General features: G+C 63.2%; 47 protein-coding genes and 1 tRNA gene (1 of these 48 running past the window's edge). 19 read left to right on the top strand and 29 right to left on the bottom strand.

Annotated features, from left to right (window positions below):
* The 7 genes from hsdR to H6678_06945 all read right to left on the bottom strand — a co-directional run.
* Positions 1-2226 carry the 5' portion of a type I restriction-modification system endonuclease gene (hsdR, locus tag H6678_06975; protein ID MCB9473535.1) on the bottom strand. The gene continues 1131 nt to the left of window position 1, outside the view, so only the first 2226 of its 3357 coding nucleotides appear in the window; it begins with the start codon at positions 2224-2226; its stop codon lies off the left edge, out of view.
* A gap of 226 nt (positions 2227-2452) precedes the next feature.
* On the bottom strand, positions 2453-3016 hold the full coding sequence (locus tag H6678_06970) for a dihydrofolate reductase family protein (protein ID MCB9473534.1): 564 nt from the start codon (positions 3014-3016) through the stop codon (positions 2453-2455).
* Positions 3017-3048: 32 nt separating this feature from the next.
* Complete coding sequence (locus H6678_06965) at positions 3049-3354, bottom strand: hypothetical protein (protein MCB9473533.1); 306 nt, start codon at positions 3352-3354, stop codon at positions 3049-3051.
* A gap of 45 nt (positions 3355-3399) precedes the next feature.
* Positions 3400-3918 (bottom strand): hypothetical protein, encoded by a 519-nt coding sequence (locus H6678_06960; protein ID MCB9473532.1) that lies wholly within the window; start codon positions 3916-3918, stop codon positions 3400-3402.
* A gap of 3 nt (positions 3919-3921) precedes the next feature.
* Positions 3922-5022 carry a glycosyl hydrolase gene (locus H6678_06955; GenBank protein ID MCB9473531.1) on the bottom strand — a complete coding sequence of 367 codons (1101 nt, stop codon included), beginning with the start codon at positions 5020-5022 and terminating at the stop codon, positions 3922-3924.
* Positions 5023-5042: 20 nt separating this feature from the next.
* Positions 5043-5315: a MoaD/ThiS family protein gene (locus H6678_06950; protein MCB9473530.1), complete on the bottom strand. Its 273-nt coding sequence runs from the start codon at positions 5313-5315 to the stop codon at positions 5043-5045.
* A gap of 493 nt (positions 5316-5808) precedes the next feature.
* Positions 5809-6816 (bottom strand): NAD-dependent epimerase/dehydratase family protein, encoded by a 1008-nt coding sequence (locus H6678_06945; protein ID MCB9473529.1) that lies wholly within the window; start codon positions 6814-6816, stop codon positions 5809-5811.
* A gap of 48 nt (positions 6817-6864) precedes the next feature.
* On the opposite strand from H6678_06945, the gene H6678_06940 reads away from it, so the two are divergent.
* Positions 6865-8118, top strand: coding sequence for a M48 family metallopeptidase (locus H6678_06940; protein MCB9473528.1), 1254 nt, complete (start codon positions 6865-6867; stop codon positions 8116-8118).
* Between the two features lie 238 nt (positions 8119-8356).
* Here H6678_06940 and H6678_06935 read toward each other — a convergent pair whose 3' ends face one another.
* From H6678_06935 to pgsB, 7 genes are all read right to left on the bottom strand, one after another.
* The gene (locus H6678_06935; GenBank protein MCB9473527.1) at positions 8357-8959 is read right to left on the bottom strand and encodes a cyclase family protein; all 603 of its coding nucleotides are present in this window, start codon (positions 8957-8959) and stop codon (positions 8357-8359) included.
* A 62-nt stretch (positions 8960-9021) separates the two neighbouring features.
* Entirely contained in the window at positions 9022-9579 is a 558-nt protein-coding gene (locus H6678_06930; GenBank protein ID MCB9473526.1) for an SRPBCC family protein, read from the bottom strand.
* A gap of 43 nt (positions 9580-9622) precedes the next feature.
* Entirely contained in the window at positions 9623-10717 is a 1095-nt protein-coding gene (locus H6678_06925; protein MCB9473525.1) for a hypothetical protein, read from the bottom strand.
* On the bottom strand, positions 10714-11655 hold the full coding sequence (locus H6678_06920) for a hypothetical protein (GenBank protein MCB9473524.1): 942 nt from the start codon (positions 11653-11655) through the stop codon (positions 10714-10716). The genes H6678_06925 and H6678_06920 overlap by 4 nt, the downstream gene beginning before the upstream one ends.
* 9 nt (positions 11656-11664) lie before the next feature.
* Positions 11665-12786 carry a poly-gamma-glutamate system protein gene (gene pgsW / locus H6678_06915; GenBank protein ID MCB9473523.1) on the bottom strand — a complete coding sequence of 374 codons (1122 nt, stop codon included), beginning with the start codon at positions 12784-12786 and terminating at the stop codon, positions 11665-11667.
* Positions 12779-13198, bottom strand: a complete 420-nt coding sequence (gene pgsC, locus H6678_06910) for a poly-gamma-glutamate biosynthesis protein PgsC (protein MCB9473522.1) — start codon at positions 13196-13198, stop codon at positions 12779-12781. Before pgsC ends, pgsW begins: the two co-directional genes overlap by 8 nt.
* A 29-nt stretch (positions 13199-13227) precedes the next feature.
* Positions 13228-14394: a poly-gamma-glutamate synthase PgsB gene (gene pgsB, locus H6678_06905; protein MCB9473521.1), complete on the bottom strand. Its 1167-nt coding sequence runs from the start codon at positions 14392-14394 to the stop codon at positions 13228-13230.
* On the opposite strand from pgsB, the gene H6678_06900 reads away from it, so the two are divergent.
* From H6678_06900 to H6678_06890, 3 genes are all read left to right on the top strand, one after another.
* Positions 14384-14731, top strand: a complete 348-nt coding sequence (locus H6678_06900; protein MCB9473520.1) for a hypothetical protein — start codon at positions 14384-14386, stop codon at positions 14729-14731. The two genes, pgsB and H6678_06900, sit on opposite strands and share 11 nt — an antisense overlap.
* Positions 14732-15218: 487 nt before the next feature.
* Complete coding sequence (locus H6678_06895) at positions 15219-16907, top strand: hypothetical protein (GenBank protein ID MCB9473519.1); 1689 nt, start codon at positions 15219-15221, stop codon at positions 16905-16907.
* Entirely contained in the window at positions 16904-17308 is a 405-nt protein-coding gene (locus tag H6678_06890; protein ID MCB9473518.1) for a 4'-phosphopantetheinyl transferase superfamily protein, read from the top strand. Before H6678_06895 ends, H6678_06890 begins: the two co-directional genes overlap by 4 nt.
* 365 nt (positions 17309-17673) lie before the next feature.
* On the opposite strand, the gene H6678_06885 is transcribed toward H6678_06890, so the two are convergent.
* The 8 genes from H6678_06885 to H6678_06850 all read right to left on the bottom strand — a co-directional run bounded on the left by H6678_06885 (position 17674) and on the right by H6678_06850 (position 30281).
* Positions 17674-22884, bottom strand: a complete 5211-nt coding sequence (locus tag H6678_06885) for a T9SS type A sorting domain-containing protein (GenBank protein MCB9473517.1) — start codon at positions 22882-22884, stop codon at positions 17674-17676.
* Between the two features lie 321 nt (positions 22885-23205).
* Positions 23206-24594 (bottom strand): glucose-6-phosphate isomerase, encoded by a 1389-nt coding sequence (locus H6678_06880; protein ID MCB9473516.1) that lies wholly within the window; start codon positions 24592-24594, stop codon positions 23206-23208.
* Positions 24595-24793: 199 nt separating this feature from the next.
* Entirely contained in the window at positions 24794-24958 is a 165-nt protein-coding gene (locus tag H6678_06875) for a hypothetical protein (GenBank protein ID MCB9473515.1), read from the bottom strand.
* A gap of 270 nt (positions 24959-25228) precedes the next feature.
* Positions 25229-27004, bottom strand: coding sequence for a cytochrome c biogenesis protein ResB (locus H6678_06870; protein MCB9473514.1), 1776 nt, complete (start codon positions 27002-27004; stop codon positions 25229-25231).
* 29 nt (positions 27005-27033) lie between these two features.
* Complete coding sequence (locus tag H6678_06865) at positions 27034-27492, bottom strand: hypothetical protein (protein MCB9473513.1); 459 nt, start codon at positions 27490-27492, stop codon at positions 27034-27036.
* 177 nt (positions 27493-27669) lie between these two features.
* The gene (locus H6678_06860) at positions 27670-28221 is read right to left on the bottom strand and encodes a gamma carbonic anhydrase family protein (GenBank protein ID MCB9473512.1); all 552 of its coding nucleotides are present in this window, start codon (positions 28219-28221) and stop codon (positions 27670-27672) included.
* Positions 28218-29441, bottom strand: coding sequence for a HAMP domain-containing histidine kinase (locus H6678_06855; protein MCB9473511.1), 1224 nt, complete (start codon positions 29439-29441; stop codon positions 28218-28220). Before H6678_06855 ends, H6678_06860 begins: the two co-directional genes overlap by 4 nt.
* Positions 29442-29465: 24 nt before the next feature.
* On the bottom strand, positions 29466-30281 hold the full coding sequence (locus H6678_06850; protein MCB9473510.1) for a class I SAM-dependent methyltransferase: 816 nt from the start codon (positions 30279-30281) through the stop codon (positions 29466-29468).
* A 232-nt stretch (positions 30282-30513) separates the two neighbouring features.
* On the opposite strand from H6678_06850, the gene proC reads away from it, so the two are divergent.
* From proC to H6678_06835, 3 genes are read left to right on the top strand one after another with little or no spacing between them, the layout of a single operon-like run.
* On the top strand, positions 30514-31338 hold the full coding sequence (gene proC / locus H6678_06845) for a pyrroline-5-carboxylate reductase (GenBank protein MCB9473509.1): 825 nt from the start codon (positions 30514-30516) through the stop codon (positions 31336-31338).
* 24 nt (positions 31339-31362) lie between these two features.
* On the top strand, positions 31363-31707 hold the full coding sequence (locus H6678_06840) for a phosphomannose isomerase type II C-terminal cupin domain (protein ID MCB9473508.1): 345 nt from the start codon (positions 31363-31365) through the stop codon (positions 31705-31707).
* A 32-nt stretch (positions 31708-31739) separates the two neighbouring features.
* Positions 31740-32534 carry an RNA methyltransferase gene (locus H6678_06835; protein ID MCB9473507.1) on the top strand — a complete coding sequence of 265 codons (795 nt, stop codon included), beginning with the start codon at positions 31740-31742 and terminating at the stop codon, positions 32532-32534.
* 224 nt (positions 32535-32758) lie between these two features.
* Here the strand turns inward: H6678_06835 and H6678_06830 are convergent.
* The 3 genes from H6678_06830 to H6678_06820 form a co-directional block, all read right to left on the bottom strand.
* Positions 32759-32842, bottom strand: a tRNA-Leu gene (locus H6678_06830).
* Between the two features lie 55 nt (positions 32843-32897).
* Positions 32898-33809, bottom strand: a complete 912-nt coding sequence (locus H6678_06825; GenBank protein MCB9473506.1) for a DMT family transporter — start codon at positions 33807-33809, stop codon at positions 32898-32900.
* Positions 33800-35437 carry an N-6 DNA methylase gene (locus tag H6678_06820; GenBank protein ID MCB9473505.1) on the bottom strand — a complete coding sequence of 546 codons (1638 nt, stop codon included), beginning with the start codon at positions 35435-35437 and terminating at the stop codon, positions 33800-33802. The genes H6678_06825 and H6678_06820 overlap by 10 nt, the downstream gene beginning before the upstream one ends.
* A gap of 408 nt (positions 35438-35845) precedes the next feature.
* Here H6678_06820 and H6678_06815 point away from each other — a divergent pair, with 408 nt between their 5' ends.
* The 4 genes from H6678_06815 to H6678_06800 are packed head-to-tail and all read left to right on the top strand — an operon-like array spanning position 35846 to position 41674.
* Complete coding sequence (locus tag H6678_06815) at positions 35846-37414, top strand: DEAD/DEAH box helicase (protein ID MCB9473504.1); 1569 nt, start codon at positions 35846-35848, stop codon at positions 37412-37414.
* A complete protein-coding gene (locus H6678_06810; protein ID MCB9473503.1) occupies positions 37414-38469 on the top strand; it encodes a hypothetical protein in 1056 nt (351 codons plus the stop codon). Before H6678_06815 ends, H6678_06810 begins: the two co-directional genes overlap by 1 nt.
* A complete protein-coding gene (locus H6678_06805) occupies positions 38466-40952 on the top strand; it encodes a UvrD-helicase domain-containing protein (protein ID MCB9473502.1) in 2487 nt (828 codons plus the stop codon). Before H6678_06810 ends, H6678_06805 begins: the two co-directional genes overlap by 4 nt.
* A 35-nt stretch (positions 40953-40987) precedes the next feature.
* Positions 40988-41674 carry an SOS response-associated peptidase gene (locus tag H6678_06800; protein MCB9473501.1) on the top strand — a complete coding sequence of 229 codons (687 nt, stop codon included), beginning with the start codon at positions 40988-40990 and terminating at the stop codon, positions 41672-41674.
* Positions 41675-42441: 767 nt separating this feature from the next.
* Here the strand turns inward: H6678_06800 and H6678_06795 are convergent.
* A complete protein-coding gene (locus H6678_06795) occupies positions 42442-44892 on the bottom strand; it encodes a T9SS type A sorting domain-containing protein (GenBank protein ID MCB9473500.1) in 2451 nt (816 codons plus the stop codon).
* A gap of 66 nt (positions 44893-44958) precedes the next feature.
* On the opposite strand from H6678_06795, the gene H6678_06790 reads away from it, so the two are divergent.
* The 3 genes from H6678_06790 to H6678_06780 all read left to right on the top strand — a co-directional run bounded on the left by H6678_06790 (position 44959) and on the right by H6678_06780 (position 47112).
* A complete protein-coding gene (locus H6678_06790; GenBank protein MCB9473499.1) occupies positions 44959-45390 on the top strand; it encodes a hypothetical protein in 432 nt (143 codons plus the stop codon).
* A 567-nt stretch (positions 45391-45957) separates the two neighbouring features.
* A complete protein-coding gene (locus H6678_06785; GenBank protein MCB9473498.1) occupies positions 45958-46566 on the top strand; it encodes a DUF4372 domain-containing protein in 609 nt (202 codons plus the stop codon).
* A 120-nt stretch (positions 46567-46686) separates the two neighbouring features.
* Positions 46687-47112: a transposase gene (locus tag H6678_06780; protein ID MCB9473497.1), complete on the top strand. Its 426-nt coding sequence runs from the start codon at positions 46687-46689 to the stop codon at positions 47110-47112.
* A 703-nt stretch (positions 47113-47815) separates the two neighbouring features.
* On the opposite strand, the gene H6678_06775 is transcribed toward H6678_06780, so the two are convergent.
* Genes H6678_06775 through H6678_06765 form a run of 3 tightly spaced genes read right to left on the bottom strand, consistent with a single transcriptional unit; the run spans position 47816 to position 51565 of the window.
* The gene (locus H6678_06775; GenBank protein ID MCB9473496.1) at positions 47816-49528 is read right to left on the bottom strand and encodes an ExeM/NucH family extracellular endonuclease; all 1713 of its coding nucleotides are present in this window, start codon (positions 49526-49528) and stop codon (positions 47816-47818) included.
* Between the two features lie 32 nt (positions 49529-49560).
* Positions 49561-50376, bottom strand: coding sequence for an acyltransferase (locus H6678_06770; protein MCB9473495.1), 816 nt, complete (start codon positions 50374-50376; stop codon positions 49561-49563).
* 16 nt (positions 50377-50392) lie between these two features.
* Positions 50393-51565, bottom strand: a complete 1173-nt coding sequence (locus H6678_06765) for a pyridoxal phosphate-dependent aminotransferase (protein ID MCB9473494.1) — start codon at positions 51563-51565, stop codon at positions 50393-50395.
* 147 nt (positions 51566-51712) lie between these two features.
* Between H6678_06765 and H6678_06760 the strand changes: the two genes are divergently transcribed.
* The 5 genes from H6678_06760 (at position 51713) to H6678_06740 (ending at position 57497) form a co-directional block, all read left to right on the top strand.
* A complete protein-coding gene (locus tag H6678_06760) occupies positions 51713-52618 on the top strand; it encodes a DUF1848 domain-containing protein (GenBank protein MCB9473493.1) in 906 nt (301 codons plus the stop codon).
* A gap of 195 nt (positions 52619-52813) precedes the next feature.
* Positions 52814-54007: a hypothetical protein gene (locus tag H6678_06755; protein MCB9473492.1), complete on the top strand. Its 1194-nt coding sequence runs from the start codon at positions 52814-52816 to the stop codon at positions 54005-54007.
* Between the two features lie 87 nt (positions 54008-54094).
* Positions 54095-56287, top strand: a complete 2193-nt coding sequence (locus H6678_06750; protein MCB9473491.1) for a hypothetical protein — start codon at positions 54095-54097, stop codon at positions 56285-56287.
* Positions 56284-57096 (top strand): enoyl-CoA hydratase/isomerase family protein, encoded by an 813-nt coding sequence (locus H6678_06745; protein ID MCB9473490.1) that lies wholly within the window; start codon positions 56284-56286, stop codon positions 57094-57096. The genes H6678_06750 and H6678_06745 overlap by 4 nt, the downstream gene beginning before the upstream one ends.
* A gap of 62 nt (positions 57097-57158) precedes the next feature.
* A complete protein-coding gene (locus tag H6678_06740) occupies positions 57159-57497 on the top strand; it encodes a nuclear transport factor 2 family protein (GenBank protein ID MCB9473489.1) in 339 nt (112 codons plus the stop codon).
* Positions 57498-57671: the final 174 nt, after the last annotated feature.

Genomic DNA, 57671 nt, shown 5'->3' with positions numbered 1-57671 from the left:
CTTATCCGCGGCACCTGTGATCTTGAGAACCGCGTCGTCCTCGACGCTGCCGTAGTGCGCGGCGAACGCCTTCTTCAGCTTGTCGACCACCAGGTCGGCGTGGGCGTCGTTGACGCAGTAGACGAGGGTCTTGTCGCGAGAGGTAGGGTCGATCTCCGAGGCGAGATAGTCACAAACCACACTATTGAACGCCTGGGTTATGACCTGGCGGTTGAACCCCTCGACATCGATGTGAATCTCGTCGGGTGTCGTGAACAGGTCGATCTGGTTCTGCTGCGGATTGTAGACGGCGACTTCTTCGCCCACACGCCAGACGATGCCACTGGTGGAGAGCTGGGTGTTGATCTGAATTGGCGGTTCGTGGTCGACGAGGTAACCGTCGATGACCGCCTCCCGATAGCCGTACTTGAAGATCGGGGCGCCGAAGATCTCGGTCGTATGCAGAGCTGGGGTAGCAGTGAGTCCGACTTTGACGGCATCGAAGTAATCCAGAACTCGTCGGTATTTCGAGATGTAATCGTCATAGCTGCGGAAGCCAAGTTCGGTGTCCGAGAGCTCGCGGTCGAGGAGGTATCCGCGGTGACACTCGTCCACGACGATGCAGTCGTATTGATCGACAGTCGTGATAAAGCCGTCTTCACTTGGATAAAGCACGCGCTGCACGAGCCCCTGCACGGTGGCGATGTGGACCGCCGTCTCGGCGTCGGGCTGCTGGTCTTCCAGCTCCTTGATCCCGAAGACATCGGCGAAGGTCTGCAAGCTCTCCATGCGCGTGTCTTTGAACGCGTTGGCGGCCTGCTCGCCGAGAGCAGAACGATCCACAAGAAAGAGGATTCGGCGAAATCGCTTGACCTTGAGCAGACGGTAGATGAGCGCGATGCAGGTCTTCGTCTTGCCCGTGCCCGTGGCCATCGCGAGGAGCAGCTCGCGTTGGCCTGTGCCGATGGCCGCCTCGACCGCCTCGATGGCTGCGCGTTGGTAGTGGCGCAAGGGGAACCCATAGTCAAAGGGCTCCTCCTTCAGCTGCTCGTGGGCGCGTGACTCGTCGCGCTTGAGCAGAGCAACGAGGCCCTCGGGCGTGTACCAGCCGTCGAGGGCATGACCGAGATTCTCGGACTTGCGCAGGTCGCAGAACCATGTGCCGCTGAGGGTGGCGAGTTGACGTAGATAGGGACGACCATTGGACGAGAACGCAAATGGTATCTGGTAGTCACCCCAATGCTCTTCCAGTCGCTGCAGGGTTGCATCCCATTTGAAAGTTCGACTGTACCGCTTGGCTTGCTGCAATGCGCCGGACACGTCGATGTTCTTGCGCTTGGCCTCAACCGTGGCAATGGGCATGAGTCCGACGAAGAGAACGTAGTCCGCGGGGCCACTGGCAGTCGGCCACTCGGCAATGGCAAGGTTCTTGTTCTTCTCGGGGCGCACGCCTTTTCCAAAGGTCAATTTGGACGAGTCCACCATCCAGCCCACCTCTCGCAGTTGCTCGTCTATGAGCTTGCGGGTGTCAGCCTCGTCCAGAACGACCGCACTTGCAGCCGCCGCGGCGGCTTGAACGAGCGCGGTCACTTGCGCCTTGGGCTGGGTGCTGGCGGCCGCCTGGGCCTTGTCGAGCTTGGCCACAAGCATGGCCTTGGCTTTCTCTGCCTCGGTGGCCATTTCCTCCCAGAACGCTTGCTCGTCGCTTGCTGCGTGGAGCTTCTCCTCAGCCGATGCGAGCTGTTCCTGAGCCTCGCGGTGTACGGACCGGTGTTCTTCGAGTTGATTCGTAAGACGCTGCAGTTCTGCACGAAGCTCGTCGCTTTCGTCTCGGGGAGGAGCCGGCGGTACGAAGGGCTCTGCCTTGAAATCAGGATCCGAGAACGTCCTGTGAAACCAGATCCCAAGCTGCCACGTGATCTTCATGATCGCGAGGGCGCTGCGATGGTCTTCCGTGATGGCATGGCTGGCAGCGTTGCCCGCTCGTCGCACCTCGCCAAACAGTTGGGCAATCTCGCGCGGCAAGATGCCTTGGTCCTGAAGACGGCGGATGAGTTTGTACTGTGCCTCCTCTGAGGATGTATAAATGCCAACGTTGGCGGCGAGAAGCTGTGCCAGTAACTCTGTCAGTTGTCTCAGCTTCAGCAGAGCAGTGTTCGGGTCGTCGGCGAAGTATCGTTCCGCGAGCATGCCAAGACGCACGAGCTGTTGGTCGTGCGGCTCGAGCAGAGCGAAGTTGGTGCGAATGTCAGCCAAAGTAGAACACCCTTATCCTGACTGTCCAATTGTGAGAGCCTTCGGCCGATTCTCAGAACGTATGATTCAACCCGTCGGTCACTTCGTGAAAGCCTCAAGTGGGGAACGTAAACTGCCGTCTCACCTAATTAAGGAGTGCGCTCATCTAACTGTATTTCCCCCAGCACTCTGCTTTCATCGCTACTCAATGATGCATCATGAATCCAATTTCTTGCATTCAGGATTGTGTGACACGATACCTCAAAAACACCACCCCATCCCCAAACCGCCTCTCCTCTTCCAGCACCAACCCAACCCGCTGACTCACAACCATCGCCGCCTTCCCACCGCCCACAACCACTGGAGCCAGAAACAGCTGCACCTCATCCACCAGCCCTGCGGCCAGGGCACAGGAGGCCAGTTCCGCGCCACCAATCAACATGTCCTTGTCCAGTTCGTCCTTCATGCGCTGGATCAGCGCAGGATCGAACTCCCGCACCAGCTGGGTCTTCGTGGTGGACACGGCGTCCAGGGTGCGGCTGAAGACCAGTTTGTCCGCGGCTTGCCAGCTCTCGGCGAAGTCGCGCATCACGGGGGAGTGGCTGTCCTCGGGCGTGAGCTTCTCCCAGAACTGCATCACCTCGTACATCCGGCGGCCATAGAGGTGAGTGCCGAAGGCGCGCTGCAGCTGGTTGATGAAGGCGTGCACTTCCTCATTGGGTGCGTACCAATCGAAGGCGCCGGTCGTGTCTTCGACGAAGCCGTCCAGCGAGGTGATGGTGGCGTAAACCAGACGGGCCATGCGTGGGTCCGCTCCTCAATCAGTCTTGTAGCTCAGCCGCCCGACTGCCCCCAGGCCATCCAGACACCCCAGGCCAGCAGGACCATGCTCAGGGAAATGAGCATCGAGATGCGGCGGAAGCGCTGCCAGCGGGCGGCCATCTCGGCGTCCAGGTAATAGTGGTCGGGCGTGGGCGAGACGATCACGCCGCGGCGCTGGAGGCGCAGGAAGAGCACGGAGCGGCGCAGGTTCAGTTCTTTCAGGCTGCGGGCGCTCTGGGAGTCCAGAGCGTTCAGCTCCGCAAAGCGGCGCAGAATGCGGTTTCCCTTGGCGACCACATGCACGGGGGCTGCGCTCATGGTGTGTCTCCTTTCAGGAGGCTGTCGGACTTGTGGCCGGGTCGCTCAGGAACCGGATGTGGTGCGCCGGGGCCGGACGGGCTCCGGAGGGCTGGCGATGCCGAACCAGCTGCGGCGGCGCCAGGCATAGAGGGTGACAAGGGTGGCCGCCAGAGTGATGGCGGCGGTCTTCATCATCAGCAGGCCCGAGAAGGTGCCCAGGTCCAGCGGGTGCCCCACCAGCTGTTCGTGCAGGGGCAGGGCCGTGTGGTTGTTGAAGAGGAAGCCGGCGAACTCCCACCAGGCATTGGCGACGGCCAGCGCCATCCAGCCCAGCAGCAGGTTGTAGGCGCGCCGGCTGTGCAGCACAAGCGACACGATCACGGCCAGCATCAACAGCACCCAGCCTGTGTGCCAGGCCAGCCCGAGGGCACCGTCCAGCAAAAAGGGGCCGCTGATTTCAGGACGTTGCAGGTGCGCGCCGTGCCACAGGGCCACGGCGAGAGCGGACAGGGCGATCAGACTGAGTCCAATGTCGTGATGCAGCGGGCCACCCTCGGCGTGGGTCGGGCCGGATGGGGTCATGGCTCAGCCTGCGTGATTGGCGAAGCGCACACTGTAGACGGGCGGCAGCGCGGTGCCCAGGCAGTCCCAGCTCTCGCCCAGATCTTCGCTGAGCCAGGCGTTGCCCGTGGTGCTTCCGAAGGCCAGCGTGGCCCCCGCGATGTCCAGGGCGTGGCGGTAGGCGATGTCGAAGCAGCCTTCCTGGGGCAGGCCCTTGCTCTGGCGTTTCCAGTTCTCGCCGCCGTCGTCCGTGCGACAGACACAGAGTGCGCCGTCGATGGCGATGCGGTTCTGGTCGGAGGTGGCGGGCACCACCCAGGCGCGCTCGGGGCAGTGGGGGTCCACGGCGACGGCAAAACCGAAGTGGGCGGGGCCGCCGTCTTCGCTGACCATCTGCCAGGTCTTCGCGCCGTCGCGGCTCATGTAGATGCCGCAGTGATTCTGCTGCCAGAGGGTGTCGGGGTCGCCGGGGGCGGCCACCATGAAATGCGGGTCCTGTCCCACTTCGGCGGCCGGGTCGGGCAGGAAGTCGGCATTCAGGCCCGTGTTGCGCGGGTGCCAGCTCTGTGCGCCGTCGGTGGTTTCGAACACGCCGGCACAACTGACCGCGATGAACATGTGGCGGGCGTCGCGCGGGTCAATCACGACACTGTGGATGCCCGCGTCGTCACGCCCGCCGCCAAACCAGCCCTTCGCGCGACTGGGGTGGTTCCAGAGGCTTTCGACCAGTTGCCAGCTCTTCGCCCGGTCGTGGCTCACGAAGAGGCCGCCGGGCTCGGTGCCGGCCCAGAGGGTGTCGGGCTGGTCGGCGTGTCCGGGCTGCAGCACCCAGAGATACCGCAGGGTGGCGGGCTTGCCTTCCGAGATCTCGGCGCCTTCGGGATAGGCCGGCACCGCGCAGTCCTGCCAGGTTGTGCCCCAGTCGGCCGAGCAGGAAAGCTTCTGCCCCCAGTGGCCGTGATCCTGACAGGCCCAGAGCAGGCCCGTGCGCTCATCGAAGATCGAGTAGGCGATGGCCACTCCGGCAAAGTGGTGGGAGTGCTTTTCCCAGCCGCGCTCGGAGCGTTCGAAGATCATCAGTCCCTTGCGTGTGCCAAGCAGCAGCCGGTTCGCAGCCGAATCCATGAAGCGGTTCCTTCCTGTTCTCACCCTCCCGAGAGGGCCTGAAAGATGTGTACCTCGTCACCATCGTGAAGCGGATCGCCCAGGGTCTTGCGATCATGGATCATCTCGCGGTTGATGAAGATGTTCACGTGTTGCCGCAGGGCGCCGCGCTCGTCCACGATCCAGCTGGACAGCCCCGGGTGATGCGCATCGAGTTGCGTCAGCATCTCGGGCAGGGTGCTGGCCTGAAGGCGTTCGCTGGACAGTCCGGGAAACCAGCGGTTGAGATGTGCCGTGAAGCGTACCGTGATCATGGGCCACCGAGAAGTCTGGGGTCGTGGGTCAAGCAGCAAAAATCCTTCCGGTCGGGAAGGATTTTGCGGGGCAGCAAGCTGGGAATTCCCGGGGGCAGATGCCGCCCTAAAATGCCCCTGTTCAATTGAGAACCCATTTCGCAGCAGAGGGGGCCGGAGTCGGCGGGAGTCGACTCGTGTTCTGACTGTCCCATTGCCGAGGCGAAGCGTCATACCTTCCCCCACGAACGTAGGGGAAGGCACGGCGCAGCCGTGATGGGATGGGGGCATTCCTGTCCGAGACAGTCAATGTGTTCCAGTGGCCGAGTGCCCCCATCCCGCGCCTTCGGCGTCCTTCCCCCACGTTCGTGGGGGAAGGTATTTTGGCTTCGCCTCGATGATCGACACGTGTTGTTGCAGCTTCTTCTGGCTGAGTCTGCCACGCGCGGGGATTCTGCCACGCGCGGGGATCGAGAATCACGGACGGGCCGGGCGTCACACCATAACGGTGTTCTCAGGCGGGATCGCCCAACAGCTTCCGCAGCAGCTCGCTCTCGCGCTCGGGGCTCATGCCGGGCCGGCGCGGGTCCTGCCCACGAGCGAAGACGCTGCTCATCTCAAGCGACCAGGCCAGTGTGTCGCGAATGGTGTCCAGGGCCGGTCTGTGCGTCAGGCCGGCGGCCTTGGCCCGTTCGCAGGACACGCGAAAGAAGGCCCGCTCGCTGCCGGGCACCCACATCGGCAGGCCGTGGAAAGGCACCACCTCTGCGTCCTCCAGGAACTCATCACTGGCCCAGTGCAGCTCGCTGGCCGTGCCGGAGGCCTGGGTGCACAGCTCAAGATACTCGCCAAAGCTCATGGGCGAGGCGGGGCCCACCGCATTGCAGACGCATGAGGTGTCGCGCTGGCACTGGTCCAGACAGAAGCTGGCCAGGTCGCGTACATCAATGAATTGCACCGGATTTTCGGGATTGCCAGGGGCCAGCACCTGACCGCCCTCGTGCATGCGGCGCACCCAGTAGGAGAAACGGCCGGTGGGGTCCCAGGGGCCCACGATGAGACCGGGGCGCACGATCTGCAAGCGTCCGGGCCAGGCGGCCTGCAGACGGCGCTCGCAGAGAGCCTTCAGCCCGCCATAGGTCTCGCCCGTGATCTCGCGCGTGTCGGGGTCGTCCAGCTCCTGCAGGGGCGAGTCCTCGTCCATGTTCGCCGGATTGTCATCGCGGTAGACCGAGCAGGTGGAAATGAACAGATAACACGGCGCGCTCTCGCCCAGCTCGCCGATCGCCAGTTCGAGCTGATGGGGAAAGTAGCCGCAGGTATCGATGATGGCGTCGAAGTGCATGCCGCGCAGCGCCTCGAAGCCTTCGTTGCGGTCTCCCTGGCGACTGACCACCCGGGGAAAGAGTTCCGGGTTGGTGCGCCCGCGATTGAACAGCGTGACACGGTGGCCGCGGCCCAGCGCGGCCTCGACGATGGCCCGCCCCACGAAGAGGGTTCCGCCGATGATCAGGATGTGCATCTTCTCTCCTATTTTCCCGCCGACCGTTGTCCATTCCGGGGAGATTTCATGAGCGCCGTACTGTTTGCCCAGACCATTCTCGTGCTGCTGATGGCTGAGTATCTGCTGGAAACTCTGGCCGACTGGCTCAATCGACGCCGGGCCTCGCGCCCCCTGCCCGCCGAGTTCCGTGATGCAACCAGCGAGGAAGAGTACGCCAACGCGCGGGCCTACCAGCTCGAAGTCTCCCGTCTGGGCCGGCGTCAGGCCTCGCTGAGCCTTGCCGCACTGCTGATTTTCTGGAATCTGGACGGTTTCGCGCGACTCGATTCCTGGACGGCGGGGATCAGCGAACACTGGCTCTGGCACGGTCTGCTGTTCATTGGAGTGCTGGCCCTGGCATCCCAGGTTCTCTCCCTGCCTTCAAGCCTGTACAAGACCTTCTCGATCGATGCGCGTTTCAATCTGAATACCACCAGTGCAAAAACCTGGCTGCTGGATCTGGCCAAGGGAACGCTGCTGGGCATTCTGCTGGGCGGACCGCTGCTGGCGGCCCTGCTGGCCTGCTTTCACATCGCGGGCCAGTCGGCCTGGATCTGGGGCTGGGCCATTCTCAGCGTCTTCAGTCTGGTATTGATGTATGTGGCGCCCACCTGGCTCCTGCCGCTCTTCAACAAGTTCAGTCCGCTCGAGGAGGGTGAGCTGCGTGACCGCATCGTGGACTATGCCCGGCGCAACCAGTTTCCGCTGAAGGACATCATGGTCATGGACGGCTCGAAACGCAGCAAGCGCAGCAATGCCTTCCTCTCGGGCTTCGGCTCGAACCGCAGGATCGCGTTCTACGATACTCTGATCAACAGCCAGGGCGTGCCCGAACTGGAAGCCGTGCTGGCACACGAGGTGGGGCATTTCAAGCACAGGCACATTCCCCTGCGCCTGGTCATGTCGCTGGCGAGCACGGGCATCACCTTCTTCCTGCTGGGACAGTTCATAGGCAACCCGGCGCTCAGCCAGGCCTTCGGGCTGGCCCAGCCCTCGATCCACATGGGGCTGGTGGGCTTCATGCTGCTGTACACTCCGGTGAGCCTGCTGCTGGGAATTGTCCAGAACTGGGTGTCACGTGTGCAGGAATTCCAGGCCGATGCCTGGTCGGCACGCACCATTGCCGATCCGGAGGCGATGGTGAACGCGCTCAAGGTGCTCTCGCGTGACAACCTGGCCAATCTGGATCCGCACCCGCTGCATGTGATGCTGCACTACGACCATCCTCCCGTGCTGGAGAGAATCGCCGCGATCAGGGCCGCAACCGCGACCGCAAGCTGAGTCCGCGGACACGCTTCCTGCATGATGGAACTCAATCCGTCGCCCGAATGCGACCCAGAGTCAGCCGGAATCGAATTGTGTTCTGAGCTTGGGATTGTTCGAGGCGACGCCAGGCGACCTCCCCCCTCGAAAGTGGGGCAGGTATGATGTCTTCGCCTCGGGTGATCGCCATGTGTCGTGTGCGGCCTCTTCAGGCAGACTCTGCTGCGCAATCGGGATCCGCCGTGTCGGCAGGCGCTCAGAACTCCGCCAGCACCCGCGCCGGAGCGCCATCGGCGCCCAGCAGCCGCAGAGGTGCCACGATCAGCCTGAAGCGCTCGGGCAGCTGCTCCAGCCCCACCAGATTCTCCACCAGCAGCACTCCCTCGGCCAGCAGGATCTCGTGTACGGGCCAGGGCGAGTCATCCAGGCTGAAGGTGTCCATTCCCACCAGGCGCGCCCCCAGATCACGCAGCTTGCGCGCCGCATCCGCTTCCAGCACGGGGTGGGACCCCAGCCAGTCGGGATCCATCCATGCCATGCTGTGGCCCGTGTGCAGCAGCACACGGTTGGCCGGAAGGCTGTCGGGAAGATCGTGTGCGCCAATCCGCGCCAGCCCGCGCAGGTCCAGAATGCAGGCCTCCCCGACCAGCAGTTCCAGTGGGGTGACGTTCAGCGTTCTGCCGCCCTCGATGGTGTGGCTGGGGGCGTCCACGTGTGTGCCGAAATGGCTCGAGAATCCCAGTTCGCGCACCAGGCAGCCATCCTCGGCCACCGTGCGCACAGTCTGGAAGCGAAAGGCCGGATCCCCGGGATACACGGGTGTACCGGCACAGAGCGGCATGCTCAGATCAACCAGCATGGACGGTCCTCCAGCGGGAATCGTTGTGGGTGTACTCTTGTGGTCAGCTGCGCGTCTGTGTCTCAGGAAGGAGTGAAGGACTCGGCCAGTTGGCTCAGTCGCTTCTCGATCATGTACGAATTGGAATTGACGTAACGATAGTAGAATCGCAGTGTCACACTGTTCACTGCTCCACTCTCGCTCAGTCTCACGCGACAGCCTTCGGGCAGGGCTTCCAGTTCCCAGGTCCAGAGCAGGTCCAGTGGAAACTTCTCACTGATGTTGCGCACCACCAGGAGCGACGGGGCCTGCTGCTGCTCAACCCGGAAGCGCATGCCGGGCTTGCTGGCGACGTATTCCTGATAGACCAGCGTATCACCGGCGCTCTCCTCCACCTTCACTCCGGCCAGCTCCTGCCGCCAGGCGGGATAGGCTTCGAAGTCCAGCAGGCGGGCCCAGACACTGTCCACGGGAACAGCCAGCACGCGTTCTGTCCGGACGGAGTGTTCCCGTGGCTCACGCGCGCCCAGCCAGAACACGCCAAAGGTGACCAGGCAGACCGAGAGCAGCCCCGCGGCGAAGAGAGTCTTGGCGATGCGGCTGCCCAGTCTGCGCGAGCGTGTGGAATCGGTTGCTGTCATGTTGCCCTGTGCTGGCTTGGGAAGAAAGGAGATTCCGCTGGTCTCAGCGGACGACCACCCGCAGGGCGATGCCCATGCGGTTGGCTGCGTAGTTCTTGTACTGGGGAAGTCTTTCCCAGGGGCCCCCCACGCGGCGCCATTCGCGCTCGATGAAGGGACGCAGGCTGTAGCGCTTGTCGATGCGCCAGATCTTGTTCAGGCTGAGCAGCAGTCGGTCGTCGTTGCGTCCGGCGTGTACGGGATCTTCCAGCACACCCAGCTGGGTCTGATACTCGCGATGCCGCCAGCTGAAGGCCAGGCCCACCTGCAGGTCGTGGCCGTACAGGTCGCCGCGCCAGTCGACTCCGGTCTGGAACCGGTTCTCCTGGTGGCTGCCGTCGCCCGAGTCATTGTCCTCGATCAGGCTGGCCCCGCCGCTGCGGCCACTGTCGTAGCCCACGTTGTCGGTGGTCGCGTAATAGTACTGCAGATCGGCCGAGAGACCGCGGGGCAGATCCACATCCAGGCGCAGTCCCACCTCGCGCGTGTCCGTGTCGTACTCGGTGAACCAGCCGTTGTAGAAGACCTGTTCGAAACTGTAGATCAGGCTCAGGGTGGGTTTCTGGACGGGGCCAAAATCCTCGCTGCGCGCCTTCAGGCGAATGCGGTACTCGTTGCTGTCGAAATCGGTGCCGTGCAGTTCACCGGTATCCGCATCCTGGAATTCGCGCAGATAGAAATTGTTGATGCCGAACCAGGACACGTCGGCACCCCAGCCCGGCTTCTGCTGCCAGGTCAGGCTCAGGCGCTGGGTGGAGTAGTTGTTGAATGAGTTGGCGAAGAAGTTGACGTACTTGGCGTCCAGGCCCAGCTCCAGCCAGCCCCAGCGCCTGTCGGGCAGATTGGCACGCAGATCGGCGAGCACACGGTGATCCATGCGCAGGTCGCCCGCCCCATCGAGGGCCGGCTGGAAGGCCTGATCACGATCCAGACGGTCCACTTCGGGGGACGCCAGGCGCAGGATGTTGGAGTCGCCGCTCAGCTTCTCCTCGACGCTCAGCCCCCAGTCAAAAGTGCGCCGTGCCGCAGACGCGGACACGGCGATCGCCAGCAGAATGCCAGCCGCCAGCAGGGCGGACGGTGTACGCACAGAACTCATCCCTTGCCCTTGCTGTTCTTCTTCGTCTCATCCGCGGGTGAGGGAGCGAGGAAACGCAGGTTGACTTCGCGTCCCGATTCCTGAAAGCGCACCGTGTAGCGATGCCGGCCCGCGGGGACCTCCAGATACACCACTTCGCCCCGGGCGGGCACGCTGTCATCCTTGCCGACGTAGGTCGAGGTCTCGCTGCGACGCCCCTTGAGCACATAGGACTGTTTCAGCAATCCGTCTTCAAAGACCTTGAGCGTGTACTTCTGGGTGGAGGTCATGGTCTGGTCCCAGTCGAGTCGGCTGATGACCTTGAGAAAACCGGGGCCTTCCATCTCCACGCTCATTTCGCTGCCGCTGGGCAAGGGGTAGTAATCCACCGTGCTCTTGCCCGCCTGCACCTTGCGCGGGGTTGGCGACTCCAGTGGCTTGAGATCGACGTTGCTGATCTTGATCAGCGGCTCCAGCGGACGAGTGTGAAAGCGGAAATAGGCCACGGTACCCGGTGTGTCGCTCAGGGTCAGGCGCAACTGGTGCAGACCGGCCGGAATCTCGAGTTCGTTGGTGCGCCCGCGGGAAAGCTTCTTGTTGTCGCTCTGGCGCACAGAGCCGCTGGCCTTGCGGATTTCCTGGGTGAAGGCGCCGGTCTGGCCGTCGTCCAGAGTCCAGTTGATCGTATAGCTCTTGCCCGTGTACTTGGTGGACCAGGGCACGCGGGAGATCATCCGGACAGTAGCGGGGCCCGTGACCTGCAGCACCTGTTCCACATCCTTGCGCGCCTTCCAGTAGGTGCGCTTCTTGCCGTTGATCAACATCACGGTCTTGCCATCATGGGTTTCGGGTGTCGCCGTGTTCCACAATGTGCGGGCGAGAGGGGCGCTTGCCAGCAGGGCAAGCAAGCCAAGAATCGGCAGCCAATGACGGCTCCGGGAGAGCGGAGCGGAGGGCATGGAGGACTCCTACAGCATTTCGTCGCTTTGGTCAGTATCCACCAGTCGCTGCATGCGCAGGTCGTAGCGAATGACGATCAGCACCAGAATGGTCATCACCAGTACCGCAAACAGCACGACTTTCATGTCGTGGCGCTCGGTCACGAAGATTTCACCGTCTCCCACTTCGGGCTTCTCGAGGGGTGCATACGGGACACCCGTGCGCTTCAGCAGGGGACGGACATTGAGCAGATTGATCACGGGCACGCCGGCATCGGCGAAGAAATGCAGCACGGCACGGCGCTGGAATTCCATCTGGCGCACGTTGCGTGCCACACCGGTGGGCATGATGTTGCGATTTTCCTCGTGACCCAGACTGGCCACGCCACCGCCCACATTCACATACAGATCATAACCCTTGGGGGAATTGCGGATCTGGTTCTGGAAGCTCTCGATGCGCATCTGCACCGCGGCATCCAGGTCCGGGGCGTCCAGGTAGGGGACTCCATTGCGGGTGATCGCCTTGCGAATCAGCTCGCGTCCTTCGGGTGACAGACTCTGGCCACGGTCATCGGCACCACCGATCGAGGCGTAGCTGCTGACCCAGGGAAAGATGCCCTTCTCCTTGAGCACACGCTCCATGTCCAGCCAGGTGAATTCGGGATCGTTGGCCCCGAACCAGGAGCTGGAGACGCTGGTGATGAACACGGGCTCGAGCTTGAGCACACGACAGGCGGAGTAGACGGCCAGATTCAGCCCCGGGAAGGAGCCGGTCATGCATACGGCGACACGGTCGCCTTCCTTGACCCCGGTCTGTTTCATCAGGTCAACCACCACCGCGGCCACGTTGGGGTTCAGGCAACCCTGCTTGCTCAGCAGGCTGCCTTCGACCGTGGTGATCTGCGAGAACTTCTGGCCGATCAGCAGTGTGTTCCAGGGGTCGTTGACATCGTCCACGAAGGAGGCGTTGGGCGCCTTCCATTCCTTGAGCACCTGCATGGCGTGCTCCATCTGGCGCGCCGCGGCAAGTTTCTCCTCGTAGAAGTCCTGGCGGACTTCCGTGCGGCTCAGGTAGGCCCAGGTGTACAGTCCGTATGAGGTCAGGGCCAGAACCAGCAGGGTCCAGATTGACTTGAGGCTGGGCTTAAACATGCAGCACCTCGCCTCCGGTCATCAGCATCAGCAGCAGGCGCACGCTGCTGGCCACCAGCAGGAGGCAGAGCAGGGTCTTGAACACACCCTGGCGCTCCATCCAGTTGGCGATGAGGCCGGGAATGATGAAACCCACCGCCTGCATTTCCAGATCGAGCTGCAGCCACTGGTAGACGAAGGCCTGACGGCTGAGGTAACCCAGCACGAAGCCGATCAGGATGGACAGCACCAGGCGGCGCCGCCCGTAGATGAACATGAAGTTCGAGAGGATGCGGATGATTCCGAAGGTCAGGAAACTGACGATGAAGGTGCCCAGCAGGCGCAGGGGTTCGTGCATCTGCAGTGCCACATAACCGGGCACCACGATGCCACCCGCCGAGACACCGACGATCTCCTGGAAGATCATGCTCATGATCACGCCAAGGCCGACAGCGATTTCGATCACGCCCGGCTCCTTTCCTCGAAGTAATGAGCCACTTCGTGACCTCCGCCATGCACATTGCCGATGCCCAGCACGGTCATGTCCGCCCAGGGCATGCCGGCAATGACCTTGTAAATCTGTTCGGGAGTGTGGTTGCCCAGATTGATCACCTTGTCGGCGGGCAAGCCAAGCTTGTAACACACGCCCATCATTCTGTCGCAGCACTGGCCGATCAGCACCAGCCGTTCGTAGACCGTGTCGGCATGTACCATCTCGACCAGCTGCACGCTGCGTTCGAAGCGGTCCTGGCGCGTGTTGAGCACGAAGATCGACACCGACTCTTCAGGCTGGCGGGAACGGATGGTTTCCCAGATGGCCAGGGTGCTCTCGGGATCGTTGGCGGCCAGCGCGTTGACGAAGGTCATCTGACGCTCGCCCTCGGTCACCCGGAAGAGCTTCAGCGCGCCGCAGTCGGGCTCGGAACGGTACATGCCACGCAGTGCCGTCTCACGGGGAACACCCAGACTGCCCGAGACGGCCAGGGCCAGGGCGACATTCTCCTTGTGCTCCACATGATGGAAGCCCATCATGTCCTCGTCACTCACCCCCTCGTCGGTGACCTGGTTGAGCTTGGTCTGCTTTTCCTTGGCCACCGAGTCCATCAGGTTGAAGAGTTTCTTCTCGCAGGTGAAGGCCACCCGGCCAATGGGCAGTGTGTTGCACAGGCTGCGTGCCACGTTCTGGACCGTGGGGCCCATTTCGCGCAGGTGGTCGGGGCGGGCGTTGGTGATGACACCGATGGTGGAGGTGACGATGCGGTGCTCGCAGATCCATTGGTACTCGGGCTGGACCGCCATGCACTCGATCACGATCGCCTGCGGTTTGCGCGGAGCCACGAAACTGAAGACGCGCAGCTGTTCGATGATGTTGGCCCCCCGGGGCCGCACGATGGGAATCTCGTGCCCGTCTTCAAGGATGACCTGGGGAGCGCTGCCGGTGGTCTTGGCAACGGTGCGCAGGCCCCCTTCGCGAAGGGCGCCAGCGATCAGGCGGGTCACGCTGGACTTGCCCCGCGTGCCGTTCACATGGATCCGCACGGGAATCGAGGCCGCATTCGATTGATGCTGCTTCAACTCCAGGATACCCAGAACGATGAACAGGCAGACAAGGAGAATGATGAAAACCATGTATGCTTCGGCTTTTCCTGTCGCCCGCACGCCGGTGGCGTTCGGGGCATCGTTGGTTGATTTCAGCGGAATTCCGGAACCGTTGGCGGGCCAGTCACGAGGAACGGCGGCTGCCCGTGTGGGCGATCCGTCGTGTCATCAATCTGCTTCCGTCAGGATCGACTTTTCCCCTCCCTGCTGCGCAGCCACAGTCATGGATGAAAATCGACCTGATGATCTGACTTCGCGTGGGAATGAATCCTGCAAGCGACTCTTTCAGGCGACCCGGCTCGTCGGACTCCCGGAGCCGGGAGCGACCCGCCGATTGCAGCATTTTTCAAGCCAGAAGCCAAGCTGATCAGCGGACGCCCGCAAATGTCATAATTCATCAAGGGATAGCCAATCCAGACGGGAAATCTGGCCTTCCAATGTTCCGGGCTCACGCTCCGGGAGGGCACGGGAAGCTTCGGTTCTGCGTCATTTTTCTTTCACTTGTTAAGGAATGTTGCCATCGCCCGCCGGGAGCGTGGCCCGCCCGGAAGGACTTTCCGATCAAATCCGGGTCGCCTGGCCGGGATACTGACGATTGTTGCGCACCGCAGGAATGGATGACAATTCGGGCTTGATTGTTGCCGATCCTGACCTGAGGTTCAGGCCATGGCCTGCGGACCTCTCAACTCGCGGCAACAGCCCGTGGCGGATGCGGCTGGCAAATGGTTGTTTCAGGCCCAATGAAATCCGGCGGAATACTCTGGGGAGCATGTCTCCTGATCCTGGTCGGCCTGCTGGCGGGCCGGGAGGTCCATGCTCAACAACTGCTGCCCATTGCCCCTGAGCGACTGTCCATGGAAGAACCACCCCCGGACATCCAGCGGCGCGACATGGTCTGCTACCACGCGGGCGCCTACTACTACGTGAAGATCCCTCATCCTGTCTGGGGCAATGTGGGGCGGCAGTACCAACGCCTGACACCCGTCAGCGGAGGGTTGCTGGAAGGCTGCGAAATCAGGCTGCACAACAACTGGGACCTGGCCAACACTCACAACGGCACACTCTGGCTGGGCGTGCATCGCCAGGTGAACCAGCTCCCGGGCGTACCGGAAATGCTGTATCCGGTGGCCACCGACAGCCTGGACGCCGGGATCTACTACTTCTATCTGCCCCAACCCGGGTTCACCCTGCTGCCCGACGAGGAAGTCTTCCTCTCCCTGTCCTTCACGCCCGCGACTCCCGCGGACAGCATCGCCATCGTCACCGCGGCAGCAGGCACCTGGACCGGACACAGTTTCTTCCTGCAGAACAATCAGGTGTCCTGGTGGGGCACCGAAGACAATGTGCCCTTTGGCGACATGCACTTCTGTGGTGAGATCGATTTCGTGGATGGCCCACAGGCGCGACCCTGGATGCCCTGGACACAGGCCAATCTGGGCCTTGTGCCTGCCGGCACGAGCAAGAGCTGGCGCTTCCCGATTCACAACATCGGTCCCGCTCCGTTGGTGGTGAGCCTGCAGGAGCAACACAACGAGCGGTTCACGGCCATGCTGGAGGGGCCCGATTCGCTGGCTCATCCGGACACACTGTTCCTGGAGCTGGACTATCACTCTCCAGGTGCCTGGCTTGGCGATGTGATGGATTCCACCAGCTATCGCCTGAGTACCAACTGCCCCGACGATTCCCTGCTTCACATGTCACTCACGGCGGGCAGCAGCACCAGCGAGATCCTGCTGAGCGACTGGAATGAGTGGACCAACCCGAACACGGACTGGTACCTGACCTTCACCCAGTTCGCCGACACGGGGGCCACCGCGTCCAACTGGGATTTCTACACGGGGCTCTGGCGTCCGGGCACCTTCGTGGGTCACGAGGCCCCGACTCCGGGCAGCACCAGCACCAACATCCTCGCCCTGCGCAATCTCTGGGTCGAAGAAGGAGAGTTCGTGCGGTTGCGCTGGAGCCAGTACCGCCGCCCGGGCACCGGAGAGGAGGCCCAGCGCGGATTCGTCTGGCGCAATCCGCAGACCAACTTCTGGTATGTACAGAACGACTATCCCTTGAACGAGCAGCCCTGGGCGGGTCCCGAAGGTGAGTGGTACACGGTCCCCTGGATTCTCTGGGGCCCCTGCCCCAGCACGGGCGCACACGGATTCGGATTGCTGTTCTCGGGCACGAGCGGTGGCGACTGGTTCGTGGACGATCTGGAAGTGAATCGTCAACCCGAACTTGTGCCCCCCACGATCCACATCTCGATCAGCGGACCCGACATCCGTCTCGACTGGAACTCGGTTGTCGGCGCACAGTCATACCTCATCAGCCAGGTGCAGAATGGCCAGGAAACCTTGCTGGGCGAAACCGACACGCCCGGCTGGGTCCACAGCCGCGGTCTGCACTGCATTGGATACTGCGGATACCGGGTGCGCACGGTCGGCTCCGCGAATGACCCTTCCAGCGGGCGCAATCTCACACCGCTATCCGCGCCCCTCAGATCCGCCATGCCTCCCCAACACCCCACGCAATTGCCGAACGTCTCACGATGAGCGCGTCGGCCGACCATCTGGTGGGAATCGGTTGTGATACCGAGCATACGGAGCGCTTCGCATCGCTGCTGGCCGAGTCCGACAGATTCCTGCAACGCTGGTTCACCGTGGATGAACGCCAGCGATTCCTGGCATCCGACAATCATGAACTGTGCATTCTCAACGCGACCCTCCTGTTCACCCTCAAGGAATGCGTGATCAAGGCCCTCTGGCGCCAGCTGCCCCTCCTGCCGGATGCCGTCGAAGTCCTCGACCTGGATCACTCGACCAACCACTCCGGCAGCGCCTCCGTGAGACTGGCGCGACCGGAATGCCCTGGAATCCGGTTCGATGCACGCTTCCGTCAGGTGGATCACTCGTTCGATTCCACCGTTCTGGCCTTCGACATCCAATCCTCCTGACACCTCCAGATCCATCCTTCACCAGCCAGGCCTGTCCAGAACACTTGACACGGCACCGCAGCCATCCACGGTGGGTGGCTCCGGGCCGGGCAGGATGCCTGGCGCCGTGGGTGGCTCCGGGCCGGGCAGGATGCCTGACTCCGTGGGTGGCTCCGCAGGTGGCACCGTGGGTGGCACAGTGGGTGGCGCCGTGGGTGGCGCTGGACCGGGCAGGATGCCTGGCGCCGCGGGTGGCTCCGGGCCGGGCAGGATGCCTGGCTCCGTGGGTGGCTCCGTGGGTGGCACAAATACAAAGCCCCCGGTCTGCTGACCGGGGGCTTTGGTTCAAAGGCAGGAAGGGATGAACGCTCATCCCTGAGCTGGACTTACTTCATCAGCATCATCTTCTGGACATCACTGAACTGGGTGTGACCCGCATTGTCCATCACCGTGACCCGGTAGAAGTAGACACCGCTGGCCAGATTGCCCGCGTCGAAGCGCACTTCGTGATACCCGGCAGGACGGATGCCATCAACGAGCGTGACCTGATGCTGGCCCAGCAGGTTGTAGACTTCCAGCGTCACACGACCCGTGGCGGGCAGCGCGTAGCGCAGGGTGGTGCTGGGGTTGAAGGGGTTCGGGTAGTTGCTGCCCAGCTCGTAGGCCACGGGCAGCGGGTTGCTGCCAACCACGCCCACGCCGAAGTCACACGGAGCGCGATAGCGATCCACGGGATGTGCCAGGCCGCTGGTCCAGCCCACATACAGGTCACCATCGGGGGTCAGGGCCACGCCGTGGCCTTCGGCCAGGCCGCTCGGGCAGAAGTCGCCGCGGGCGTCCACACTGCCGTTGCCCAGATCAAGGAAGCACTCGCTCGTGCCGCTGACCGTGTGGATGGCCACGAGCTGGTCGGTTTCCTCATGGTAATCCAGCCCGGCCGCGCCGCTGCCGAAAGGTGCGCTCCAGGGCACGGTCACCGCATTCAGACCGACCAGGTTCGCCGCATCGGACACATCCATGCGCACGAAGTCGTCGGCGCCACCGTGGCTGCAGATCGCCCAAAGGATATTGTTGTCACTGTCAAAGGCCAGACCCGTGGGCATGCGTCCCGTGTTGGCCGCCAGCAACGCCGGGGTGAAGTTCGTGATCAGGGTGCCGTTGGCGCTCACATGGGAGATTCCGCCCATATAGCTGACCCAGTAGGTTCCGTCACGATCGTCGTATGCGATGCCGGAATAGTCATGGCCAATGGGCAGCACCGAGATCGTGCCGACCGTGCTGTTGCTCATGTTCAGCTGGACCATCCGGTTGACGCCGCTGGCCATGAAGATCAGAGTGGTGGGATTGACGTACTCGCCATCACTCAGGTGATCCATTCCGAACAGGCCCGTACCGGTGACGTTGCCCACCATCTGATCCATGTGGTTGCAGCTGGCTGCGGTGAGGATCTCGGTCTCGCTGAAGGCGTCGGGATGGCCGGTGGCGCTCACGTGCACCAGGGCCTGGTCCGTGTAGCTTTCGGGCTCGGCGGGCACATGCACGCGCACACCAAGGTTGAAGATCTCGTCGTAGACCAGGCTGGGAATCTGGGTGATCTCGGCCCAGTCATCATCGATGTCGTGCCAGGTCACATCCCAGATGTTGCCGCTGACCGACAAGTCGAAGCTGGAATCGTTCTCGCCACGATTCTCCACCTCGAATTCGTACTCGGCGTATCCACCGTTGATGCCCACACCCTGGGCTTCGTCGGGATTGATGCGGACCGCGTAGGGACCCGAGGGGCCGATCACGTTGAAACCGAACCAGATGGAACTGTTGGCCGTGGGCATCCAGCCATCACCGAGGTAGGAAGCCGAGAAACCCTGGGTTCCGGATTCATTCTCCTGGCCAATGGTGAACCAGTCCATGTTCACCGTCAGGTTCTGATAGTTGACTCGCACCGCTTCTTCATTGGCATCCAGGATGATCTGGTAGGTGACGGTGCCATTGCCACCGAACTCCGGCACGTTGTCGTACTGCACGATGAACATGTCGTTTTCAACACTGTAGGACACGGTACCGCCAGCGCCGGGATTCAGGTCGTCCCAGAAACCGGCGATCACGCCATTGGGTGCAACCGTGCTGGGCATGTCCTGCCCGGAGAGCGACCCCATGGACGTTTCGTTGAACCCGATGTACCCATTGGAAGCGATGTAGATCTGAGTGTATTCGCTGCCATAGTGGGTCCAGGTCATGCCCATGTCGAAGGGGCCCGCGTAGTTGTCATCGGACAGCGGCACCGTCACCGGATTGTTCATGGTTTCCCATGCATACTCCACGGAGCCATCGGCATCGGTGGTGCTCCAGAAGTACCCACCCCCGTCGGGTCCGCCCTGGACCAGCACGATCTGGGTGGCCATCTGGCCGCTGTTGCTCAGGTTGCCATTGCCATTGCTGGTGGCGGTGAGGGTACAGAAGGTGTTGGCCGCGACGGGGATTTCGGGGATGTCCACCACGATGTCGATGTCAATGCTGCCACCGGGCTGGATCGTGGGTGTCACGCTGGCCGGGGTTCCATTGATCTCGGTCTGCACATCGTAACCATCGGAATTGACCACCGACAGCTGATAGGAGTCAGCACTGAGTCCCGTGTTGTACAGGGTCAGGGTTCCGGTCACCGATTCGTTGGCGGAGCCCATGGTCTGAACGAAGTTGTCCATGCCGAACCAGAAATCGGGGGGCGGGGCCAGGTCGAACTGCAGAGTCAGGCCCGGGCTGGGCGTGAAGGGGTCCGCATCGGACAGTACCTGCAGGGCCACGGTGCCGTCTTCGTTCTCGATGCCCACGGTGCAGGACGTCAGCGGCATGTCGGGACTGAAGTCCTGATAGTTCAACAGCACCTGGTTGTTGGCCGGGTCCACGACCGCCTGGACCGTGACCCAACCGGGGCCATCGAAGTACTGGCGCAGATGGTCCCAGGTGAGCACAAGGCGACCTTCTTCATCGGTGCCGTAATAAACGGAACCACCGGAATCGGCCACGGGATTCATGTCATCCCAGAACACATAGATCTGGGCATTGGGAGCCGCATCCGAGGGAATGGGAGTGTTGAACCAGGTGGCCATTCCGTCGGGAATGAAGCCCATGAAGGCCTTGGCGGACACATAGAAATCGGAATAGGACCCGCCGTAGAAGGTCAGCGGCGAAGGCATCTCGAAGGGGCCGCTGAAACTGTCGGGGCCGCCGGGGAAATCCACGTAGGTCCGGTCTGCCTCGTCCAGATCGATCCAGGTGGACTCGGGACCACCCTCATCCAGGCTGCTGATCCAGGAATTGCCCCAGGAATCGGAGCCCGCGCTGGGAACGGCAATGCCGTGCACATCGGTGGTATCGAAACGCTGATTGTCGTGCGAGCATGTGGCGGTGACGGTGACGAAGTCATCCAGGACCTGGGGGTCGTCGCCGATGATCATGCGCACGAAGATGTCTTCGGATGCCAGGGACGGAATGGGACCGACGCTGGTGATGGGATTGCCGTCGACGTCGACGATGTCCCAGTCGAAGACCGCGCCCGCGTCATCCAGGCTCAGGTTGTAGGTCTCGGCCAGAGCGCCGGTGTTGGTGACGGTCAGCGCACGGTCGAAGGTGCCATTGGCCGCGCCCAGGATTTCCAGAGACGTGGGGAGGAACACGGAGTATTCGGGCGGGGGTGCCAGGTCGAAGCGGATCGTGTTCTGTGCGGTCGGCACGAAGGGTTGCCCATCGAACAGAACCTGCAGTCCATCGGTTCCCAGATCATCCTCGATGCCGACCGTGCATTCGTTGAGAATGATGCCGTTGTCGAAACTCTCGTAATTCAGGAAGATCTGCTGTGTCTCGAAATCCATCACGACCTGGGCCGTGAAGGAGCCCGGATCGAAGTACTCGGATACGGCATCGAAGGTGATCACGAAGCGATCCTGATCGTCGGTGCCGTAGTACACCTGCCCGCCGGTTCCGGGATTCAGGTCATCCCAGAAGAGAGCGATCAGCGAGTTCGGGCTGAAATCCTGGGGATTGGGCAGGTCGGTGTTGCCCAGCGAGGTCATCCAGTCGGGCAGGAAGCCGATGAAGCCGTTGGAGCCGATGTAGACCGAACTGCGCGCGGTGCCGTAGAAACTGAGCACGCCACCCATGTCGAAGGGGCCGGCGGAGGTATCGTCGCCGAGGGTCACGATGGTCCGGTCTTCGCCGGGCAGATCGACCCAGAAGTAGGGCGTGCCGTCAGCATCGCCGGTCATGGCCCAGGTGTTGCCGAACATGTCCGGACCACCGTGGGTGGACACGACGGAGACGGCAAGCGGGAGCACGAACTCGCTCTCGTCGCCGCTTGAGACGGCGACCACCGAGCCGGTGTCCACCATCTGGCCCAGACCTTCCACGGCGTCGATCACGACCATGAAGTCAAAGCTGTCCAGGGGGTCCAGCACAGGCGTGGTGTTGATTACGTTCTCGCCGGCCGCATCCATGAGCGTCAGGTCCAGCTGGTCCATGCTGCCGCTGAGATCCAGCGAATGGGCCATCAGCCCCGTGTTGATGATGCTGAAGATCTGCGAGGTCTGGCCCGGGCTTCCAACGCTCATGTTGCCGGTCGTTGGGACAAAGGCCGCGGAATAGTCAGCCGGGGGGGCCAGATCGATGCGGATCGTGGTCTCGTCGGCAGGCGGGAAGGGCGATCCGTTCAGGACAACCTGCAGCCCATCGCTGCCGTCGGCATTCTCGATGCCGATCGTGCAGCCATTGACGTCCACACCACCCGCAAGTGATGCATAATTGTAGTACACGGCGGATCCATCGAAATCAATCACGACCTGAGCCGTGATCGTTCCGGTGCCGCCGAATTCCGAGACCGCGTCAAAGGAGAGCACCCAGTCGCCATCGACGGCGCCGTAATACACGGTGCCCCCGCTTCCGGGATTGAGGTCATCCCAGAAGAAGGCCAGCAGGGCATTGGGCGTGAAGCCGTCGGGCAAGGCACCATTGCCAAGGCTGTTCATTCCCACGTCGGAGAATCCAAGCATGCCGTTGGAGCCGACATAGATGCTGCTGTAGGCTTCACCGTAGAAGCTGATCGCGCTGCCCAGATCGAAGGGGCCGGCAAAGCTGTCGTCCGTGAGCGTGACGTAGGTCCGGTCTTCTTCGGGAATGTCCACCCAGGAGTACTCGGGGCCGCCATCGTCGCCCGTCATGATCCAGGTGTTGCCGAAGGCATCGGGGCCACCTTCGTCGACCTGATGGTCGCCACCCTTGTGCGACAGGCCGGAGGTGTACGCCTCGATGAAGGCCTTGTCGGAAACGCCGATCGACTGCCCATTCTGCAGACGTGACATGAGCTCATCGAAGCGGTGCCGATCGGCACCGGCAAGCCTGTCCGCTGCTTTCTGGGCCAGTTCGTCGGCCGTCAGAATCCGGGCCGCCGCGGGGGTGGCAACCGTGTGGGCCCGCGCCGGGGCCTTGCTCATGGTCGTCCCGGCATGCCGGGCAGCCTTCTGCTCCGCCAGAGTTTGCCCACTGGCCAGCGCGAAGCTGGTGGTAAGCAGGGAACCTGCAAGCAAAGCCGCTATGATACGCTTGGACATGACAGTCTGGCCTCCTGTTGGGTTGCTGTCGTTGAGTTGGGTTCGAAATCAGGGTTGGAGCCAGCTCCGGAGAGCAGGCCCGCGCACACGGAACGGATTCCGGGTGCAAGGAAGGGGTGGATGCAAGCATGCATCAACAAGAGAGGGGATCCCGATCAGAAAGGGATTGGCTGGATTGACACCGTGGCCGGACAGCATTGAATGCCCGGCCCGTGAACATAAGAATGACCCTGCACGCGCAACAGGCAAAAGCACGCCCGGCCCAACAGGAATTCAGAAAATCAGCTTTGCACAATCGGGATCCTCAGCCAACGGCCGGGGTCAGTCCCGAAACTCCATACGTTCATTGAATGTGCTGGCACTGTGGCTGAAGCCCGGGCGCCCCATGGCGCCGTAGGTCAGCAGCTTTCCCGCTTCCACACCCGGCTGGTCAAAGGTGTTCAGATCCATCAGCTCGCCGTTGACGAAGGTTTCCAGCATCAGGAACTGGAACAGCTGCCCCAGCCAGTAGGCACTGATTTCGGGCAGTTCGATGGTCCGGCTGGGACGCCCGGCGGCACGCAGGGCCTCGGCCGTGCTTTCCTGCTCGGCATTGATCAGGCTGGCCATGTCATGCCCCCCCAGATAGGCCACTTCCGGATGGTCCGGAAACGCACTGGCGATAGGGCAGGACCGGGCGAATCGTTCAACCCGCACGAACGTGACCAGCTTGTCCAGAGGACCTTCCATGAACAACTGGAGCAGGCTGTGCTGGTCGGCTGCTCCCAGTGCTCCCAGAGGTGTGCTGCCGCTGTGGACCACACGCCCCTGACGATCGAGCTTCTTGCCCAGGCTTTCGCCCCAGAGCTGCACATACCAGTTGGCCACGTAACGCAGGCCGCGGGCGTAGGGCATCACGACATTCACCGTCGCCAGCTGCTGATAGGCCAGCCAGGAAGCGGCGGAGGCCAGCAGCACCCGGTTGCGGTCCAGTGGTTCCTCGATGGCGGCCATGGTGATGGCTTCGGCCCCGGCAACCAGCGCGCGCACATCGAGCCCCAGGATGGCGGCGGGAAACAGGCCCACGGCGGTCAACAGGGAGAATCGCCCGCCGGTCTTCGGCGGAATGTCCAGCACGGCCATGCCATGCTCGCGGCCGATGCGCTGCAGCAGCCCGTCGCCCTGATCGGTGGTAAGCACGAAGTGGCTGGCCCAGTCATCCCCGATGCTTTCACGGAAGCGACCGGCCAGAGTGGCAAAATTGGCGGCCGTCTCCGCCGTGGTCCCCGACTTGCTGACCACGTTCACCAGGGTTTCCCCGGGGTCGATCATTTCAAGCAGGTCGCTGAGAGCATCGGGATCGCTGTTGTCCAGGCAGTAGAAGCGGGGGCAGCCACCCCGGACGCTGTCCACTTCGTTCCAGTTGCTGTGGCAGAGCGCGGCCTGGATGGCGAGAGTGCCCCAGGTGCTGCCGCCGATGCCCACCAGCACGAAATTGCGGAATCGTCCGGCGAAGGATTCGGCCAGCTCAAGGGCGCGACCGATTTCCGGTCGGCGGAAGGTATTGGCGAAGGTGCCCTCGTCGGCAAGGACCATCGCTTCCAGTTTGCGTCGAATGGCCTGGCCGGGGCCGGCCACCAGTTCGTGCAGGGATGCGCTGTCAAGTCCACGGCCATCGGGCAGGTTGGCCGACAGCATCCGGTTCAGGTCCAGGTGCAGCAGTGAAAACATGGTTGTCTTTCCAGCTCTGAATGGGGGGTTCCGGGCATTGCAGACGGGCGGAAGCTACCAATTGCAAGGGGCAAAAGTGTGGGACGCAGAGTGTCGTCAAGCCTGTGCCAGAACAGACGGGACGCAAAAAGCCGCCCTGGAGGGCGGCTTTTCAATCACTTCCTGAACGGGTGCATGCATGCACCCTGGGGAGCCTGGGCTACTTGGCAGCCTTGGCTTTTTCCGTGGGCAGAATCTTGTACATGCCCGCTCCGCACGTCGTGCAGACGCCCTTCACCGCGTTGCGACCATTCTTCATGGCCGTCTTGACGATGGACTTCATCTCCTTGTGCTCGCGGCAGCGCATGCAATAGCCTTCGTACATCTTGGAACCTCCGTCCTGTGCCTGTGAATCCGGTGCCTTGCCAACCACTGGTCGATACCTGCCTGTCGATGGCTGAGCCCGGCGGGGGGGGACAACCGGCAATTGCCGATGAGCCCTGTATCACATGAACCCACGGAACAGCTTCCGCCAGGGGTCGTTCCAGCATTGAAATCGCGCACAGTACAACAATCACAAAGCAGAAGTCCAACCGAAAAGCACCTGCTTTGAATCTGATTCGCGTCCGGTCGGGATTCCGCCCGTCCGGTTCAGTCAGGCAGCGCGGTTCCTCCGGCGTTCGATCTCCACCAGCTTTTTCTTGAAAACAAAAACCACGATCAGGCCCAGAACGAGCGTAATGCTTCCAAAATACACGACTTCGTCGCCGGGATCGCGATTCACGGACAGCACGGTGACTTCGGGTGCGCCGGGGCGGCTGGCCCGTTCGAAGCTGGACTGGAAGACCTTGTAGCCGGAATAGACCAGCGGCTTGTTCATGGAGATTTCCACTTCCTTCTGCTTCCATTCCGCAGGAGCATCCGGATCCTGGTCGCTGACGGTCACATAGGAAGCATAGGCCATGGCCATGGCTGAGCCGGGATATCGGTCCTCGACGAAGTCGTCCAGCTGCACCGTGAAGCCCAGTGGCACGCGACGCGGGAAGAAGCCGATCATCCACTGCTTGCCTTCGAAATTGAAGGGCTTGATCTGCCCGTAGGAGAGCCATTCCTGAATGGTGTGATCACCGTGGGAGACATTCAGCCGGATCGAAGGATTCTGATTCTTGTTGCCCTCGTTGACCATGTTGTCACGGGACCAGGCCCGCGGGAAGAACTGGTCCACCGAAAGCTGGAAACCCATCCAGGGCAGGGTGATGGTGTCCGTGCCGGGCATGAGGGCCGAGGTCACGGGCTGGCCTTCGGGACCGCGCCAGGCGACCTGCAGCCCTTCGGGCACCAGTCCGAAAAGCACCTGCTTGTCGGCGATGCCACCGGAGGAGGCGCCATAGGTGAAACGGGCCGTGGCGCGCGGCAAGGACGCTTCCTTGCCATGCAGCGGGTCAAAGTCGGGCATGCGTCCGAAGCTGACGTAATGATCCTTGAGCCCGCGCTTGGGCAGGAGCAGTTCGAACTCGAGCGCGGGGTTGTTGGCTTCGCCCGGGCTGTCCTGGTAGCTGCCTCCGGAACCCAGATTGAAGTTGGCGAAGGCCTTGATCACGTGCAGCTGGTAGCCACCGTCCAGCTCGTAATGTCCGCCCTCACTGGCCTGGAAATCGTATTCCTTGCCTTCCAGGTTCAGTTCCAGCCGGCCCACCGTACTGGTCTCGCCGGGGGCGATGCGGGCCTGCCATGCAGCCATGTCGGGAAACTCGGCAAAGCGGAATTCCAGCAGGCCACCGAACTTCTCGGAGTTGCGCCGGTTGTCACGGGACAGCAGCCAGCCATCTTCGGTGAAGAAGGCGGACTTGAACACGTAATGCAGCGCCGGGTTGTCTTCCGGTCCGCCGCCCAGAATCTCTTCCTCGGACACCCCATCGGTGTAGAAGCGGTCCACCACCAGTTCGGTCCCACCGGTGGTGATGAAGCGCTGGTTGAGGAACTCCTTGCTGTTCATGTTGCTGAAGGGAGTGTCAAAGGTCTGGGAAAGGCGCTCGGTGCTGGCGTCGTAGACCTCGAGAACCATGTCCTTCAGGGTCACCTGGTCCACGCTCTTGCCTTCCTGGATGCGCAGGGTGCCTTCGTAACCGATGTGCCGCGTGATGGCGGCCCCCGCCATGATGATCAGCAGCGAGGTATGGATCATCAGGACTCCCGTGTGCCGCAGCTTCCAGGGCCGCAGGTTCCAGGTGGCCGTGGCCAGACTGATGGTGAACAGAATCAGCATCAGGTCGAACCACCAGGAACGATAGATGTACACCTGCGCCAGATGGGTGCTGGTGGCCGATTCGAACTTGGTGGCGAAGGCCATGGTCAGAGCCATCAGCACCAGAATGGTGATGCCGAATCCCAGGGACGAAATGATGCGGTAGAGGCGTTTGAGGAAGGCCACTTGATTTCCCGACTGAAGTGCGGGACCGTTCAGGGAACGATCATCGCATAGCGTTTGCGCTGGTTGGAACCCGGCTGGCCGCTTTCCCGACCGAAGGGGTTGGGACCGGTGCGCTTTTCCCGGCCACTGATCATCTGGGCTCCCAGGCTGTGAGAGACCGCCATGAGATAGAATCTGGCTCCATCGGAATGAACAAGTATCACGGAATCCTTGTTTTCCCAGCTGACGAAGACCGGACCCTTGAGATTGTTCATTTCGTAATGGTAGAACAGGCGTTGGCTGACCTGGTCCTGGCAGTTGACCAGAATCGTGGCCACGCCCGATCCGCGGGCCTCGCGCTCGGGGTCGGGAACCAGACGCAGGTGAAAATCACGCCGACTGGTGGAGTCGCTGACTTCCACTTCCCGCCCGGCAGGTCCTTCGACCTTGCGCCCTCGCAGGGTGATGGCCAGAACGTTCAGCAGCTCCGCGACAGAAATGGTTTCCATGACGCTCCTTCGACTTGACATGGCTCAAGAGTTGGAGAGCTCCGCCATCGCACTCAAAGAGGTGCCGGACCTGAATGTTGGCGTTCTGACGGGGTCAACAGGTCGGGCGCGGTGGACGGTTCAGCTGCGGGACGCGCCAGCGGACCGTCTGCTGCAACCGGTGCCTGCCCACGCCCCCTAGTCGTCCTCACCCGTGGGACGTCCGGGCAGAATCGCACTGTCCGCGGCGAATCGGCGACAATATTCGATGTAATTGCCCTCGCTGCGGTGCAGGTTGGCCACTTCCTCGTCGCTGAGGCTGCGGCGGACCTTGGCCGGCACGCCAGCCACCAGCGAGCGCGGAGGCACGATGGTGTTCTCAAGCACCACCGCACCGGCCGCCACCAGACTCTCCTCGCCGATGATGGCGCCGTCCAGCACGGTGGCGTGCATTCCGATCAGGCAGTGGTTCTCGACCGTACAGCCGTGCAGCATGGCCAGATGACCGATGGTCACGCCATTGCCGATGCGCAGGGGTGCCGCGCCATTGGTCACGTGCAGGACGGCACCGTCCTGGATGTTGGTGTTGTTGCCGATGCGGATCCAGTTCACGTCACCGCGGACCACGGTGTTGAACCAGACGCTGCAACCCTCGCCCAGTTCCACGTCGCCCACCACCACGGAGCCCGGCATCAGCGTCACGCTGGCGGGAATGCGGGGCACCATGCCCTCGAAAGCCATCACGGTCATGTCATCTCCCTTTCCTTGTCCGGCTCGCTTGAGGGCAGCACGGGCGAACTGGGCACATTCAGCAGGATGCGGAAGGTGATGCCCTTGCCCGGTCGTGTCTCGTGCACGAAGATCCTGCCCGAATGATACCCCTGGATGATCCGCCGAGCCAGGCTCAGCCCCAGGCCCCAGCCCCGGCTCTTGGATGTCACACCGGGACGGAAGATCTCTTCGCGGCGCGCGGGGTCGACTCCCTTGCCCGTGTCCGACACATCGATCTGGAGCCGGGTGCCCTGGCGCACCACGCGTGCGTCAATCCGGATCTGCCCCCCGGTGGCGCTGATGGAATCCAGCGAGTTCTTGATCAGGTTCTCGATCACCCATTCGAAGAGGAATGCGTTGAGCAGTACCATCGGCAGGGGCTGCTCGATCTCGCATTCCAGGAACACATCGCGCCCACCGCGGGGCAGGCGGTGACTGAAGTAATCCACGACCTTGCGGATCACGGCTTCCACATCCGCGGGCTTCAGGTCCACCTGGCTGCCGATCTTGGAAAAGCGGTAGGCGATCTTCTCCAGCCGGGCCGTGTCCAGTTTCATCTGTTCCAGGGCGTCGGTCATGCCCGGATCCAGCTCCAGCACCTCGATCCAGCCCATCAGCGAGCTGATCGGTGTGCCCAGCTGGTGGGCCGTCTCGCGGGCCATGCCGACCCAGATGTTGCCTTCTTCCATGGTGAGCACGTAGCGAAAGCCCAGATAGCCCAGCAGTCCGAAGAAGCCAATGGAGAGAATGGCCACCACGGGAAAGATCTGCACACGGCGAATCAGGTCCGAGTCGCCGTAATGGAAGTAATCGGTCAGGCCGCCGTAGGTCACCGGAATCGGCTCGTGTCCCGTCTGGTCCATGCGGACCACGAACTCCTTGAGCTCGCGCATGCTGGTGCTGTCGGCGGAATCCGCCCAGTCGATGTTCTTCCAGAACTTGGGGTTGCCTTCGGCGTCGGTGACCACCAGGGGAAAATCGATGGTGTCAATGAAATCCAGCACCCGGTCGGCGGAAAAGGTCACCAGCAGGCTGTATTGCTCGATGCGGCTGCTCATCTCGCGGCGAGCCTGGGCCTTCAGGTCGTCCACCAGGGATTTGGCGTACAGCAGGATGCTGATCACGAGCAGCACACCCAGCAGGAACAGCAGTCCCTTGATGGCTCCCCGTGTTCTCAGGCTGCGCAGCATGGCTCGCACCCCTTCAACTCCTCCTGCTGTGTGTCATGGTCGGGCCGTCACCAGCATGCAGCCGCCGGTGGCCTTGGCCAGCCGCAGCTCCAGCGCGTTGCAGAGCCGGGCGGGAATGAAGGCCAGCAGCATCCAGATGGCCACCAGTGGTGCCAGCAGAAAACTGGCACTGAGCGCCGCCATCGGCCAGCGCACCAGCAGGCGCCAGGCGATGCCGCCCCAGAAGCCATAGGTCGGTTTCAGGCTCACCTGCCCGAAGCCGACACGGGCCAGGCGTTCTTCCATCATCGAGGGCTTGTATCCCTCGCGCACGTGCTCACCCACGCTGTAGGTGCCTTCGCGGAATTCCACATCCTCCTGGGGCCGGCTCTCCGGCACGGCGGGCGTGTGCAGCACGAGCACCCCGCCGGGGCGCAGCGCACGACGGAAATTGGCGAAGACTCGCACATCGTCGCGAATGTGCTCCATCACGTCCACATTCAGGATCAGGTCATAACGGTCTTCGGCCTCCAGCTCCAGCAGGTCCTGAAAGGCGAACTCCACCCCGGTGATGGCTTCCGCCCGGCAGAAACCTTCCATCGCGTCCAGATAATCCTGCTTGATGTCCACCGAGAGGATTTCGGCCTCGGGAAAGAGCTGGCGCAGGAAGAGGGTGTACTGGCCGAAGCCGGTTCCCGCATCGAGGATGCGCGCGGGTTTCAGGCCGCCAGCCTTCAGCGCGCGCAACTGGCGCCGCACCTCCATTTCCCGCAGAAAGACCTGGCGCAATACCAGGAACAGCAGGCGTCTGAGCAGAGGCATCCGGGTGATCAGGGCTTCCAGCCGGTCTTTGACGGGATCGTATTCCATAGGTCCAGTATTGATGGAAGTGCATGCGCCTTGAGGTGTCATCGGGCATTCGGGCGGCTCCCTGTCCGCTGGAAGCGGATCAAGCAGGCGTGCGAAGCCGGGCCCATAATACGAATTGCGTCCGCAGGCCCGGCAGCCATGTGTCCGCGTCCGGGCAGGCTTCCCTTCCAGCCGGGGAATAGGGACATTGGCGGCTCACACACAGCCAACAGCCTGAGGGCGGGACACACACATGGGAACGAATCTGGCCATCCTCGGGGGTGGCAACATCGGAATGGCCATCGCTGGCGGACTGGTCCGCAAGGGAGGGTGGCCTGCGGAACGCATCCGGATCAGCCGCCGCGATACCACAGCCCGCACGGCGATTGCCGCCCTGGGTTTCCAGGCCTGCTCGAGCACGGCCGAGGCACTTGAAGGCGCGGCCCTGGTTCTGCTTTGCGTTCAACCGGCCCAGTGCCCCGAGCTGCTGGATGAGCTGGCCCCGCTGCTGCAACCCACCCAGACCCTGGTCTCGGTGGTCACCGGGCTGAGCGTGGCGGCCATCAAGGCCCGGGTGGGCGAGCGCCCCGTGGTGAGGGCCATGCCCAACACGGCCATCACCCTGGGAGAGTCGATGACCTGCCTGGCCGCCGACGCTCCCGATCGCGATTCCGTGGAACCGGTGCGCACGCTGTTCGATTCGCTGGGCAGCACGCGAGTGATCAAGGAAGAATTGATGGGTCAGGCGACGGCCCTCTGTGCCTGTGGGGTGGCCTTTTTCCTGCGGGCGATCCGGGCGGCCTCGCAGGGCGGCATTGAAATTGGCTTCCATGCCGACGAAGCCATCGCGATGGCGGCCCAGACCGCGCGCGGCGCCGCCAGCCTGCTGCTGGTGCCCGGTGCGCACCCGGAAAGCGAGATCGACCGGGTGACCACACCCATGGGCTGTACCATCGCCGGCCTGAACCTGATGGAGCACGAGGGCTTTTCTTCGGCCATGATCAAGGGCATCGTGGGCTCCTCGCGCAAGGCGGACAATCTGAGCGCGGCCAGCAAGGGCGAGACTCGCACGGACTGACATGCACGCAATACTGGGTGAACAATGGAAACCGATACGCGCCCCTGGGGCGATTACAAAATCCTGGCCGACGAGAGCGACCACAAGGTGAAACGCATCACCGTGCTTCCCGGCAAGCGACTCAGCCTGCAGAGCCATGCCAGACGCAGCGAGCACTGGCACGTGGTGTCCGGCCGTGCGGTGGTCACGCGGGACGCCGAGCAGATCGAGCTGGCGCCCGGCCAGTCCGTGGACATTCCGCTGGGCGCACGACACCGGGTACTCAACCCGGACCCCGAGCAGAATCTGGTCTTCATTGAAATCCAGCGTGGCAGCTATTTCGGCGAAGATGACATCACCCGCTACGAGGACGATTTCGGACGCGTCTGAGCCCATCCGCGCCCCCCACAGAGACTTGCCCCATGAAACACTCCGGCCCCCGTCGTGACGACAGCCCCGAATACCTCGCCCGCAAGGAATCCTTTCGCCGGCTCTTCGTGATCTGCGGTCGGCAGGCCGTGCTGGAAGCGCTGGCCGACCCGCGTCTGGAAGTGGTGAAGGTGCATCTGGCCAAGGGCGGCCGGGGCGACAACCGCGAGCGCATCCTTGCCGCCGCGGCGGCCCGCCAGGTGCCCGTGGAAATCGTGAGCGCCGAGCGCGTCTCACAGATCAGCCGCAACGCCAAGCAGGACCAGGGCGTGGCCGCCGACCTGCGCACGCCCCTCTACCAGCCTCTGGAAGATTTCCTGCAGAACCCGCCCAAGCGCTTCGCCCTGCTGGCCCTGGAAGGCATCACGACACCGGCCAACGTGGGCATGGCCATTCGTTCCGCGGCCGCCGGCGGACTGGACGGAGTCCTGCTGCCCGAGCGCGGCACCAGCGGGCTGAATCCACTGGTGATCAAGGCTTCCGCGGGGGCCGTGTTCCATACCCGCATCCTGCGCTGCCGCGAACTGCTGCCCGCGCTGCAGTCGCTGCAGGCACTGCGTGTGCGAATCTGTTCCCTGGAGGGTGAAGCCCGCGCCAGCCTCTTCGAGCACACGCCCGGCCCGCGCGAGGTCTTCGTGCTGGGCAGCGAGAGCGACGGCATCAGCAGCGAGGTGCGCGCGCTGGCCGACTGCCGCCTCTCGATTCCGCTGAAGAACGGAGTGGAATCGCTGAATGTGGCCGTGGCCGCCAGCCTGGTGGCCTATGCGGGCTTGTTGCGCAGAGGGTGAGGCGTTGGCGCCGACAGCATTCTGCAAGAGCGGCTGATTGAAAGGTTGAGCTGCGGCTGTCTGAAACCTTGGCCAGCCAGTGGAACTCATGGGTCGAGTCTGCAGGCAGCATTTTTACCAGTGGTGGTCCCGCATCCAATGAAAGAGCAAGCATCCTGGAGCGCCAGGAGGGCACGAGTGCCCTCCTGGAACTCAGAATTGCTGATGCACCCTGGTGGGAATCATACCGGAGGTGGGACTCGAACCCACACGACATTGCTGCCACAAGATTTTGAGTCTCGCGCGTCTACCAATTCCGCCACTCCGGCAAGGCGGGCCAACCTAGCATTCGGCCGTTGCTCCAGCAATCCAGTGCCGGCGAACTCAATCCACGGGCAGTACGGCCAGGGGGTTGTGGGGCGGCCAGCGCAGCACGAATCCGATGGCCGAGATCAGCACCAGCCCGCCCAGCAGCAGGCTGGGGGTCGGCGCTTCGGCCAGCAGCCACCAGGCCAGCAGGCTGCTGATCAGGGGTTCGCCCACCAGCGAAATGTTCACGCTGAAGGATGGCAGATGGCCCAGCGCATAGTTGAACAGGCTGTGGCCGATGACCGTGGGAATCAGCCCCAGGGCCAGCAGACTGAGCATGGTCACGGGCTGGAAAGGTCCCGGTGAGGCCCCGGCCAGCAGCATCGCCAGCCCACAGGCAATGCCGGCGCTGAGATACACGGGCGCCAGATATCGCCCCAGCGCCAGCGCCTGCTGTCCCGGACGGGCGGGGCGCGCGATGCGGGCCATCAGCAGATAGGCCGTTGAGGCCGCCGCTCCGGTGAGGGCCAGCAGGTCGCCAAAGAGGTACTCGGGCCCCAGCGTCAGGTCCCCCCAGCAGATGATGCCCGAGCCCAGCACGGTCAGGCCGATGGCCACCCCGTTCCAGCGATTGAGCCGCTCGCCCAGGAAGAGATGCGCTCCCAGCGCGCTCAGAATGGGTTGGGTCAGCATCAGGAACACGGCCGAGGCCACCGTGGTCCAGGAAAAGGCCGTGATCCAGAGGATGAAATGTATGCCCAGAAACAGTCCTGCGGCCAACCGCGCGCGCGACTGGCGCACGCTCAGCGGACGGGCGTCGATGCGCCGGGCGCGAAACCAGAAGGGCAGCCAGAACGCGAAGGCGATCGCCAGGCGCCAGAACGCGATGGTGAAAGGGTGCGCCTCACCCGCCCAGCGAATGAAGATTGCCGACCAGCCCACGCAGAGCACGGCTCCCGCCACGGCAAGCCAGGGGTTCAGCGGCATGATTCCACTCCAGCACTGTGTGTCGTGGGGCGCGCGGAGGACATCCGGAGCAGGCCCAGTTCCTGGCGCACGCAGGCGTCCAGCTCGGCTTGCGCCACATGCGTATACGCGGCACTGCGCCCCGGGGGTTTCCGGTGCAGCTCCCGCAGGCGGATGCCCGACTCCAGCAGCCGGTTGCGACAGGGCCCAGCGGAGGGCGGAGCGGGCAGACTGGCCACCAGCCGCCGGTTCAGGCTGAGCTGGCCCGAGAGCCTCAGGGGATCGTACCACAGCCCCAGCCAGTCATTGAGCGGGCCACTGTTGAGCCAGGCCGCCAGCATCAGGCACTCCTGCTCATCGGCGCAGAAGATCTGGATCACGTTCACCACGCCCATCAGGCTCTCGCCGCAGACGGGCAGTGCTTCCAGCCGTCGGCTCATGTTGGCCACCAGCACCCGGGGACGCGCAAGTTGATTCCGGCGCACGGAGGACAGTTCACCCGGATCGATCGCGGGGCGCAGCAGATCCTGGCCACGAAAACGCTGAGCACGCACTCCCCAGTCGTGGTACCAGGGTTCGATGGCACCCGAGCTCAGCAAGGCAACGGGAGGCAAGGAGTTCGCGGCGTGCTCACCGACACGCACTGAGTAGAACTCGGCCGTGGTCATCGAAGCCTTCACCTCGAATCGGTCCCCCAGCCGCGGACGTGCATTCGTCTGGATCCAGCCGGAACGACCGGAATGGAGCAGCGGACCCCAGCCAGCGTTCGCGTTCTCGCGGAATTCATTCTGTGATACCGAATGCGTCGGGCCGGACCGCAGGGCCGCATCCAGTCTGCCCACCCGGGCCGGGGCCTGTGTCCGCCTGCGCTCCAGCAACAGCAGCACGGGCTCCACATCGGCGGTTCCGAACAGTCTGCTGCGCGGGGCGTGATGCAGTTCCGAGATTCTGGTCTCCCGGGCCAGCAGCTCGCGCAGTGCCTGGCCGTAGGAGGCGGCGAGCCACTTGTCGGGCAGCAGCAGACCCATCCGCCCGTCCGGTTTCAGCAGTTGCAGCGCCCGTTCCACAAAGGGGATGTACAGATCGAAGGGTCCGCGCGCCGTCAAGAAACGCTCGCGCAGAGTGAGCCGCTCTTCACGGCCCAGACCGCCCTCCTCCACACCATTGCGGTAGGGAGGGTTCATCACGATCCGGTCGACACCGTCTCGCAGACGGTCGGGCAACGAGTCGAGGGGCGCCAGTGTGTTGCAGTGAAACAGCTCCCATGGCGTGGCAGCCGGCGTGGCGTCACCGATCAGACGGGCCAGGGCGAGAGCGTGGCGGTCCAGGTCGGCACCGACGACCCGAGTCGCGCCCGGATCCTGGCGCTGGATTTCTTCCAGAAAGGCCCCGCAGCCACAGGCCGGATCCAGCCAGCTCAGGCCGGGCCGGTCGGCCAGACGGCTCACGAGGAACCGGGTGGCCAGGGGGGGCGTGTAGTGCATGCCAGGAGTGCCGGCTCCGTCGGCTCGGTGCAACAGGCTGTACAACTCGCCAATCGCTCCGGATTGCCGCCACCCGCCCGGTCGGGCCTGCAGCAGCTGGCGACAGGTCCTCAGGCTCTCATCCGGTTCGCCGCTGCCCCCCGTGCCCGGCAACCGTTTGGTCAACCGCGCCTCTTCGTCACGGAGATTCACGGTGGGCGCAGGGTCCCCTGCCAGCTCGAGGGCATCAAGCAGCAGCAGACGTGCCCCCGTTGGAAACGCGTCGGGCGGCCATGCTTGCCGTCCAGAGGCCTGCCGCCAGGCCTGGTCCAGAGCTCTGGTCCACTTGCGCAGAGAGGATGAATCGCTGTGGTGGGGAACTGACATGGCCGAAGGTAGACGCGCACGGTGTCAGTTACAATGGACACTGCCTGCGACAACTGCACGAGGAAACCGGCGCCTTGATGGTCCCGGCGGGGGATTTTGCTAGACTGGCCGGTTATGGAACCAAACAATAATGTACCGACGTCCCCCGCGGACGAGGAACCCCGGACCGGCGCAGGCGCCGACACCCCGGGTCACGACGAACAACAGTTGGAGGCCTCGGAGGCCCCCGGTGGCACCGATCCCAACAGCGACATGGAAGCCACCGGCCCCCAACGTCCCGATTTTCGTTTCGAAGATCTGTCCCCCAGAATGCAGCAGGCCGTGGCCCGGATGGGCTGGCCCAGCCCGATGCCCGTGCAGGCCAAGGCCATTCCCATTCTGCGCGACCGACGCGACCTGATCGTGCAGAGCAAGACCGGCAGCGGCAAGACCGGTGCCTTTCTGCTGCCCATTCTGGAATCCCTCAAGCCCGGCAGCACCGACTGCCAGGCCCTGGTGCTGGCCCCCACGCGCGAGCTGGCGATCCAGGTCTACGAGGAGCTGCTGAAGTTCACCGCGGACAGCGATGTGCACTGCACGCTGCTCTACGGCGGTGTGGGCTACACCAAGCAGATCCGCGAGCTGGAAGCGGGCGTGCAGATCGCGGTGGGCACTCCCGGGCGTGTGCTCGACCATCTGGAGCGCGGCCTGCTGAAGATCGGCCACCTGCGTTTCCTCTGCCTGGACGAAGCCGACGAGATGCTCTCGATGGGTTTCTACCCTTCCATGCGCAAGCTGAAACGCTGGCTGCCCCAGAAGCGCCAGACGATGATGTTCAGCGCCACCATGCCGCGCTCGGTGCGCAATCTGGCCAAGGAATTCCTGTATCACCCCGAGTTCCTCAGCCTGACCGGCGACCGCCTGAACGTGGAGTCCATGAGCCACGAGATGTACGAAGTGCCCCCCATGGACAAGGACCGCTGCCTGGTGCGCGTGCTTGAAATGGAGAATCCGGCCAACGCGCTGATCTTCTGCAACCGCAAGAGCGACGTGGAATACCTGTACCAGTTCCTGCAGAACGCCGGCTACGACGCCGACCGGATCAGCGGCGACCTGACCCAGCGTGCCCGCGAGAAGGTCATGGGCATGATCCGCGAGCGCAAGCTGCGCTATCTGGTGGCCACCGACGTGGCGGCCCGCGGCATTGACATCAGCGACCTGGAAATCGTCTTCCAGTACGATGTGCCCCAGGACCACGAGAGCTATGTGCACCGCGCGGGTCGCACGGCCCGGGCGGGCAAGACCGGCAAGAGCATCACCTTCGCGACCTACATGGATGTGTTCCAGCTGAAGCAGATCCGGGCCAAGTACAACATCCCGCTGCAGGAAAAGCAGGTGCCCACCGAAGAAGCGGTGGCCGCCCGTGTCAGCGAGCGTCTCACGGTGGAACTGGAAGAGCAGTTCCGTGATGGCGGCAGCATCATGCAGGAGAAGCTGGCCCGCTTCCGCGCCCTGGCCGACGAACTGGCCGACAGCGACAATGGCCGTGAGCTGATCGCGATGCTGCTGGACGAAGCCTATCACCGCATCCTCCATCTGCCCGTGCAACTGCCCGAAGAGAAGATCCGCTTCGAGGAAATCGGCGACCGGGCCCCCAGGCAACCCCGTGACTCGGACGACTCACGCGATGAAGACGGACCCCGTGGCGACCGCCCGCGGCGCGGACCGCGCAATCGCTCGGGTGGCGCACGCCGCAGCGGCCCATCCGGCGGCTCGTCGGGCGGAGGTTCGCGCTGATGGTTCCGCAGATCACGCTGCTGGTCGTCCTGATGCCCTTGATGGCCTGGGGGGCGCTGTCCTCCCGGGCATTGAACGAACTGTATGCCCTGCAGGCGGAGATTCGCGAGACGAATGAGGCGATCCATGCCGGCCCGGCTCCCGACGGTTGTGTGCCAGCGGCTCCTCCCGACGTCCGGCTTGAGAAGAAAACCAAGTTTCGCCAGCTGGATACCCGTCGCAAGTTCAAACTGCCCGCCGGGACGCGCCTGACTCTGCTGACCCACCAGAGCAGCGGTTTCGTGTTGCTCAATGGGAACGATACCCTGCGGGTGGAATCCCCGCGCAAGCTGACCACCCCCTGGGCACGCCAGCTGCTCAGCTGGCGCCGGGACTCGCTGGAATGCCGGCTGTCCGCCTCCCGCGCCCTCAACGGCTGGCGTCTGGAGCGTGATCTGAGCGACCGGGAACTGGCCGAGACCGATACGATCGAGAGGCTGTATCGTCGCCCTGGAACACACCAGAAACTGGAACCGATCCAGGTGATCCATGGCAGCGTGTTGCCCGACTGGCAGGACAGCCTGTTCTGTCAGCGCTTCTCCGTGCCCGACAGTCTGCAGTTCAGCAGCGAACCCTGGGGTCCCGGCAGCCTGCCTGCCTTGGGTACCGATGGGCTGCCCGCCGTGTTGCAGTTCGATGGCCTGCAGGATGACTGGCTGGCTTTCCATCGACTGGATACGGGCGCCAGGCTGTTCTGTCACCGCGAACGCGCCGCACGCCGGTTTCCCCCGGAACAGGCCGCGGACCTGCAGCGCTGGTCCGCGCTGGATGCGGAACGCAGCCTGGCTGCGCGCCGTTATCGGCTGCTGCAGCGCTGGGAAGCTCCGCTGGTCGAGCAGATCCTGGCGGGGCTGGTCTGGAAGGGCATGAATGTGGAGATGCTGGACGAAGCGCTGGGCCTTCCGTCGCGGGAAATCGTCCAGGGCAGTACCGTGATCCGTGAGTATGCGCGCGGCAACCAGGTCATTCTGGTGGACGGACGGGTCACACAGGTGGAACAGGCCGGACACCCATGACCCTGACCGCCGAGCAGCAGGCGGTGGTCCGACAGCTCGACGGACCACTGATCGTGCTGGCCCCCGTGGGCAGTGGCAAGACCCGTGTGCTGGCCGAGCGCCTTCTGGCCGCAGTTTCCGCAGGGCATGAGCCGCGGCGCTGTCTCTGTCTCACCTTCACCAACCGGGCGGCGCGCGAACTGCGCGAACGCATCGCCTCGCTGGACTCCGCCTCCCCGGGCGACGTGTCCCGAGGCGCTCCACTGCTGACCACCTTCCATTCCTTCTGCGCGGGCTTCCTGCGCCAGGAGGCCGAGCACGCCGGCCTGCGCAGCGATTTCTCGATCTACGACGAGGATGATTGCAGTGAACTGCTGGTCCGTCTCAACGGCGAGAACGGCGCGATGGATGAGCGCGACGCCCAGCGTCAGGCCACAGCGCTCTTCTTCCGCTGGAGCGCGGCACTCTCCGCCCTGGGCAAGCAGGACCTGCGCGCCGAAGCGATTCCGGCGTCGGCACTGGCGGGCTTTTCGCCACCGGACCGCAAGCTGCTGGCCGCCTACCTGGCCGCGCTGGGTGAACACAACGCCCTCGATTTCTCGCTGCTGGTCTATCGCACGCGTGCGCTGCTGGCCTGTGTGCCCGAGGTGCGTGCCCGCTGGGAGAGCGAGTACGACTGGGTTCAGGTCGACGAGGTCCAGGACACGCACGAGAGCGAGTGGGAAGTGCTGGAAGTGCTGGCCGCCGCCCACGGCAACATCGCCCTCTTCGGTGATCTGGACCAGACGATCTATGGCTGGCGCGGCTCACACCCCGACAAGCTGATGGAGCGCTTTCGCGCCAGCTGGCCCGAGGCGCGCGAGTTGAAACTGTCGCTCAATCACCGCAGCACGAAGCAGTTGCTCAGGCTTGCCGAGCAGTGCGCGCGCCGGATGAACGACCGTCACACGAGCCTCAGTCCGTCGGAAGCGCTGGAAGAGGGCGAGGCGGTGGAACTCGCCCTGGGACTGAGTCCCCGCGAGGAAGCCGCCGAGATCGCCCGTCGCCTGCTGCGCCGCTTCTCGCAGGAACCGGAGAGTCGCTCACGCACGGCCGTGCTGGTACGCAGCCATTGGCTCACGCCGCCCCTGCAGCAGGCGCTCAACGAGGCGGGCATCGCCTGTGCCACCGAAGCCGACCTGCGCTTCTTCCGGCGGCGCGAGGTGCGTGACCTGCTGGCTCCCCTGCATCTGCTGGTCAATGGACGCGACCGGGCGCGTCTGGCCCGCTGGCTGCGCGCCAGCGGCCGGATGACACCTTCGCTGGGCAAGGCCCTGCTCGCGCTGATGGCCGAGGGGCCCGACGCCCACCTGCGTGTCACGGACCTGCTGGACCCCGACTGCCTCAAGCGCGGTGACCCCTTTGCCCGCCTGCTGAGTACCTGGCACGAGGGCATGCTGGCGGTGGTGGATCTGGAAACCACGGGCCTGGATCCGGCCGATTCGGAAATCGTCGAGATCGCCGCGGAAATGGTGGTGGGTGGCTTCGGTGTCGACACGTTCCAGCGCCTGCTGAAAGTGGAACACGGCCTGCGCGGCAGTGATTCGGTGCACGGCATCAGCGAGGCGGAGCTTGGCCGGCAGGGCGTGGCGGCCACCGAGGCCCTGCACGAACTGGCCAGCAAGCTCAGCGGACTGTTGCTGGTGGGGCACAACTTCGGATTCGACCTGGGCTTCCTGCTGCATCACTGGAAGCGGCACGGCCTTGAGATGTCGCCGCCGCCCTGGGTCGACACCCTGGATCTGGCGCGGCGCGTGTTTCCTCCGCGGGGAGGCTTCAGCCTGGGCGCGCTGCGTGAACGCCTGAATCTCAGCAACTCGCCCACTCACCGGGCCGCCGATGATGTGGCCTGCACGGTGGAGCTGCTGGCCCGGATGATTCCCGAACTGGAGCGCACGCGCGAGGAACGCGAGGATCTGGTGCGCGCCCATGCGGCGCACTTCGCTCCTCTGGCCGCACGTCTGGATCGCTGGCAGCGCCTGTCGCGCACGCTGCGCCCCGCGGAACTGCTGGACGATGTGCTGCAGGACTTCGTCGCCCAGGGGCATCCCGTGGACGAGCGCATTGCCGCACGTGTGCGGGCCTGGCTCCGCCAGGGCGATCGTCCGGAGCTGGATCCGGACGCCAGTCTGAAGGAACTGCTGAGCCAGGGCAGTCTGGTGAAGGCGGTGGATCTGCTGGGCGAAGACCGTGTGCCCATCCTGACCATCCACGCCAGCAAGGGCATGGAATTCGATCACGTGGTCCTCGCGGGCGCTGCGGAGGGCATTCTGCCCGACTTCCGCAATTCGCAGGATGAGGGGCTGGAAGAGGAGCGCCGCGTGTTCTACGTGGCCATCACACGCCCGCGCCGCAGCCTGCTGATCACCAGCAGCCAGTTGGACAAGCGCGGCCGCACCCAGACCTGGTCTCGCTTCGTCAGCGAAAGTCTGGAAGTACCAACGATGCCCACCCTGCTCAATTGAGCATGCGGTGGCACACAAGCCACGGAAACCAAACCATGTGCGGACGATACAGCCTGAGCAGCACCAAGCTGACCCTCAAGCAGCGTTTTGAACTGGCCCAGCAGAGCGAGTTCTCCCCGCGCTACAATCTGGCACCCACCCAGGCCGGTGCTGTGATCCGCCTGGCCGAGGACGGCAGCCGCAGCCTGAAGCCGATGCGCTGGGGTCTGATTCCCGCCTGGGCCAAGGATGCCTCGGTTGGCCCCAAGCTGATCAATGCGCGCGCCGAGACCCTGGCCGAAAAGCCCAGCTTCCGCCAGGCCCTGCGCCAGCGCCGCTGCCTGGTACCCATGGATGGTTGGTTCGAATGGAAACGCGCGGGTCGGTTGCGCCGCCCGTACTTCATACATGCGGAAGATGGTTTGCCCTTCGCCGTGGCCGGTCTCTGGGAGCAGTGGCTGAACCCGTCACACGAGCTGATCGAGAGCTACACCGTGATCACCGTGCCCGCCACTCCCACCCTGGCCGGAATCCACGACCGCATGCCCGCCGTGCTCGCTCCCGGTGTCTGGTCCTCCTGGCTGGATTCCGGTGTCCAGGACCCCGCGCGGCTCACCCCGCTGCTGCAGCCCTGCCCGGATGAGTGGCCCGCCTTCCATGAGGTCAGTCCCGACGTGGGCGCAGTCCAGAACGACCGCCCGGATCTGGTGCGCCAAGTCGGGGGCCAGACCTCCCTGTTCTGATCCCCCCTTCCCCCCACTCTCTCCTCACTCCTTCTGACGCTCGTTTTCGTGTGTCAGGATACATTTTGTGCTCTCGTCAGGGCAAGGACCCCCTGCGCGGGGGGCGTTCTCCTACCTTTTCTTCGCGAAGAAAAGGTAGGTCCAAAAGAAGGCTCAGCAGACCTCGCGCCGCGCTAACTTGGCCCGCGATGCGGTCCTTCGGGCCAAGCGCGGCGGCCCACGTGAATGCTCAACCGTTCCGTCTCGATGGTTCCGCCACCGGCGTCACCGCTGCGGAAGAGGGATGGATTCTGGGGCTGGCCCCACTTTTGTCGCCCCCGCGCAGGCGGGGGTCCATTGCATGACGCCCATTGCATGGCGCCCACTGCATGGCGCCCACTGCATGGCGCCCCGGTTACACCGCACATCCATGCCACCCGATTCATCCGCGTCCGCCCGTGGATTCCCCACGGGCTATGGATGTGTGATGCCCCGTTCGGGGCTTGGCAGTGGGTGAATGTCTGACGAGGCGAAGCCAGAATCCCTTCCCTCGCGCTGCGGGGGAAGGCACGCCGAAGGCGTGATGGGATGGGGGCATCCCGTGGCAGGGAGGACCAGAAGCGCCTTGCACCTCGCGAGTTCCCACACGCCCGCCCGTGGATTCCCCACGGGCTATGGATGTGTGATGCCCCGTTCGGGGCTTGGGTGGGAAAGCGTGTGGAACGATGAAGGCGACACATCCCAAAGCGTCGCTTTGGGCTGAGGAAACAGTGCCACTGCGGGGCGTCCTATTTCAGCAGCAGGATCTTCCGCGCCCGCGTTTCCCCACCTGCGGCAAGCTCCACGATGTACACCCCGCTGGCCAAGTCACTGGCATCCCATCGCACATGGTGCTCGCCCGCGCTCTCCAGTCCGGAAACGAGTGTCCGCACCTTCTGCCCAAGCACGTTGTACACGGACAGCTCCACCTGCAGAGGGCGGTTGAGAACATAACCCAGAGTGGTCACGGGATTGAAGGGATTGGGGAACGCCGGCCGCAGTTCGAAGCTGCCCGGATGCGCCTGAGGTTCCTTGAGCGGTGCACGCACGGCTATCAGGTGATCCAGCGTGCCCGCATGCGGTCCACCGGTGTAGCCGATGTCGTTGCGCAGGGTGCCTTGGCTGGGCCAGCGGGCGAAGCCGGGATTGTCGGGGTCTTCGATATCATCATAGGCCGTGTCCGGATGGCCGGCGTCGATGGCCGGGGAAGCTGGGGACAACCAAGGGGCCCCCAACTCCTCATCGAACAGCGGATTGACTCCGACTTGGTTGCCGATACCTGGTACGGGTTCCTGGACGATGTTGTACTCCCATGATTGGGATGTGGGTTCTTCGAGCTCAATCCACTGGTCGTACTCGTTATCGTGAAACACGCTGTTGCGCACAATCAAAGTGGCCGGATTCCACAAGTTGATCAGGTGTCGGATGTTGCTGCAGCCAACAACCGACACATTGTCCAACTCGATTGTCGGGGTCAGATTCTGGCTTTCACCCCACGCCCACAGAAACGCTTGCTTGCTGTAGTGTCGTTGGTCGAGTGGCAACCAGTTCGCGCCGCCAACAATATTCTCCACATGCACATTCCGCAGGACTCTTGTACTTAAGTTTCCGGCGATGCCGAATGCAGTTCGCCTTACATTTCGAAGAATCGCACCTTCGATCAGACCTTGGCTGCCGAACCAGATTCCTCCATCGTCACAGTTCTCCAGCAGAATTCCCCTTGCATCCAGATAGTCCGAATTCAACCATACAGTGAATCCAGGGCCTGAGTACCCAATGCCATCGCTGGCGCTCACTTCCGGAATGGGATTGTCCATTCGGCTGTTGCGCACCGTCAGATTTCGAACGACCATCGTATCCACCGACCAGGCCATGAATTCGCGCCCCTCGTTTTCACCAGGCTCATACTCTGGCCAGACATCCGTGTAGACATCCAGATCGTCCACACGGTTGTTCTCGAAGAGCACATTCTCCAGCCTGCGATTTCCGTAGGCCATCCAGACCATGGCGTTGTAAAGGGTCCAACTGCCTGGAGTATCACCGACGTCCGGATCTGGGGGCAAAATCACAGCGTTGTTGCGGATGCTGGCATCGATCAGGTCACACCGGACAAGAGAAATGAGGGGGTATGGATGGTTGAATGAGGCCCTGGTGCTATCGCCCAGGATGTTGTCGTGGAAACTCAGGTTGCGCAGTTCAGTGCCATTTTCCTCTTGGCATTGGATATAGATCATGCTGGTCTGATTGTCCATCATCCGGTTGTGATGCACATGGATGTTGTCGAACACGACAGGCCCAAGGTTTGGAGTGGCCCGCAACACTCGAGTGGAATCACATCCAGTGATCTCGATGTTCCGGACCACCATGGTTGATCCATCGGTTCCTTCGCCACGCCTTTTGAAACTCAGATAGCAGCCTTCCGAGTAGATGTTGCCTATGGATGAGTTATTGGTCGGGGTGAAACCATACCATAACAGTTCCGCATTCCCCGTACAGTTGACGATCCGAACATTTGCCAAAGCCAAGGAGTCCATATCAGAGTGAAACTGCTTCAGGACTGGGCAATCAGTACCCCCACCATCCCAGTAGAAACCGTCCACGATCACTCGGCTTTGAGTGGCGTGAATTTGAAACGCATGGGCTAAGACGTTGTTGGTTTCAACCCGAGTGCCCCGGCAGTGAACGCGTCTCAGAGTTAAAGATCCGGTAGAGTAGTTCGCGCTGTTGTATACACCATGAAATAGAATTGATCCTTGGTCAGGTGCCCTGCAATCTGCAAATACCACGTCCTCAAAAACCGCACTTACTTCAGAAACCATCTGGATGGCGCCAGCACGAATGTGATATCCGGAATTGGAATCCCGGTGCCCCTGCCCACGCCAGAAGGTGAGACCCCGAACCGTGAGCAGCTCTTCCCCGCCCGTGTGGACAGTCAGGATCGTGCCCACATACTCTCCATCCAGAATGGTCTCGGCGATATCTGTTGAATCCTGCGTGAAGATGTAATTGGAACACAGCAGCAGCGAATGGGTGGGGCTCTGCAGCAGACCTGTCCAGTTTCCACGGTTCACCAGCACGGTATCGCCGGGGGCGCTGGCGTCCATCGCGGGCTGAATGGCGGGATAGTCTGCGGGCACATGAAGAATTGCCGCGCGGCAAAGCGAGGTCATGATGCACAGCAGCAGGATCCAGGGTCGCATGGAGTCCTCGGGTCAGGCGAATGTGACAGGGAACGACCCGCCCAGTTTAACGAATGCAGCTCCCGGGTGCTGGATCTGGATCATGGGCGGGGATTTCATGCAACCGGACGGAGCTTCTTGCAGGATGGGCAAAGGCCGCAGGCGGTGCCCTCAATCCTCCTGGACATCATCAACAGGGTGACGGTCCTTTCAACCGTCGCCCTGTTCAAGAGCATGACGGTCCCAACGACCGCCACCTCGACCGCCTTGTCCTCCGACGAAACCGCGGACGAAACCGCGGACGAGGTGGTGGACGAGATGGTGGACGAGATGGCGGACGAGATGGTGGACGAGACGGTCGACACCACCTTGCACGAGGCGACGGTCCTTTCGAACGTCGCCCTGTGGACCAGCTTGACGGTTCCATCAACCGCCGCCCTGATCCTCCCTGTGCAGGGATCCCAATGTGTCGGGCATCCGCGCCCGCCCGTAGATTCCCCACGGGCTATGGATGTATGATGCCCCATCCGGGGCTTGGCATGCAGCGATTGTGTGCCGGGGCGAAGCCAAAGTCCCCTTCCCTCGCGCAGCGGGGGAAGGCACGCCGAAGGCGTAATGGGATGGGGGCCTTTCGTGCCAGGATGAACGCGAAGTGTCGTGCCGCGCGAAAGTGCCCCCATCCCCCGCAGCGCAAGCGCTGCGCCTTCCCCCGCTGCGCGAGGGAAGGGAAACCTGGCTTCGCCCCCGCAGCGCGAACATGGCTAGACATGAATACGAGTACGCGAGAGGCCGACCTTTCCCCTCAGAATCAATCCCCAACAATAGCGGTGACGCCGGTGGCGGAACCATCGAGACGGAATGGTCGAGCATTGTCCGTGGGCCGCCGCGCTTGCTCGCCGGACCGCATCGCGGGCCAAGTTTGCGCGGCGCGAGGCCTGCGAAGAGGGTCTTTCTTTGGCTCCACCTTGCTTTGGACCCGTCCCACTAGTGTCTCATAGATAATTGCTGATAAAAAGAGGGTCTTCCCGCGTGTGTTGTGTTATCTTATGTCGCCTAAAAACAAAGACTAACAACACAGGAAGACCCATGCGCCAAAGTAGCGTACTCGGACAACTCCTCAAGCTGACTCCACGTCGGGAATTCGAAATTCTTGCAGAACAACATCATGTTGGCCAGCCTTTTCGCAAGACGACGCGCTGGAATCAATTCGTGGTCTTACTTACAGCTCAACTTGCCGGGCATTCCAGCTTGCGGGAAATCGATCATAGCGGCAAAGCATTGCAGCCGCATCTCCTGCGATTGGGATGCAAGCCTCTGAACAGGTCTACACTTGGGAGGCTGAATTCTCGGCAGTCGCCAGACCTGTATCGTGATCTGTTCCAGCGGCTTCTGTCCCGTTGTCAGGAATTCGCCGGACAACGAAAACTGCCAGTGAACCGGAAGCTGATCTCGTTGGACTCCACCCTCATCCACCTTTGTCTGAAGCTGTTTCCGTGGGCTGATTGCAGTGCCTACAAAGCAGGGGTCAAAGTCCACGTCGGTCTTGATCATGCCAGTTGGCTCCCGGAAATCGTCTGCATCACGGAAGGTCGCCGGCATGATCACCAGGTTCTCTCCCGCAGGTCAAACTCATACCTGGAACGGTGTACATTTTTGACAGAGGGTACTGTGACTATGCCTGGTTCGACCGATTGACGAAAGCCAACTGCCCGTTTGTCACTCGTGCAAAGTTCAACATGCGGTACGAAGCTGTGAAGGATCGCCCACTGGTTCCTGGGTCCGGTGTGCTGGCCGATCAGAACATCCACTTGACCGGTGTTCAAGGCAAAAAAACACACACGACAGCTCCGAAGGATCCACTACTTCGATCCGGGAACGCAAAAGGATCTTGTATTCATTACAAACAACCTCAAGTGGTCTGCTGCCACAATCGCAGCCATCTACAAAGAGCGCTGGCAGATCGAGTTGTTTTTCAAGTGGATCAAGCAGCGCGCCAAAATCAAGCGATTTGTCGGCAACAGCATGAATGCGGTCATGACACAGATCTGGATAGCTCTGATTGCCTACCTGATTACTGCATTCGTAAAGTTGAGTCGGCATCTGGACCATTCATTGACCCAGATTTTCCGTCTCATCCGGGCAACGCTTTTCGATCACCGTGACCTGTGGGGTGTTGTGATCCATGCCACTATCCCGCCGCAAGCATCTTCCGATCTCCAACTTGAGCTAAAGCTGGCATGATGTGGGACACTAGTGGGACCCGTCCAAAGAAAGGTGGAAAATGATGCATCACGGGAGGCAGTCCCGAGCCGAGGAAGGCATCACAGAATCGCGTCAGTGACCGGATTCCGGTAGAAGGAGATGAACATTCAGCGGGGGGATTGGCACAATACAAATCGCGGTGTAACTGCCGGGGCGCCATGCAATGGATCCCCGCCGTCGCGGGGATGACACTGATTGTGTCACTTCTGCAGCGGTGACGCCGGTGGCGGAACGGTCGGGCATTCACGCGGGCCGCCGCGCTTGGCCCGAAGGACCGCATCGCGGGCCAAGTCAGCGCGGCGCGAGGCCTGCTGAGCCTTCTTTTGGCCCTACCTTTTCTTCGCGAAGAAAAGGTAGGAGAACGCCCCCGCGCAGGGTAGTGGACTGCCGGCGACAGCCTCCGTGACATGTGCACTGCAGTCTCACAGCGGTTCTGAACCAGAATGAACTTGTGGTGTAACCAATCAGGATTCCCGCCTTCGCGCGAATGACGGGGATGGGCGAGTAGTACAGTCCCACTTCCTGCAGATCAATCCCTCTTCCGCAGAAGAAAAGGGTAGAGAGCGCCCCCCGCGCAAGGGGGTTACGCGCCGATGCGAGTCACCATCAGGAGCACGAGCCACGAATACGAGTACGAGTACGAGTACGAGTACGAGTACGAGTCAATCTGATGCGGATCTGATCAGTTCAGGCCAATCAATACCGGATCATGGTCCGAGCTGCGGAAAGGATCAGGCTTGAAAATGGTGGGATCCTTGTACTCCAGATTGTAGTCCAGCAAGGGGCATTCGTCGGCATTGATGTGCCAGACGCCGATGCCGCTCACCAGAGGGGCCAGACTGGTGCTGGCCAGGGCGTGATCCAGCACACCACTCTGACCCTGGTAGACATAGCTGTACCGCGTTTCCGCGGGCAGGCGGCGCAGCAGATTCTCGAAACCGGCCTGCTCCAGAAGCCGCGGAGGATCCTCTTCCAGATAGGCGTTCAGATCGCCCATCAGCAGCACATCCGGGTCGCCGCTCTCCTGCTTGACCCGCTCGACGAACTCCAGCAGCCGGGCAGCCTGGCGCGTGCGCAGGGCGTTCCAGCAGCCCTGGCCCTGATCCTTCTCCTCTCCCTCGGCACCCCGGCAGCCCTTGGATTTCAGGTGATTCACGATCACACTGAGGACCTGGCCATCCTTGCGTGATTTCACCGTGATCGCCAGCGGCGGACGGCTGTAGATGGGATCCGTATCCGTACGCGCCGCGCCGATCAGTTCCAGACTGGCGGGACGGTAGACAAAGGCCTGCTTGATCGCATCGCTGCCCAGCCCCTCCGCCGGGTCGGCCACCGCGCGCCAGACTTCCTCGCCTCGACTGCCGTTCAGCGCGTCCACCAATTTCTGCAGCGCCTGACCGCTGTCATTCTGGATCTCGATCAGGCCGTAGAGATCGGCATCCAGCGCCAGCAATGCACTTTCCAGCTTGGCCTGCTGCCGTGTGATCTCCTCGGCGGAGTCCGCACCGCGTCCGCCGGGGGTGGCGAAGAAGTTGAGCACATTGAACGAGGCCACGCGCAGGCTGCCACCCACTTCGGATGGCGAGTCCGGCCGGGGATTGCCGCGCTGCAGCTCAAGCACCGCCGATGCCTGCAAGTGCCAGCCTTCCTTGAAGGGCTCGAGCACACCCTCGACACGAGGCAGCAGATCTCCCGTGCGCGGCATCGGCTGCTCGCCCAGCCAGGCGATGCGGGCCGGGTTCTGCTGCAGGTCGGCGTCATCCAGGATCACACTGGCCAGTGACCGGTCGATCTGGCCCACCGTGGCGGGCAGGCTTCCGGCGGTGAAGGGACGCGGGCCCTCGCAGAGAATCGCGCTGCCATAGCGGCCCAGGTGGTAGGTATCGATCACGGTCAGTGGTCCGTCGTGGCTCACGCGCATGCCCTCGAGGGCCTCGAGCGACGAATCATCGCCCAGCCTGAAGGGCTGTGCGGCCGGCAGGGGCGTGTCACCTTTGCGGTCCAGAATGCCCACATGAGCCAGACCGGTGCGGCCGTTTTCCTCGTCCACAGTGCCGCGCACGGTCAGCAGGTCACCCACGTGTGGCAACCCACCGGTCTGATCCCAGTCCACAAAGAGCGCATCGGACGTCCCGGGATCACCATCACCATTCTGATCCTGGATCACGAAGCCAACCGGCTGCTCCCCTTTCTTCAGCAGCAGGGTCACCACACCATGGGTTTCGAGGGTCTGGCCCACCACGGGGCTGGACTCCCGGGTGCCCTGGATGTCCGGGATCGTCATGCGCAGAATGCCATCGGCCGCCGTCTCGGGCACTTTGGGACTGGTGGACACACACGAGAGCAGAGCGACGGAGGAGAGCACAAGCAGGGTGGACAGAGGACGCGAAGGCATGGGATGTCCTTTCGGGGACGGAGGTGGAGAAACTAGCGGGACGGATCGGCAGAAAACTCGCCGGGAGCACCAAAGTAGAACTCGGGGCGGCGATCGTTCAGGACATGATTGGTGGAGGTGATCATCTTCTCGTCCGCGTCCGTCGGGTCGATCACGGCCCAGATCAGCTCCTCGGCATCGGCAGAGGCACTGGCCAGAATCTCGCCCCGCGGGTGCACGATCTCGCTGCCGCCGGTGAAGGTCAGGCTCACGCCGTTGCGTTCCTCGCTGCCCACCCGGTTGCAGAGGATCGAGAACACGCGGTTCTCGACCGAGCGGATCACCATCGCCTTCTGGCACCAGGCCAGCACCAGATTGGCGGGGTGGCAGAGGATCTGCGCCCCCTGCAGGGCCAGACTGCGGGCCAGTTCGGGAAAGATCCAGTCGAAGCAGATCATCAGCCCCAGTCGGGCGCCGGCATCCACCACGGCGGGCGCGCGGTCCCCGGGATCGAAGCAGTTCTTCTCGGTATTGAAGAGGTGAATCTTGCGGTAGACGGCCACCAGGGCCCCGTGATGCACCAGCACGCTGCTGTTGTAGATCGCGTCGCCGTCGCGCTCCGGGATGCCCGCGTGGATCGTGCAGCGCTGACGATGGCTGAAGTCCTTGAGCGCCGTCACCACGGGCCCGTCCAGACTTTCCCCGGCGGTCAGGGCCTCGGCGCGGCTCTGGAAGAAGTACCCGCTGCTGAACAGCTCGGGCAGGACATACAGATCCGCGGGTGTCGATCCCATCAATTCCAGCGCACGCATCGTGTTCACCCCGGGGCGGCCGAATTCGGGCCGGGTCTGGACGGCGGCAACGATCATGGATCACACTCCTTGTTCAGCGGGCCAGGACTCGGTTGATGCGCTCGATGCCCAGAGCCAGTCGTTCTTCCGGTTCGCTGACGAAACAGAGCCGGAACCAGTTCTCGAATCCCGCCCCGAAAGCCGCCCCGGGCACACAGGCCACGCCTTCGCGCACCAGCTCCTCCAGCACGTCCACGGCCGTCCGACCGGCGCAGGCGGCACTGGCGTCCATGAAGGCGTAGAAACCGGAAGCCGGCAGCAGGCAGGGAACCTTCAGCTCGCTGCAGACCCGATCGCGCAGTCGGCGGTAGGTGGCATTCAGCTGGGGAAACCAGTGGTCCCAGTGTTCCAGCGCCTGCAGCACGGACATCTGGTTGTTGGTGGGCGCATTGTACACCGTGCGCGAACAGACGGCGTGCAGCCGTTCGGCCAACCAGGGTTCGCAGACCGTGTAGCCCACGCGATAGCCGGCGGCGGCCAGACACTTCGAGAACGTGAAGACGCTGACCGTGCGCTCGTGCATCCCGGGCAGGGTGGCGATGCTGATGTGGGGCGTGCCGTCGTAGATGAAATTCTCGTAGGCTTCGTCACTCACCACCCAGAGATCGTGTTCCATGGCGAAGGCCGCCACCTGTTCCAGTTCGGCGCGACCCAGCACCACACCGCTGGGATTGTTGGGCGTGTTCAGGTAAAGTGCCGCGGTCGTGGGTTTCAGACCCGCTTCCAGCAACTCCCGGACGGAAGCCCCGCGGCGCAGGGGCAGGTAGAAGTCCAGGTCACGGGCCAGACCGCCCGCCTCGTGGATCACACCGCCGATCAGATGCCAGTGCGGACTGAGAGTCAGCACTTCCTCGCCCGGATCCAGCAGGCAGCGGAAGGCGGCGTACAGACCGTGGATGCCACCCCCGGTGATCTGCAGATGGTGCGGATCCAGTCCCTGCATGCCATTTTCGCGGGCCAGCTTGCGCAGCAGCAACTGGCGCAGCTCGGCGTGCCCACGGGTGTTGGCATAGCAGTTGTAGCCCGTGTGACGGGTTTCGTCCAGCTGGCTGGGACGCGCCAGCTCCGGGGCGGGCAGGTGGGTGTCGCCCATGTGCAGCATCACCAGATCGTCGCGCTTGTGACGACGGATGACTTCGGCCACTTCCTCGAAGACCGTGCGGAAAACGGCCTGGCTCTCCTGACTGGTGTCTCCGAACAGGGGCATGGGATTCTCCTCGTTGAATGCCGCGCAATCTAATATCCTTGCCCAGCACCGGCGCCCCCAATCCGGTCCTCTACCGCACGCGATTCGCCGGGCACATGAGTCGGTGGGCATGCGACTCAACCGAACAGAACCAAGGCGGGAGGTCTTCTGAAGCCCATCCTTTCGGTCTCCAGGCGCACGGACATTCCGGCATACTACGCGCAGTGGTGGCTTCGGGCGGTCCGGTGTGGCCACTGCACCATTCCCAACCCGGTCAGCGGCAAGCCCGTGCATGTGCCGCTGGCCGCCGAGCACTGGGCGGGCGTGGTCTACTGGACTCGCAACCCCGGGCCCCTGCTGCCCCATCTGGATGAACTGGACCGACACTTCGGCCAGCGGGTAGCCTTTCAGGTGACCCTCAACGGCATGCCCCGCGAGCTGGAGCGGCGCAATCCTCCCGTCGAGCTGGCCCTGAAGCAGATGGCGCGGCTCAGCGAGCGCTACGGGCCACGCAGTCTGAGTTGGCGCTTTGACCCGATCGTGCTCACCGACACTCATGGCCCGGACCAGGTTCTCGAACGCTTCCGGCGGCTGGCCGGTGCGCTCTCCGGAAAGGTGGGGCGATGCATTTTCAGCTTCGTCGACGACTACCGCAAGGTGCTGGACAACTTCGCGAGCCTCGAGCGCGACACCGGCATCCGTCGCCTCAGCCCCACCCGGGACCAGCGCCTGGAGCTGACGCATCAACTGCTGCAGGTCGCCCGCGAGGCGGGAATTGCCCTTCAGGCCTGCTGCGAGGATGAGCTGCTGGCCGTGCCGGGCATCGAGAAAGCCCGCTGCCTGGATTGCGAACAGCTTGTCGTCCGCCCCCATGGACGCTCCCCGCGCAGCCAGCCCACGCGCGAACAATGTGCCTGCCACGCCAGTCGGGATGTGGGCACTTACGATTCCTGCCCGCACGGCTGTCTCTATTGTTATGCCAACCGCAATCCGGAACGGGCACTGGCTTTTCACCAAGGCTATCTGGACGCCGGTCGTCGCCTGCCACTGGATGATCGTGGACCAACAGCCTGAAGACCGCCAGTCGTCGGCCCTGGCGAAGATTGTCGGGCCGTGACGGAAACCCTACTTTGGGCGCCGTCGTTACTCTGCGGGCCGAAGCGGTGGGCGGAAAGCACCCCCCGGAAGCCCCGACGCAGCGTCGGCCGATGGCCCGAGTGGGCCGGGAGGCGTGACGGCGTCATTCACTCGCGATCCAGGAGGCAGTTCATGAAGGCTCAGGTACGCATACTGTTGATGCTGTTGTTCGCGTTCGCTGCCGTTCAACCGCTCTTCGCCCAGGAAGGCAAGGTCGTGCAGGTGACCGGCATGGCCGAGATCCAGGGCGACAACAAGATGGCCGCCAAGGATGCCGCGCTGCGCGACGCGATGCGCAAGGCCGTCGAGACCGGGCTGGGCACCCTGATCGAAAGCCAGACCCTGGTCGAGAACTTCGCCCTGGTGAACGACCGGATCTACAGCCAGGCCAAGGGTTTCGTCAGCGACTACCAGATCCTCTCCGAGAAGGAAGACCACGGCTCCTATGTGGTGGCCATTTCCGCCACGGTCAACACGGCCAAGCTGGGCGACGACCTGCGCGCCATCGGCATGCTGCAGGACCTGGTGGGCAAGCCCAAGATGATGGTCATGATCGACGAGTTCTGGTGGGATCCCGCGCTCACCAAGGCCCAGCAGACTCCCGTGGACGACCCCGCCAGCGCGGCCACCCTGACCAGCGCCTTCCTGGACAAGGGCTTCTACAACATGGTCGACGCCGACATGGTGAAGCAGCTCCGCAGCCAGGAGATGATGCTGCTGGAAGATCTGATGAACGACCCCGAAGGCCTCAACGAACTGGCCAAGAAGGCCGCCGCCGATTACGGTGCCGAGATTCTGGTGCTGGGCACCTGCAAGGCCGAGCCGGTGAGCGTGGACGGCGGCAAGTACACCGCCAGCGCCACTCTGGATGTCAAGATCGTGGACGCCAGCACGGGCGCCCTGCTCAGCCGCAAGAACGTGAGCCAGGGCGGTGCCGGCATTTCCCCCGAAGGGGCGCGTTCGGCCAGCGGTGGCCGTGCGGCCCAGGCCATCGCCGACGATGTGATCAGCCAGGTGCTGAACTTCTGGCAGAACAAGTCCAACAACGGCCAGGACTACATCGTCAAGCTCTACAACGTGACCAGCTATGCCCGGCAGGGGCTGAAGTTCCTCAACGGGCTCAAGGGCGTGGGCGGCGTGATGCAGGCCAACAAGCGGCTCTGGGACGAGAAGCTGCAGCGCATGGAAATCGCGGTCACCTTCAAGGGCGGCACGGTGGATGACCTGACCGACGCCATCCTGACCATGGCGATGGATCTGCCCGGTTTCGAGAACATCGACCTGCGCAGTGCCACCGGCAACAACCTGAACTTCTATCTGCCCTGACACAGCGCTCCGCCGGAACGGCCCTTCGATTGAACCGTACCCGCGCGGGAATCTGCCATGGATTCCCGCGCTTTTTTTGAGGCTCATGTGAAACTGCTTCGCTCCTCTCTGCTTCTGCTGCTGTGCCTGCTGCCCGTGCTTTCCACCGCGCTGACGGCCGCAGCCCAGGAGAAACCCGAGATCGTGGTCACCAAGATCTTCATCGGCGACGGCTCCGAGATCGACGATGATTTTCTGGTGAATGGCGGCAAGGACCTGGCCGCAAGCGAAAGCGTGCGGCTGGTGAGCCTGCTCAAGGCCCTGCCCCAGTACAACGTGCACGACAGTTTCATCGAGAATCCGGCCACTTCCGTGGGCAGCCTGAGCAAGAAGGGCAATCGCGTGTACGTGCGCGGCATCATCAGCCGGGCCGATGTGTCGCGCAAGAAGTTCTTCGGTGACGTGGAGCTCTGGACCTTCTCGATCGGGCTCAGCCTCGAGTTCTTCGACATCCAGTCGGGGCAGGTGTATTACAGCCGCAGCCTGACCAGCCGCGTGCCCGTGGAAACCGCCACCGAGATCGATGCCGGCTACCGCCACGATTCCTTCGCCGAAGCGCTCAGCGCGGGTCTGGATCACCTGGTGGGCCAGATCGGCAAGGACTACCTGCCCAGCAGTGCCAGCGCCTCGGTGATCATTGCCGAGAGCGAGGACATGGTCTTCATCGATGGCGGCAGCACACTCGGTTTCTACCCCGGCCTGGTGGTGCAGTTGCGCAGCGAGCAGGGCAACTGGATGCTGAAACTGACCGATTGTGAGGAGAAGTTCAGCCGCGCGCGCATCCAGGCCTCCTCCGGGGGCGGGCTGCCGCCGCTGGGCGCCAGCATCCGGGTGGACGGTCTCAATTCGTCCTCGGCCAACGGTGGCCAGCGTCTGGCCGTGTCCGGTGTGACCACCGTGAATCCCGCCTCCCTCGACCCGGCCTTCGACGTGGACAACGCCACCATGGGCCAGTGGCTGCACGACGCTCTGGCCGAGAGCGCCGCGTTGCCCCTGCTGCCGCCCCTGCTGGCCGATGGCAGCGGCAGCACCAACGCCCTCAAGGCCGCCTTCTTCGATGCCCAGGCCGCCTTCAGCGTCTTCGGTGATGTGAAACAGAGCGAGATCATCGGCAACCGCGCCTTTCCCGACCTGCTGGTCCGCGCCGTGATCACCCACGCGATCAACTACAAGAGCCAGCGTCTGGGCTACACGGGCAACACGCTGACTCTGGGCGTGGCGCTGGAAATCTACGACCGCCGCACGCGCGAGACCCTCTTCAGCGTGTCGCACGAAGGCAAGCAGCTCGAGAAGCAGAACGAGTCCTACCGGCAGACCGATCTGGTGGGAGCCTGGCGTGATCTGGCCAAACGCACTCTGCGCGAGACGGCCGAACTTGTGGTACAGCAGTTCAAGCCGGGCACCAAGCCGGTGGCGGTCAGCAAGCTGGAATCCGACGGCACCCTGCGCCTGGTGGAAGGCGGCGAGCTGGCCCAGGGCCTCAGCCTGCAGCTGGCGCGTCCCGAGCGCGAGATCAGCGACGCCGCCGGCAATTCGCTGGGCAGCTGGAAGCGCGTCTACGGCATCGTGGAAATCGTGGAAGGCACAGCCAAGGGAGCGCGGGCGAAGATCACCCTCTCCGACGGCAGCACCAAGCCGGCCAAGGGCGACTTGCTGCTGGTGCCCGAGACTCCCGGCCAGGCCGCGCCGCGCGCCCGGCTGGCCGAGCTGACGGTGGGCGGCCCCAAGGTCGAGAACGGCTACGATCCGGATCACGACATGGTGCTGGCCTGGCTGCAGCGCGAGCTGGCCGGCAGCGGCATGTTCATGATGCTGCCCCCGGCCAGCCAGCAGAAGGCCTTCGACGCCGCCGACGTGGCGCTGGCGGGCGGCGAGTTCAAGCTGGCCGACATGGGCGAACTGCTCTCGCCCACCTTCCCCGAGCCCGAATACCTGATTGATGCCCGGCTGGGGCTGGCGCGCTGGACCAAGGAGACCAAGACCTACCGCAGCAAGCTGGAGTTCACCACGGGCATGGAACTGAGCTTCCGCAACGCGGATGGCACACCGGCCCTGCTGGCCGCCGGCAGCGACAAGGTGCGCCTGGCCTGGACCGAAAAAGACACCCAGGAAACCGACGGCGGCAAGGTGATTCAGGGCATTCCCGACGAGGAGTTCCCCCAGCGCCTGACCCAGTGCCTGGAAACCTGCATCACCGAGCTGGTGAAACAGGCCGCCACCCAGACGGAGACCGCCAAGTGAACACGCTGTCCCTTTACAGCGACGCGGGCATCGCGCTGATCCGCCTGAACCGCCCCGCGACGCGCAACGCGATTGACGACACGTTGATCGCCGAACTGACTCACACGGTGGCGACGCTCAATCAGGATCCCGAGCTGCGCGTGGTGATTCTCAGCGGCGAAGGTGAGGCCTTCTGCGCCGGGATGGATCTGGGCTATCTGGCCCGTCTGGCCCGCTTCGGCGAGGAGGAGAACCGCGCCGACAGCCGCGCGCTGCTGGAACTGCTGCTGGCGATCCGCGAATCTCCGCTGCCCTGGATCGCCGCGGTGAACGGTCCCGCCATCGCGGGTGGCTGCGGCCTGGCCACCGCCTGCGACCTGATTCTGGCCGACCGCGAGAAGGCCCGCTTCGGCTACACCGAAACCCGCATCGGCTTCATCCCGGCCATCGTCAGCCCGCTGCTGGTGGAACGGGTGGGCATGACCCGGGCCCGCGACCTGCTGCTCAGCGGACGCATCGTCAGTGCCGGCACCGCGCTGGAGCTGGGCCTGATCAACGAGCTGGCCGACCCGGGAGCCGTGCTGGCCCTGGCCGGCAGCCGCGCCCAGGCCCTGGCCCGCCAGTGCAGCCGCGACTCGCTGGCCGCCACCAAGTCGCTGCTGCGCCGGATCAGCGGGCTGGAACTGCGCTCCGCCATGGAACTGGCCCTGGAAGACAACGTGCGCCTGCGCCAGAGCGCCAGCTGCAAGCGCGGAGTCGAGGCCTTTCTGGCAAAGCAGGAACTTGACTGGCGCCTGCTGGATCGGGACCCGAGTTCGCCGATAAGCTGAGTTCACCCCACAGCGTGAACCACAGTTGAATCCCAAGCACGCCCGTTCTCCCGGAGGCCTCCGTGACACCCGCCACTCTCGTGCAGCACCAGCTGGACGCCTACAACGCCCACGATCTGCCGGCCTTTCTGGCCTGCTACCACGATCAGGCCGAACTTTTCCGCATGCCCGAACGCGAACCGTCGATGGTGGGCAAGGCCGCCATCGCCGAGCGCTATGGCACCCAGGTCTTCACCGTGCCCGACCATCATGCCGAGCTGCTGGGCCGCCTCTCCAGCGGCAACAAGGTCATCGATCACGAACGCGTGCTCGGCCTGCGCCCCGAGCCCAGCGAAGTCTTCGCGATCTACGAAGTTCAGCAGGGCCTGATCACGAAGGTGTGGTTTCATACGGTGAAGTGAACGCGACAGGGGTTCCTAACCGCTGTCATCCCTGCGGAAGCGGGGATCCCCGAGGGCAACACCACAAACCTCATCCCCCTCCACTGCCCATCATTCCCGCGCGAACGGGAACCCATTGCATGCGCCCCGCCAGGGGCACCGCGCACAATTCATCACACGGCGCCTCCGCACCAA

The organism is Candidatus Delongbacteria bacterium (assembly GCA_020634015.1).
In the GTDB taxonomy this organism is placed as follows: Bacteria; CAIWAD01; CAIWAD01; order CAIWAD01; family CAIWAD01; genus JACKCN01.
Note: the sequence above shows the minus strand (reverse complement) of the source record. Positions and strands in the feature narration are given on the sequence as shown.

What these genes read in the sequence shown, in the direction of transcription:
- H6678_06925 (MCB9473525.1), bottom strand. Translation starts at nt 10,717, where the DNA reads ATGAGTTCTGTGCGTACACCGTCCGCCCTGCTGGCGGCTGGCATTCTG.
- H6678_06755 (MCB9473492.1), top strand. Translation starts at nt 52,814, where the DNA reads ATGAAGGCTCAGGTACGCATACTGTTGATGCTGTTGTTCGCGTTCGCT.
- H6678_06940 (MCB9473528.1), top strand. Translation starts at nt 6,865, where the DNA reads ATGAGCGCCGTACTGTTTGCCCAGACCATTCTCGTGCTGCTGATGGCT.
- pgsW (MCB9473523.1), bottom strand. Translation starts at nt 12,786, where the DNA reads ATGTTTAAGCCCAGCCTCAAGTCAATCTGGACCCTGCTGGTTCTGGCC.
- H6678_06785 (MCB9473498.1), top strand. Translation starts at nt 45,958, where the DNA reads ATGCGCCAAAGTAGCGTACTCGGACAACTCCTCAAGCTGACTCCACGT.
- H6678_06955 (MCB9473531.1), bottom strand. Translation starts at nt 5,022, where the DNA reads ATGGATTCGGCTGCGAACCGGCTGCTGCTTGGCACACGCAAGGGACTG.
- H6678_06805 (MCB9473502.1), top strand. Translation starts at nt 38,466, where the DNA reads ATGACCCTGACCGCCGAGCAGCAGGCGGTGGTCCGACAGCTCGACGGA.
- H6678_06945 (MCB9473529.1), bottom strand. Translation starts at nt 6,816, where the DNA reads ATGCACATCCTGATCATCGGCGGAACCCTCTTCGTGGGGCGGGCCATC.
- H6678_06800 (MCB9473501.1), top strand. Translation starts at nt 40,988, where the DNA reads ATGTGCGGACGATACAGCCTGAGCAGCACCAAGCTGACCCTCAAGCAG.
- H6678_06865 (MCB9473513.1), bottom strand. Translation starts at nt 27,492, where the DNA reads ATGGAAACCATTTCTGTCGCGGAGCTGCTGAACGTTCTGGCCATCACC.
- H6678_06965 (MCB9473533.1), bottom strand. Translation starts at nt 3,354, where the DNA reads ATGAGCGCAGCCCCCGTGCATGTGGTCGCCAAGGGAAACCGCATTCTG.
- H6678_06880 (MCB9473516.1), bottom strand. Translation starts at nt 24,594, where the DNA reads ATGTTTTCACTGCTGCACCTGGACCTGAACCGGATGCTGTCGGCCAAC.
- H6678_06840 (MCB9473508.1), top strand. Translation starts at nt 31,363, where the DNA reads ATGGAAACCGATACGCGCCCCTGGGGCGATTACAAAATCCTGGCCGAC.
- H6678_06765 (MCB9473494.1), bottom strand. Translation starts at nt 51,565, where the DNA reads ATGCCCCTGTTCGGAGACACCAGTCAGGAGAGCCAGGCCGTTTTCCGC.
- H6678_06860 (MCB9473512.1), bottom strand. Translation starts at nt 28,221, where the DNA reads ATGACCGTGATGGCTTTCGAGGGCATGGTGCCCCGCATTCCCGCCAGC.
- H6678_06775 (MCB9473496.1), bottom strand. Translation starts at nt 49,528, where the DNA reads ATGCCTTCGCGTCCTCTGTCCACCCTGCTTGTGCTCTCCTCCGTCGCT.
- proC (MCB9473509.1), top strand. Translation starts at nt 30,514, where the DNA reads ATGGGAACGAATCTGGCCATCCTCGGGGGTGGCAACATCGGAATGGCC.
- H6678_06970 (MCB9473534.1), bottom strand. Translation starts at nt 3,016, where the DNA reads ATGGCCCGTCTGGTTTACGCCACCATCACCTCGCTGGACGGCTTCGTC.
- H6678_06795 (MCB9473500.1), bottom strand. Translation starts at nt 44,892, where the DNA reads ATGCGACCCTGGATCCTGCTGCTGTGCATCATGACCTCGCTTTGCCGC.
- H6678_06890 (MCB9473518.1), top strand. Translation starts at nt 16,904, where the DNA reads ATGAGCGCGTCGGCCGACCATCTGGTGGGAATCGGTTGTGATACCGAG.
- H6678_06900 (MCB9473520.1), top strand. Translation starts at nt 14,384, where the DNA reads ATGAAAACCATGTATGCTTCGGCTTTTCCTGTCGCCCGCACGCCGGTG.
- H6678_06950 (MCB9473530.1), bottom strand. Translation starts at nt 5,315, where the DNA reads ATGATCACGGTACGCTTCACGGCACATCTCAACCGCTGGTTTCCCGGA.
- H6678_06935 (MCB9473527.1), bottom strand. Translation starts at nt 8,959, where the DNA reads ATGCTGGTTGATCTGAGCATGCCGCTCTGTGCCGGTACACCCGTGTAT.
- H6678_06835 (MCB9473507.1), top strand. Translation starts at nt 31,740, where the DNA reads ATGAAACACTCCGGCCCCCGTCGTGACGACAGCCCCGAATACCTCGCC.
- H6678_06960 (MCB9473532.1), bottom strand. Translation starts at nt 3,918, where the DNA reads ATGACCCCATCCGGCCCGACCCACGCCGAGGGTGGCCCGCTGCATCAC.
- H6678_06850 (MCB9473510.1), bottom strand. Translation starts at nt 30,281, where the DNA reads ATGGAATACGATCCCGTCAAAGACCGGCTGGAAGCCCTGATCACCCGG.
- H6678_06825 (MCB9473506.1), bottom strand. Translation starts at nt 33,809, where the DNA reads ATGCCGCTGAACCCCTGGCTTGCCGTGGCGGGAGCCGTGCTCTGCGTG.
- H6678_06895 (MCB9473519.1), top strand. Translation starts at nt 15,219, where the DNA reads ATGGAAGAACCACCCCCGGACATCCAGCGGCGCGACATGGTCTGCTAC.
- H6678_06810 (MCB9473503.1), top strand. Translation starts at nt 37,414, where the DNA reads ATGGTTCCGCAGATCACGCTGCTGGTCGTCCTGATGCCCTTGATGGCC.
- pgsC (MCB9473522.1), bottom strand. Translation starts at nt 13,198, where the DNA reads ATGAGCATGATCTTCCAGGAGATCGTCGGTGTCTCGGCGGGTGGCATC.
- pgsB (MCB9473521.1), bottom strand. Translation starts at nt 14,394, where the DNA reads ATGGTTTTCATCATTCTCCTTGTCTGCCTGTTCATCGTTCTGGGTATC.
- H6678_06875 (MCB9473515.1), bottom strand. Translation starts at nt 24,958, where the DNA reads ATGTACGAAGGCTATTGCATGCGCTGCCGCGAGCACAAGGAGATGAAG.
- H6678_06920 (MCB9473524.1), bottom strand. Translation starts at nt 11,655, where the DNA reads ATGCCCTCCGCTCCGCTCTCCCGGAGCCGTCATTGGCTGCCGATTCTT.
- H6678_06930 (MCB9473526.1), bottom strand. Translation starts at nt 9,579, where the DNA reads ATGACAGCAACCGATTCCACACGCTCGCGCAGACTGGGCAGCCGCATC.
- H6678_06885 (MCB9473517.1), bottom strand. Translation starts at nt 22,884, where the DNA reads ATGTCCAAGCGTATCATAGCGGCTTTGCTTGCAGGTTCCCTGCTTACC.
- H6678_06770 (MCB9473495.1), bottom strand. Translation starts at nt 50,376, where the DNA reads ATGATCGTTGCCGCCGTCCAGACCCGGCCCGAATTCGGCCGCCCCGGG.